Raw genomic sequence first — 57,671 nt, 5'->3', positions numbered from 1 at the left:
GCCCGGGTCGACGACAGCCCGGTCCGGCGGTGGTGGATCGCCGACCCCGCACACCCGGACCGCAGGCCCGCCGAGGTCGCGTACCCGGCGGCCGGCACGCCCAACGCCGTGGTGGGGCTCCATGTGATGGACCTGGACGGCAAGCGCACCGAAGTGGTGTGGGACCGGGCCCGGTTCCCGTACCTGGCGCGGGTGCACTGGTCGTCGTACGGGGCGCCGCTGCTGCTCGTACAGGCCCGGGACCAGCTCAGTCAGCTGTGCCTCGCGGTGGACCCGGAGACCGGGGCGACCCGGACGGTGCACGCGGACGAGGACCCGGTGTGGCTGGAGTTGTTCCCCGGGGTGCCCGCGTGGGCGCCGGACGGGCGGCTGGTGCGGATCGCGGACGAGGGCGGGGCGCGGGTCCTGGCGGTCGGTGACCGGCCGCTGACCGGGGCGCAGTTGCACATCCAGTCGGTGCTGGACATCGGGGACTCGGACGTCCTGGTGGCGGCGTCGGCGGGCGAGGAGTCGGCCGCGCCGGAGACCGGCGAGAGCCATGTGTACCGGGTCAACGAGCTGGGTGTCGAGCGGGTCTCCGAGGGCGTGGGCGTGCACACGGCGGTCCGGTCCGGCCGGGTGACGGTGCTGGTCTCGGCCTCGCCCCAGTGGCCGGGGACGACGGCCCGGGTGCTGCGTGACGGCAAGGAGATCGCCACGGTCGCGAGCCACGCGGAGCGCCCGGTCCTGTCCGCCCGGCCGGTGCTCACCGAAGGGGGCGCACGGCGGATTCCGTGCGCCGTGCTGCTCCCCACCGGGTACTCGGAGTCGGACGGTCCGCTTCCGGTCCTGATGGACCCGTACGGCGGGCCGCACGGCCGCCGGGTCCTCGCCGCCCACAACCCGCACCTCACCTCGCAGTGGTTCGCGGACCAGGGCTTCGCGGTGGTCGTCGCGGACGGGCGGGGCACACCGGGCCGCTCACCGGCCTGGGAGAAGGCGGTCAAGCACAACGTGGCGCTCACCCTGGACGACCAGGTGGAGGCCCTGCACGCGCTCGCGGAGCGCTTCCCGCTGGACCTGGACCGGGTGGGCATCCGGGGCTGGTCGTACGGCGGCTTCCTGGCCGGAATGGCCGTGCTGCGGCGCCCCGACGTGTTCCACGCGGCGGTCGTCGGCGCCCCGGTGACCGACCAGCGGCTCTACGACACGCACTACACCGAGCGCTACCTCGGCGACCCGGCCGAGCAGCCGGAGGTGTACGCGTACAACTCGCTGCTCACCGACGAGGGCCTGTCGCACGCGGCGGAGCAGGTGCGGCCGATGATGATCATCCACGGTCTGGCGGACGACAACGTGGTGGTCGCCCACACCCTGCGCCTCTCCTCGGCGCTGCTCGCCGCCGGCCGGCCGCACGAGGTGCTGCCGCTGAGCGGGGTGACCCACATGACCCCGCAGGAGAAGGTCACCGAGAACCTGCTGCTGCTCCAGGTGGACTTCCTGAAGCGTTCGTTGGGGCTCTGAGAGCGTTCGTCGGGGCTCCGTAAGCGGTCGTTGGGTCTCTGAAAGCGGTCCTCGGGGCTCTGAGCGGCCTACCAGCCGGGCGGCGGCTGCGAGGGCGGCGAGGGCGGCGGGGGCGGGCCGAAGCCGCCGCTGCCGCCCTGCGGGTAGCCGTATCCGGGGGCCGGCGGCCGCTGCCCCGGGTACGGGGGCGCTGCCGGTCCGGGCTGCGGCGCGGGGCCGTATCCGGACGGGCCGCCGCACCAGGGGTCCTGGCCCGGCCCGTGCGGGCCCCGCACGTCGGCCAGGCCCCGCGGGGCGAGCGCGATCAGCACGGCCACCGAGGCGAACGCCTGGAAGAACCAGCTGGCCACCATGAGCTGGTCCTCGACCGGCAGCGAACCGAAGTCGTCCAGCAGGTCGTAGTGGACGACCCGGATCACGCCCAGCACCCCGCCGGTCAGCAGCAGCGCGGCGGCCACCAGGCCGAAGGGCCGTGCGTGCGTGGCCCGGGCCGCGGCGCTCACCCCGGCGTACGCGCAGAGCAGGGCCACCAGCACGGTCGCCCACCCCGGCGGCGGGCTGGTCAGCCCCTGCGCGACCCGGTCACCGCCCACGTACCAGTCGGGGAAGATCTCCGAGTACCGCACCACCTGGCGGATCTCCCAGGCGATCAGCACCGCACCCGCCGCGCACAGCAGCAGGAACGCCAGGACTCCCGCGCCCGGCCCCGGCCGCGTCGGCGTCGGCTCGTAGGCGTCGGCCGGGGGCCTGCGGCCGGCGGCGGCGGTGATGATCAGCGCGGCGCCCGCCGCGAGGGCCACGAACGCGCAGATCAGCGCGCGCGAGCGCAGGTCCTCGGAGAACAGGTGGTCCATCCGGCGGTCGCCGATGCTCCAGAGCCCCGGGAGCCGGACGCCGAGCGTGACCACCCCGGTGACGACGAGCGCGGGGGCGCCGACCGAGGAGCGCAGCGCGGCCATGGCGACGGCCACGTACACCACGAACAGGACGGCGTCCATGGCCGAGGTCGCGGGCATCACCTGCGGGCGTGCTTCGTAGAACCCCGCCCAGTACCGCCACAGTTGGCCGAATTCCGCCGCCCTGGCGTCCCGTACCAGCCAGCTCGCGACGATCACCGCGAGTACGCCGCAGAGAGCGCCGCCGGTGACTCTTGCTCCGCGGGTGAGTATCACCCGAGCGATCCTCCACCGCGTCCGCTCCGGACAAGAGGGCCTGTGTGCGCGGCGGGACACGGCGACCGGCCGGGGGGCGTGACACCCACCGGCCAGTCCACGGCACCCGCACGGCCGTACACCGTCCATGGTGCCGGGCGCGTATATCGGGGAAGTCGCCCGCGTGTTGACGCCCGGTCAGTTCACCCGGCTGCTCCCCGAGGCCGGCGGCGGGCCGTCCTCGTCGCCGGTGGACGCCCCGGGGGCCGGACCGCCCTGGTCCTCGCCCTTCTCCGCCGCCTGGGCCGCCTGGGCCGCCTGCGCGGCCGCCTTCTCCTGGCCGCCCTCGCCCGGGACCGGCTCCAGCGTCCCTTCCGGCGGGACCACCCGCTTCTCCTCCGCGAAGTGGCAGGCCGAGTCGTGCCGGGCCGGGCTGTCCGTGTCCCGGAAGGCGGCCGGGACGGCCAGCAGCGGCACCTCCAGTTCGCACCGCTTCTGCGCCTTCCAGCAGCGGGTGCGGAAGCGGCAGCCGGAGGGCGGGTTGGCGGGCGAGGGCACGTCGCCGTGCAGGATGATCCGCTCCCGGTGCTCGCGCGCCGTGGGGTCCGGCACCGGCACGGCGGAGAGCAGGGCCTGCGTGTACGGGTGCGTGGGGTGGTCGTAGATCTCCGCGTCCGTGCCGATCTCGATGAACCGGCCGAGGTACATGACGCCGACCCGGTCGGAGATGTGCCGCACGATGGACAGGTCGTGCGCGATGAAGACGTAGCTCAGGTTGAACTCCGCCTGGAGCCGGTCCAGCAGGTTGACGACCTGCGCCTGGACGGAGACGTCCAGCGCGGAGACCGGTTCGTCGGCGACGATGATCTCGGGGTTGAGCGCGAGGCCGCGGGCGATGCCGATGCGCTGGCGCTGACCGCCGGAGAACTGGTGCGGGTAGCGGTTGATGTACTCCGGGTTGAGGCCCACGACGTCCAAAAGGTCCTGGACCCTGCGCCGCCGGTCGCCCTTGGGGGCCACCTCGGGGTGGATCTCGTACGGTTCCCCGATGATGTCGCCCACCGTCATCCGCGGGTTGAGCGAGGTGTACGGGTCCTGGAAGACCATCTGGATGTTGCGGCGCACGGCCTTCATCGCACGGCCGGACAGCTTGGTGACGTCCTCGCCCTTGTACCGGATGGAGCCGGCCGTCGGCTGCTCCAGGTGCACCAGCAGCCGGGCGACGGTCGACTTCCCGCAGCCGGACTCCCCCACCACGCCGAGCGTCTCGCCGGCCCCGAGGTCGAAGGAGACCCCGTCGACCGCCTTGACGGCCCCGACCTGCTTCTTGATCAGGATGCCCTGGGTCAGCGGGTAGTGCTTGACGAGGTCGCGCACCTCCAGGATCGGTTCGCCGCCCGCGTACGCGCTCTGCTGCCGGGACTTGGACAGGAGGGTGCGCGCCACCTCGCCCTCTTCGCGCGCTTCCCTGCGCCCCGAGTGGTCAGCGTGCATCGAGCGTCTCCTTCCAGAAGTGGCAGGCGCTCTGTCGGTGCTCGGCCACGTCGTACAGCGGCGGCACGTCACTGCGGCAGACGTCCTGGGCCATCGGGCAGCGCGGGTGGAAGGCGCAGCCGGGCGGGATGTGCAGCAGGTTGGGCGGCAGGCCCTTGATCGCGTACAGCTCCTGGCCCTTCTGGTCCAGGCGCGGGATCGAGGCCAGCAGGCCCTTGGTGTACGGGTGAGCGGGTGCCTTGTAGATCTCGTGCACGGGCGAGGTCTCGACGATGCGGCCCGCGTACATCACGGCGATCTTGTCGGCGACGTCCGCGACGACCCCGAGGTCGTGGGTGATCAGGATCAGGCCCATGTTCAGTTCGCGCTGGAGTTCCGCGAGGAGGTCCATGACCTGGGCCTGGACGGTGACGTCGAGGGCGGTGGTCGGCTCGTCCGCGATGATCAGGGAGGGTTCCAGGGCCAGCGCCATGGCGATCATGATGCGCTGGCGCATACCGCCGGAGAACTGGTGCGGGTAGTTGCCGACCCGTTCCTTGGCGGCCGGGATGCGCACCCGGTCCATCAGCTCGACGGCCTTGACCTTGGCCTCCTTGCGGGACATCCCGCGGTGCACGACGTACATCTCGCCCAGCTGCTCGCCCACGGTCAGGACCGGGTTGAGGGAGGACAGCGCGTCCTGGAAGATCATGGCCATCTCCTGGCCGCGGATCTTCCGGCGCTCCTCCCTCTTCATCTTCAGCAGGTCGTGGCCCTTGAAAAGGATCTCGCCGCCGCTGATCTTCCCCGGTGGCATGTCGAGGATGCCCATGACCGCCTGCGCGGTGACCGACTTGCCGGAGCCCGATTCTCCGAGCACGGCGAGCGTCTCGCCCTCGGCCACCGAGTAGTTGACCCCGTTGACGGCCCTGACGATCCCGTCCCGGGTGTGGAACTCCACGTGCAGATCGCGCACTTCGAGCAACATGGCAGCGGACTCCTCAGCGCAGCTTGGGGTCGAGGGCGTCGCGCACCGCGTCGCCGAGCATGATGAAGGCGAGCACCGTGACCGCCAGCGCGCCGGCGGGCCAGAGGAGCATGTGCGGGGCGTTGCGGATGTACTGGGACGCGGCGGAGATGTCGATGCCCCAGGAGACGGCGGGCGGCTTCAGGCCGACGCCGAGGAACGACAGGGTGGCCTCCAGGGCGATGTACGTGCCCAGGGCGATGGTCGCGACGACGATGACCGGGGCGATGGCGTTCGGTGCGATGTGCCGCAGCATCATGCGCGCGTTGGACGCGCCGAGTGCCCGGGCGGCCTGGACGTAGTCGTTGTGCTTGGCGGTGATGACGGAGCCGCGGGCGATGCGGGCGATCTGCGGCCAGCCGAGGAGCACGATGAAGCCGATCACCGGCCAGACGGTGGAGCTGGTCACCACGGAGAGGAAGACCAGGCCGCCGAGGACGACGGGGATGCCGAAGAAGACGTCGGTGAGGCGGGAGAGGATCGCGTCCCACCAGCCGCCGAAGAAGCCGGCCATGCCGCCGAGGACACTGCCGATCACGGAGACGCCGAGGGTGGAGCAGATGCCGACGGTCACGGAGTTGCGGGCGCCGTGGACGACACGGGTGTAGACGTCGCAGCCCTGGCCGTCGTAGCCGAAGGGGTGGCCGGGCCGGGAGCTCTGCTGGGCCTTGCCGAGGTCGCAGTCGAGCGGGTCGCCGGAGGCGATGAGCTGCGGCCAGATCGAGATGACCACCAGGAAGAGGATGATCAGCGCGGAGATGATGAAGACGGGGTTGCGGCGCAGGTCGCGCCAGGCGTCGGACCACAGGCTCTGCGGTTTGGTGTCGGGCCCCGTCCCGTCGGGGCCGCCGGGGGACTTCTCCAGGCTGTCGCCCTCCGCGAGCGCGAGGTCCGTGGGCCCGCCGGCCCCGGCCGGCGAGATCGCCTCGTCCGGTGTCTGCTCAGGCATAGCGAATCCTCGGGTCGAGTACGGCGTAGAGCAGGTCGACGATCAGGTTGGCCGCCAGGAAGACGAGGACCAGGACGGTGACGAAGCCGACGACGGTCTGCGAGTTCTGGCGCAGGATGCCCTGGTAGAGCTGGTAGCCGACGCCGTGGATGTTGAAGATCCGCTCGGTGACGATCGCCCCGCCCATCAGGGCGCCCACGTCCGTACCGATGAAGGTGACGACGGGGATCAGCGAGTTGCGCAGCAGGTGCCGGATGACGACGCGGCGCCTGGGCAGGCCCTTGGCGGTGGCGGTGCGGACGTAGTCGGCGCGGGTGTTCTCGGCGATCGAGGTCCGGGTGAGCCGGGTGACGTACGCCAGGGAGACGGAGGCGACCACGAGGCCGGGGATGAGCAGCTCGTTCAGCGGGGCCTCGGTGGAGACGGACGGTTTGATGACGCCCCACTCGACGCCGAGCAGCAGTTGGAGCAGCAGGCCGGTGACGAAGGTCGGGATCGAGATGACGATCAGCGTCAGGATCAGCACGGTGGTGTCGATGGGGCGGCCGCGGCGCAGGCCGGTGACGACGCCGAGGCTGATGCCGATGACGATCTCGAAGACGATCGCGACGAGGGTGAGGCGGATGGTGATGGGGAAGGCGGTGCCCATCAGCTCGGTGACCTTCTGCCCGTTGAACGCGGTGCCGAAGTCGCCGGTGAAGACGTTGCCCATGTAGGTGAGGTATTGCTGCCAGACCGGCTTGTCGAGGCCGAATTCCGTACGGAGTTGGGCGGCGGTCGCCGGGTCGCACTGGCGGTCGCCGCAGAGACCCGCGATGGGGTCACCCATCACGTTCACCATGAGGAAGATCAACAGCGTGGTGCCGAAGAAGACCGGGATCATCTGCAGCAGCCGCCGGATCACATAACGTCCCATGAGGGGCTCCGGGGGTCGCGGGGACGGAGGATGTGGAGTCGCGGGGACGGGGAAGCCGGGCGGCCGGTGCGGGGAACGCACCGGTCACCCGGCTTCGACCGCTACTTGACCTTGATCTGCTCGTACACCGGGACGCTGAACTGGTTCAGGGAGACGTTGGTGACGTGATCCGAGTAGCCGGCGCTGCCGTTCTGGTACCAGAGCGGGATGACCGGCATCTGCTTGACCATGACCTTCTCGGCGTCCTGGAAGGTGGAGACGGCCTTGGCCTTGTCGGACTCGGCGTTGGCCTTGTTGACGAGGTCGTCGAACTGCTTGTTGTTCCACTTGCCGTCGTTGGACGAGGCGTTGGTGTAGTACACGGGCTGCAGGAAGTTCTGGATGAGCGGGTAGTCCATCTGCCAGCCCGCGCGCCAGGCGCCGTGCAGCTTCTGCTGGGAGACCTGGCTGCGGAAGTCGGCGAAGGTGCCGACGGGGGCGCCCACGCACGCCTTGTTGTCGCCCATGACCTTGTTGATGCTGTTGCAGACGGCGTCGACCCATTCCTTGTGGGAGCCGGTGTCCGCGTTGTACGAGATCTTGAGCTGGCCGCCGGGAATGCCGCCGCCGTCCTCGATCATCTTCTTGGCCTCGGCGGCGTCGTACGTGCACTCCTTGCCGCACAGGCCCTTCTTGAAGCCGCCCTCCTCGCCGAGGACCGGGGAGGTCCAGTCGGAGGCGGGGGTGCGGGTCTTCTGGAAGATCTGGCTGGTGATCTGGTCGCGGTTGATCGCCATCGACAGGCCCTGGCGGACCTTGATCCCGCCGGGGGTGTCCCACTTCTTGTCGTAGAAGGGGAAGGCCAGGGTCTGGATGATGCCGGCCGGGGTGTTGATGTAGCGGTCGCCGAGGTCCGACTTGACGTTCTTGAGCTGGGAGGCGGGCACGTCGTCCACGAGGTCGAGGTTGCCGGCCGTCAGGTCGGTGTAGGCGGTGTTGTTGTCGGTGTAGACCTTGAGGTCGATGCCGCCGTTCTGCGCCTTGTCGTCCCCGGGGTAGTCGTCCCACTTGCGCAGGCTCATCGAGGAGCCCTTGGTGTACTTGTCGATGGTGTACGGGCCGTTGCCGATCGGCTTGGAGACCCAGGCCGCGTGGTCGGTGAAGAAGGCCTTGGGGAGCGGGGCGAAGGCCGGGTAGCCGAGGGTGTCGGGCCACAGGGAGAACTTCTGCGTCAGCTTGACGGTGAAGGTCTTGCCGTCCACGAGCTTGAGGCCGGAGAGCTTGGTGGCGCTTGCCTTGCCGGATTCGGGGTGGACCTTGTCGTAGCCGTCGATGTAGCCGAAGAAGTAGGCGTTCTTCTGGTTGTTCTTCAGCAGGGCGCCGTAGTTCCAGGCGTCCACGAAGGACTTGGCGGTGATCTTCTCGCCGTTGCTGAAGGTCCAGCCGTCCTTCACGGTGACGGTGAAGTTCTGGTTGTCCTTGGTCTCGATCTTCTCGGCGAGCATGTTCGTGGCCTCGCCGGTCTTCGGGTCGTACTTCTTGAGACCCCGGAAGATCATGTCGAGCACCTTGCCGCCCTGCACCTCGTTGGTGTTGGCCGGCTCCAGCGGGTTCTGCGGGTCACCCCAGGAAGAGCTCACGATCCCGTCGGCGCCACCTCCACCGCCGCCGCTGTCGCCCCCGCCGCAGGCCGTCGCCGCCAGGGCGACGGCCGCCGCGCATGCGGCCCACTTGACGTGTGTGGCTCCGCGCATGGAGTGCCTCCTCTTAGTGCTCCGGCTTACGTGAGGTCAAATATCACCTCATAACGGGGCGTACGCATATCTACTCCCCCCATTCGGGCACGACAGGAGGCGCGCCGCCCCCGTCGGACGTCCACGGAACGAGATTTCCGACGCGTACACGACAGGCCCATGAAGGCCCCTCACCGCCCCTGACAAGCGGCGAAGCGATAACGGCGGAGCAACGAACACGCATCGGCCCCATAGCGCCATATCCGGATGTACGAATTCCGAGACAACACCGCCCGGATATCGGACTCAATGCCCGAATTGAAGTGTTTTGCAGGCCAATATGCTCTGGCATAGGTAAATGAAAGGTAAATACAAGGCCACAGACAGGTCATGCACGGGTCAAGCTTCCAAAGAGCACTTCAAGGCGGACTGACTTTCATTGACCCTGCGTGAATTGCGTTGAAAAGGTCCGGGTAGCCCGTGGGTGTGCCCTGCGGAGTCCTTCGACCCTCCGGGCCAGGAGCACCATGACGATTCCAACCTCGAACGCAGCAGCCCCTCTTGAGGCGGCCGATGTGACGGCACCGGCGATGCCGGACGTCCCCCCGAACAAGGGAGGCGACGGCCGGTCACCGGGAAAGCTGGCCTGGCGCCGCTTCAAGCGTGACCGTACCGGCGTGATTTCCGGTTATGTAGTCATTTTCTTCTTCGTGGTGGCCATCGCCGCCCCACTGATCGCGAAGCTGTACGGAAAGGACCCGTACACGACGTACGGGCAGAACGACACCAGCCTGCTGGACGACTTCGGTTCCCCGGTCCTTCCCAATGGCGGGATCAGCAGCGATTTCTGGTTCGGCATCGAGCCCGGACTCGGCCGGGACGTCTTCACCTTCCTGCTCTACGGCATGCGCAACTCCCTGCTCATCGCCGCGGCCACCACACTGCTGATCACCGTCATCGGCATCGCCGTCGGCATCACGGCGGGCTACCTCGGCGGCAAGACGGACTACCTCGTCGGCCGGGTCATCGACATCCTGCTGGCCTTCCCCTCCACGCTCTTCTTCATCGCCTTCTGGCCGGTGATGATCTCGATCCTGGTCGACCCGGAGGAGAACACACCGGTCTGGCTGACCGTCGTCACCCTCATCTCGGTCATGACCGCCTTCGGCTGGGCCTCCATCGCCCGCCTGCTGCGCGGCGAGGTGCTGGCCCTGCGCGAGCGCGAGTTCGTCGAGGCCGCCAAGGTCACCGGCGCGTCCCCGGCGCGGATCATCTTCAAGGAACTGCTGCCCAACCTCTGGACGCCGATCCTCATCCAGGCCACTCTCGCGCTGCCCGCGTACGTCACGGCGGAGGCGGGTCTCGCCTTCCTGGGCGTCGGGCTGACCTCACCGACCCCGGACTGGGGCGTGATGATTCAGCGCGGTTCGGACGTCTACCAGAGCGACATCACGTTCATGCTCTTCCCCGGCGCCACGATGGTGATCTTCGTGATCGCCTTCAACCTCCTCGGCGACTCGGTGCGTGACGCACTGGACCCGAAGACCAAGCGCTGAACCCGCTGAAAACGCCGTACTTCGGACGGGCGACGGGGCCCACCCGGATGAACCATCGTTTCTCCACTCGACCAGAGCAGGAAGCCATGTCTCTCTCCCGCAGAAACTTCGTCATCGCCACGTCGGTCGCGGCCGGCGGCTCGATGGTGCTCTCCGCCTGCAGCAGCGGCAGCTCGAACACCGACAAGGGCACGAGCAAGGGCCACGGCGGCGCCGACAAGTACACCGGCTCGGTCGTCGTCGGCACCAAGGAGGACTCGACGGGCCCCGCGCCCGAGATCGCGGGCGCCAAGAAGGGCGGGACGATCCGCGGTATCGGGCCGGACGACTTCTCCCACCTCGACCCGCAGCGCATCTACTACTCGTGGAACTCGGAGATCGGCAATCTCCTCATCCGCTGCCTGACCGGCTACAAGATCGCCACGGACGGCTCGATGAAGCTCGTCGGCGACCTCGCCACCGACGCGGGCACCATGGGCGACGAGGGCAAGTCCTGGTCCTTCACCCTGAAGGACGGCCTCAAGTGGGAGGACGGCAAGGAGCTCACCGTCGAGGACGTGCGCCACGGCATCGAGCGGGGCTTCGCCAGCTTCACCACCGAGGGCGCCGGCTACGCCCAGCAGGCGCTGACCGGCTCCACCGACTTCCGCGGGAAGTACAAGGGCCCGTACGGCGGCAAGCACCTCGAATCGATCGTGACGGACGCCTCCGCGAAGACCATCACCTTCAAACTCGCCGAGGCCCGCCCCGACTTCAACTTCACCCTGGCGATGACCTCCTACGGCGCCGTCCCGGTCAAGGGCGACAGCAAGGAGAAGTACGACAAGGACCCGGTCTCGGCCGGCCCGTACCGCATCAAGGCCCACTCCATCGACAAGTCGATGACGCTGGTGCGCAACGAGCACTGGGACCCGAACACGGACTCGATCCGCAACGCCTACCCGGACAGCTTCGCCTTCGAGTTCGGTCCGGAGTCGCTCCAGGCCGCCGACCGCCTGATCGCCGACTCCGGCGACGACCAGTACGCCTTCATGGCGTACAGCGGCGTCCCGGCCGAGCGCATCCAGAAGGTCCTCACCGACCCGGAGCTGAAGAAGCGCACCTTCAACGGACTGCTCACCGGCGTCTACTACTACGCCATCAACACCAAGCGGATCACCGACCTGAAGGTGCGCCAGGCGCTCATCCACGCCTGGCCGCTGGAGCAGATCCGCAAGATCTACGGCGGCCCGTCGGCCGGTGACTACGCCACGTCCATCCTGAGCCCCGACATCATGGGCTACGCCAAGGACGACGTCTACGGCAAGCTGAAGAAGCCGCAGGGCGACCCGGAGAAGGCCAAGCAGCTCCTGAAGGAGGCGGGCAAGGAGGGCCAGAAGATCGTCTACGCCTTCCCGCAGAGCAACATCTACGACAAGACCAAGGTCGTCATCGAGAACGCCCTCAAGGCGGCCGGCTTCAACCCGGTCCTCAAGCCGCTGGACTCCTCCAGCTACTACGACCAGATCCAGCAGATCGACAACAAGTTCGACGTGATGTGGTTCGGCTGGGCCCCGGACTGGCCGACCGGCTACACCCTGATGCAGCCGCTGTTCGACGGCGGCACCATCGCCAACGGCGCGAACAACATCTCGCAGCTGAACGTCGACTGGGTCAACGAGGCCATCAAGAAGAACGTCACCATCCCCGACCCGGTCGAGGCCGGCAAGCAGTGGGCCGCGCTCGACAAGCGGATGATGACGGAGGAGGCGCCGATCATCCCCGAGACGTTCCAGCGCCGCTTCTACCTGTACGGCTCGAAGGTCGGCGGGGCGATGTTCGACCCGCAGTACTCCTCGGCCGTGATCTACAAGCTGTTCGTGAAGGCCTGAGCCGACACTCCAGAGGCGGGGCGCCCGTGTGGCGCCCCGCCCGCCCCCCTCCCCCTCGTCGGCGTCTGCCAGGGAAATCCATCGCCATGTTCCGCTTCCTCATCCGCCGGGCAATCGGCGCACTGGTCATCCTGCTGATCATCAGTGCCATCACCTTCGTCCTCTTCTACGTCGCGCCCCGCGACCCCGCTCGTGTGGCCTGCGGCAAGGTGTGCACGCCGGAGACGCTGGCGCTGGTCAAGCGCAACCTCGGCATCGCCGACCCACTGCCGGTGCAGTACTGGCACTGGCTCCAGGGCGTGTTCGTCGGCCGCGACTACACCTCGTTCGGCCACTGCCCCGCCCCGTGCCTGGGCTACTCGTTCCACAACCGCGAGCCGGTCCTCGGCACCATCCTGGACCGCTTCCCGACGACGCTCTCCCTCTCCGTCGGCAGCTCGGTCGTCTTCGTCGTCTTCGGCGTGGGCACCGGCATGCTGGCGGCGGTGAAGCAGGGCAAGATGCTGGACAAGGTCGCCTCCTCGGCCTCGCTCATCGGCTCCTCGATGCAGATCTACATCGTCGGCGTGGTCGCCATGTACTACCTGACCGACCAGTGGCACATCCTCAACCGCCCCAAGGACGTCCCGTTCACCGAGGACCCGGCCGGCTGGTTCTCCGGACTGCTGCTGCCCTGGCTGGTGCTGGCGCTGATCTTCACCGCCAACTACACGCGTATGGCCCGCTCCCAGCTCGTCGAGTCGATGAGCGAGGACTACGTGCGCACCGCCCGCGCCAAGGGCCTGTCCCGGCGCACGGTGTTCTTCCGGTTCGCCTGGCGCGGTGCGATGGGCCCGATCGTGACCATCTTCGGTCTCGACATCGGCCTGCTGCTCGGCGGCGCGATCATCACGGAGAAGGTCTTCGGCCTGCACGGCATCGGCGCCCTCTCGATCAAGGCCGTCAACGACAACGACCTGCCGATGATCCTCGGTGTCGTCCTGGTCGCGGCGGCGGCGATCGTCGTGTTCAACATCGTCGTCGACGCCGTCTACGCCCTCATCGACCCACGCGTCCGCCTCGCCTAGGGAGAGATCCAGTGAGCACCCCCTTCCTCTCCGTACGCGATCTGCGCGTGCACTTCTCCACCGAAGACGGCATGGTCAAGGCCGTCGACGGGCTGTCCTTCGACGTCGACCGCGGCAAGACCCTCGGCATCGTCGGCGAATCCGGCTCCGGCAAGTCCGTGACCAACCTGGCCATCCTCGGTCTGCACCACCCGGACCACACCGAGATCGAGGGCGAGATCCTGCTCGACGGGCAGGACCTGCTGGCCGCGTCCGAACGGGAGCTGGAGCGGCTGCGCGGCAACAAGATGGCCATGGTGTTCCAGGACGCGCTGGCCTCGCTGTCGCCGTACCACACCATCGGCGCCCAGATCGGTGAGACGTTCCGCAAGCACACCGGCGCCTCCAAGCGGGAGGCACGGGCGCGGGCCGTGGAGATGCTCACCAAGGTGGGCATCCCGCAGCCGAACCTGCGCGTCGACGACTACCCGCACCAGTTCTCCGGCGGTATGCGCCAGCGCGCGATGATCGCCATGTCGCTGGTGTGCGACCCCGCGCTGCTGGTCGCCGACGAGCCGACGACCGCGCTGGACGTCACCGTGCAGGCCCAGATCATGGACCTGCTCAAGGACCTCCAGCAGGAGTTCGGCACCGCGATCATCTTCATCACCCACGACCTCGGCGTCATCGCGGACATCGCGGACGACGTGCTGGTGATGTACGGCGGGCGCTGCGTGGAGCGCGGTACGAAGAAAGAGGTGCTGCGGGCGCCCCAGCACCCGTACACCTGGGGGCTGCTGGGTTCCATGCCCACCCTCGAAGGGCCGGTGGACGTACCCCTCTCGCCGATCCCCGGCACCCCGCCGAGCCTCCTCAACCCGCCGACCGGCTGCCGCTTCCACCCGCGGTGCTCGTTCACCGAGCAGGTCGGCGGCGACCGCTGCTCGGCCCAGCAGCCTCCGCTGGACCTGGTGTCCGGGCGCGGGGCCGCCTGCCACCTGACGCCGGAGCAGCGCGCGGAGTTCTTCGACGACTTCGCCGGCACCCGGCCCAACTGACGTACAAGAGACGGGACTTTTCCACCATGAGCAGCACCGACCCCCTCCTGGACGTCTCCGGACTCACCAAGCACTTCCCGATCAAGGGCGGCTTCCCGATCCGGCGGACGGTCGGGGCCGTCCAGGCTGTGGACGGACTGGACTTCACGGTCTCCGAAGGCGAGAGCCTGGGCCTGGTCGGTGAGTCCGGCTGCGGCAAGTCCACGACGGGCCGGCTGGTCACCCGGCTGCTGGAGCCGACCGCCGGCCGGATCACCTACCGCGGGCAGGACATCACCCACGCCTCCCGCAAGCAGCTGGCTCCGGTCCGCTCCGAGATCCAGATGATCTTCCAGGACCCGTACGCCTCGCTGAACCCGCGCCAGACGGTCGGCAAGATCGTCTCGGCGCCGATGGAGGTCAACGGCATCGAGCCGCCCGGCGGCCGTGAGGCCCGGGTGCGGGAGCTGCTGGAGACGGTCGGGCTCAACCCGGAGCACTACAACCGCTTCCCGCACGAGTTCTCCGGCGGTCAGCGTCAGCGCATCGGGGTGGCCCGCGCGCTGGCCCTGGAGCCGAAGCTGATCGTGGCGGACGAGCCGGTCTCCGCGCTGGACGTGTCGATCCAGGCGCAGGTGGTGAACCTGCTGCAGAAGCTCCAGAAGGAGCTGGGCATCGCGTTCCTGTTCATCGCGCACGACCTGGCGATCGTGCGGCACTTCTCGCAGCGCGTGGCCGTGATGTACCTGGGCCGGATCGTGGAGATCGCCGACCGCGAGGACCTGTACGGCAATCCGCGCCACCCGTACACGCGGGCGCTGCTCTCGGCCGTACCCGAGGTCACCGCGGACGATGTGCCGGCCCGTGAGCGCATCCGGCTCACCGGTGACGTCCCCTCCCCCGTCAACCCGCCGTCGGGCTGCCGCTTCCGTACCCGCTGCTGGAAGGCGACGGACAAGTGCGCGAGCGAGACACCGCCGCTGGTGCAGGTCGCGGGCAGCCGGGACGGCCACCTGACGGCCTGCCACTACCCGGAGGAGCCCGCCGGCACCGCATCGGCCGTACCGAAGGCCCGCACGGCCCCGGCGGGGCCGCCACTGCCCGGCCCGCAGAAGGAATAGGACGCGTCGGCCTGTCGACCCGAGCTCCGCGAGTCCTGTTCCCCGGGTACGGGGAGAGGCGCCCGGAACCACATGGTTCCGGGCGCCTTCGCGGTTGCGGGGCGGGTACTCCGGAACGCCGTGGTGCCGGCCGGGGGCGGAATGAGCCCTTCCTCATCATTAAGCTCAATAGTCCCTCAAGTCCCACGCGCCGCAAGGGAGTCACCTCGTAACGTGTGACGCGCACCGCACAAGAAACCCCATCGCAGGAGGAACTGCGTGAAGCGTGCCATCAGTACCGTTGTCACTACCGCACTGCTCGGCGCGGGGACCGTCGCTGTCACAGCGGCCCCGGTCTCGGCCGCACCGAAGGTCACATGCGACCAGACCCCGATCTACTCGATCGGCGACAAGAAGACGGTCTGGCGCCCGACCAATGTGCACAGCGACTGGATGAAGCCGGGCATAGGCACCACCTACACGACAACGAAGACCGGCACGTGGACGGCCACCGGCACCGCTACCGTCGGCGCCGAAGCGGGCGTCATCTTCGCCAAGGCGTCCACCTCGTTCAGCGTCTCGGTCGGCTACTCGTGGTCGAAGTCGGGCAGCTGGTCGTACACGGCCACGGTCCCCAAGAAGAAGGGCAAGACCCGAGGCCGACTGATGATGTACCACTCGGCCAAGGGGTTCAGCGTCACGAAGTACCGCCTGCACTCCACCTCCACCGGCTGCAAGAAGACCAAGCTCTGGAAGAAGAGCAACAACGTCGCCCCGGTCAAGAAGAACGAAAACCTCTGGGGCATTCAGTACAAGTAGGCCTCCGCCGCCGGACGTCCTCCGGCCGGCGTTCGGTCGCGGAAACACCGGACCCCCCGCGCGCCCTTTGCGGGCGCGCGGGGGGTCCGGTGTACCGGGAGAACCGCAGGTGTACGCGTCAGGCCGCGTGCACCACGTTCTTCTCCTCCGCGAAGTGGCAGGCCGACTCGTGGGCGGCCGGGGTCTGCGAGGACTTGAAGCGCTCGGGGATCGCCAGCAGCGGCACCTCGGCGGCGCACTTGTCCTGGGCCTTCCAGCAACGGGTGCGGAAGCGGCAGCCCGACGGCGGGTTGGCCGGGGACGGGACGTCGCCGGAGAGGATGATCCGCTCGCGGCCCTCGCGGGCCTCCGGGTCCGGGACCGGGACCGCCGACAGCAGCGCCTGGGTGTAGGGGTGCGTCGGGTGGTCGTAGATCTGCTCGTCCGTACCGATCTCGGCCATCTTGCCGAGGTACATGACGCCGACCCGGTCCGAGATGTGGCGGACGATGGACAGGTCGTGCGCGATGAAGAGGTAGGAGAGGTTGTACTCGTCCTGGAGCTTCTCCATCAGGTTGATGACCTGCGCCTGCACCGACACGTCGAGCGCGGAGACCGGCTCGTCGCAGATGATGATCTCGGGGTTGAGCGCGAGGCCGCGGGCGATGCCGATGCGCTGGCGCTGGCCGCCGGAGAACTGGTGCGGGTAGCGGTTGATGTACTCCGGGTTGAGGCCCACGACGTCCAGGAGGTCCTGCACCTTGCGCCGCCGGTCGCCCTTGGGGGCCACCTCTGGGTGGATCTCGTACGTCTCGCCGATGATGTCGCCCACCGTCATACGGGGGTTGAGCGAGGTGTACGGGTCCTGGAAGACCATCTGGATGTTGCGGCGCACGGCCTTCAGCGCGCGGCCGGACAGCTTGGTGATGTCCTGGCCCTTGTAGAAGACCTCGCCGGCGGTGGCCTGCTCCAGCGTCATCAGGAGCTTGGCGACGGTGGACTTGCCACAGCCGGACTCGCCCACGATGCCCAGCGTCTCGCCCGCGTACAGGTCGAACGAGATGCCGTCCACGGCCTTGACCGCGCCGACCTGCTTCTTGAACAGGATGCCCTGGGTCAGCGGGAAGTGCTTGACCAGGTTGCGCACCTGGAGGATCGGCTCCCCCTGGGACACGGGCGCGTCGATGGCGGCTACGGCCTCCGCCTCGGTGGCCGCGTCGACGGTCTCCACGTCGGAGACGTTGGGGGTGGCGTCCACGGGCTCCTTGTTGATGTCAGCCATGGATCGTCTCCTTCCAGAAGTGACAGGCGCTGCGCCGGCCGGCCAGCTCGGTGCCGTCCTGCTCGGTCACCGCGTGGAGCGGCGGGATGTCCGTACGGCAGATGTCCTGCGCCATGGTGCAGCGCGGGTTGAAGGCGCAGCCCGTCGGCACGTGCAGCAGGTTGGGCGGCAGGCCCTTGATCGCGAAGAGCTCCTGGCCCTTCTGGTCCAGGCGCGGGATCGAGGCCAGCAGACCCTTGGTGTACGGGTGGGCGGGCGCCTTGTAGATGTCGTGCACCGGGGCGGTCTCGACGATCCGGCCCGCGTACATCACCGCGATCTTGTCGGCGACGTCCGCGACGACCCCGAGGTCGTGGGTGATCAGGATCAGGCCCATGTTGTACTCGCGCTGGAGCTCCGCGAGCAGGTCCATGACCTGGGCCTGGACGGTCACGTCGAGCGCGGTGGTCGGCTCGTCCGCGATGATCAGGTCCGGCTCCAGGGCCAGCGCCATGGCGATCATGATGCGCTGGCGCATACCGCCGGAGAACTGGTGCGGGTAGTCCGAGACGCGAGCCGCGGCGGCAGGGATCTTGACCTGGTCCATCAGGTCGATGGCCTTGGCCTTGGCTTCCTTCTTGGACAGGCCCTGGTGGACCCGGAACATCTCGCCGAGCTGGTAGCCGACGGTGAGGACCGGGTTCAGCGAGGACAGCGCGTCCTGGAAGATCATCGCGATCTTCTGGCCGCGGATCTTCCGGCGCTCCTCGTAGGACATCTTGAGCATGTCCTGGCCGCGGAACAGGATCTCGCCCTGCGGGATCTTCCCCGGCGGCATGTCGAGGATGCCCATGATGGCCTGCGCCGTCACGGACTTGCCGGAGCCGGACTCACCGAGGACGGCGAGGGTCTCACCGGCGTCCACGCTGTAGTTGACACCGTTGACCGCCTTGGCCACACCGTCGCGGGTGTGGAACTCCACGTGCAGGTCACGGACATCGAGCAGGGGCCCGACGTAGTCGTCACCCGAGCGTGCGGACGGGACTTCTGCGGTCTTGTTGATGGTGGCCACGTTCGCCCTCCTTATCGCGACTTCGGATCGAGGGCGTTGCGGACGGCTTCGCCGAGCATGATGAACGCCAGAACGGTGATGCTGAGCATGATCGACGGGTACAGCAGGATGTGCTGCGCGACGCGGATCTGGGCGGAACCACCGGAGATGTCCATGCCCCACGAGATCGTCGGGTCGGCGAGACCCAGACCGAGGTAGGACAGGGTCGCCTCGGCGGAGATGTAGACACCGAGCGAGATGGTGGCAACCACGATCACCGGGGCCATGGCGTTGGGCAGGATGTGCCGGAAGAGAATCCGGTTGGTGCCCGCGCCCAGCGCTCTGGCGGCCTGCACGTAGTCCGACTGCTTGATCACGATCACCGCACCGCGCATGACACGCGCGATCTGGGTCCAGCCGAGGAACGCCAGGGCGAAGACGACCACCCAGACCTTCCGCTCGGTGAACGCCTGGAGGACGACCATGGCGCCCAGCAGGAAGGGGATGCCGAGGAAGACGTTGGTGAAGAAGCCGGAGAGCAGGGCGTCGACCCAGCCGCCGAAGTAGCCGGCGAGCATGCCGATCAGTCCGCCGAAGAGCGTCACCAGGAGCGTGACGCAGACGCCGACAGTGATCGAGGCTCGGGTGCCGTAGATGACACGCGCGTAGACGCTGTGGCCCTGGCCGTCGTAGCCGAGCCAGCCCTCGGAGCCGATCTTGCTCAGCTCCGGCTTGCCCAGGTAGTGGTGCACCAGGTCGGCCGAGGTCGGCGAGGCGTTGGTGAACAGGCCGGGGAAGACCGCCATCACGAGAAGGATGACGATCAGGACCGACGAGACGATGAAGTACCAGTTGGAACGCAGGTCCCGCCAGGCGTCGCCCCACAGGCTGCGGGCCTTCTCCGCCTTCACCGTCGCCGACGGGTCCGCGAGGGGCGCCTTGGCGTCCTCGGGCGCGGGGGCGGTCTTGGTCACGTCAGGCATAACGGATCCTCGGGTCCAGGACCGCGTACAGCAGGTCGACGATGAGGCTCATGAGCAGGTAAACGAGCACCAGGATGGTGACGAGGCCGACGAGGGTCGTGCCTTCGCGCTTCTGGATCGACTCGTAGATCGTGCCACCGATGCCCTTGACGTTGAACAGGCCCTCGGTGACGACCGCGCCGCCCATCAGGGCACCGAGGTCGGTGCCAAGGAAGGTGATGACGGGGATCAGCGAGTTGCGCATCAGGTGCACACCGACGATGCGTCGCTTGGGAAGTCCCTTGGCGATGGCGGTGCGCATGTAGTCGGCGCGCAGGTTCTCGGCCATCGTCGTACGCGTAAGTCTCGCTACATAGGCGAGTGAGAGTGATCCCAGCACGATGGCGGGCGCCAGCAACTCGCTCCACTTGGCGTCAATGGACACGTTCGGATCGATCCAGCCGAGCTGGAAGGCGAACACCGCCTTGATGATGAAGCCGAGGACGAACACCGGGATCGAGATGATCAGCAGGGTGAAGACCAGGATCACGTTGTCGGTGAGCCGGCCGGCCCGCAGACCCGCGATGGTGCCGAGGCCGATGCCGACGACGATCTCGAGGACGAACGCCATGCCGGCCAGCCGGAGGGTGACGGGGAACGCGTCGCCGAGGACGTCCGTGACGGGACGTCCGCTGGCTATCTGATCACCGAAATCGAAATGCAGGACGATGCCTGTCATGTAATTCCAGTACTGCTGCAGGATCGGCAGATCGAGGCCCTTTTCATGGCGAAGTCTCGCCAGTGTGGCCGGATCGACACCCTTGTCCCCGAAGAGCCCGCGCACGGGGTCGCCGGGCAGCGTGTAGACCATCAGGAAGATCAGCAGCGTTGTCCCGAGGAAGACCGGGATCATCTGGAGCAGTCGTCGTGCGACATAGCGCCCCATCATGCCTCCATGTAATAGGCAGGCGGCAGCCGACGGGCCCTCCCCCGCACCGAGTCCCCCTGTGGGTCGTCGGTTGCATGGAAGGGCCCCCCGGCCACTGCCGTGCGGGCAGGCGCGGACCGGGCTTTCAGTGCCGGTCCCGCGCGTGCGCGCGGACTACGTCGGTGTGGTTACTTCTTGACTTCGATCTGCGTCAGGATCGGGTCGCCGTCCTGCGCGTAGTCCACGTTCTGGACCTTCTCCGAGTAACCGGCGTTGACCTTGTAGTACCAGAGCGGGATGGAGGGCATGTAGTTCACCAGCTCCTTCTCGATCTTCTGGTACGCGGCAACGGACTCGTCGAGGGAAGCCGCGGAGTCGGCCTTCTTGATCTCCGCGTCCAGGCCCTTGTTGGAGAAGTCGCCCTGGTTACCGGCGGCGCCGGTCCGGAACAGGTCCGAGATGAAGTTCGCGTTCACCGGGTAGTCGAGCACCCAGCCGGAGCGGTACAGGGACTTGACCTCCTTGGCGTCACGCGCGTTCGTGTCCGCCTGGAAGTCGGCCTTCGAGTCGGTGGTGCACTTGACACCGGTCGACTGCGTGATGCTGTTGCAGACCGCCTCGACCCATTCCTTGTGGCCGCCGTCGGCGTTGAACTGGATCGAGATCTTGTTGCCCGGGACACCGCCACCCTCCTTGATGAGGGCCTTGGCCTTGGCCGGGTCGTACTTGGTGACGTCGCCCGTGGCGTTCGGCTCGTAGCCGAGGACGCCCTTGGCGACCCAGCCGGTGGCCGGCTCGCGGGTGCCCTGCAGCACGGTCTTGGTGATCGTGTCGCGGTCGATGCCCATCGACAGGCCCTGGAGGACCTTCGGGTCGATGTTCTTCCACTGGTCGGTGTAGAAGGCGACGGCGATCGTCTGGATCGCGGAGTACGCCTTGTCCACCGCACGGTCACCGAGGTCGGACCGGTAGACCGGCAGGTCCTTCGGGCCGATCTGGCGCAGCACGTCGACGTTGCCGGACTTCAGGTCCTCGTAGGCGGTCTCGAGGGTGGTGTAGTTCTTGAAGATCACACCACCGTTCTTCGCCTTGTCGGCACCCTTGTAGTCGTCGTTGCGGACGACCTTGATCTGCTTCTTGTGGTCCCAGCTGACGAACTTGTACGCGCCGTTGCCGACCGGCTTCTCGCCGGCGGCCTTCGGGTCGGCGTAGAAGGACTCGGGCAGCGGGGAGAAGACCGTGTAGCCGAGCTTGTACGAGAAGTACGGGAGCGGGGCGTTGAGCTCGATGGTGAACGTGTAGTCGTCCACCTTCTTCAGACCGGACATGCTGTCCGACTTCGGCTTGGCCTTCGCGTCGTCGGGGTGGACGTCCGCGAAGCCCTTGATGTCGCCGAACCAGGACGCGTTGGTCTGGTTGTTCTTGATGTTGGCGGCCCAGTTCCAGGCCTTGATGTAGGACTCGGCCGTGACGGGGGTGCCGTCGTGGAACTTCCAGTCCTTCTTGAGCTTGACCGTCCAGAGCTTGCTGTCCTTGGTCTCGACAGACTCCGCGTTGATCATCTCAAGCTTGCCGGACTGGTCGTAGTCGACCAGCTGCGAGAAGATCGCGTCCGTGACGATGCTGCCGTTCGACTCCATCGTGTTGGCCGGCTGCAGCGGGTTCTGCGGCTCACCGACCTCGACGGAGAAGATGCCGTCGGCGTTGACAGCGCCCTTGGCGCCGCCCTTGCCCTTGTCGGCGTCGTCGTCGCCGCCGCCACAGGCAGTCGCAGCCAGGGCGATGATGGCCGCTCCCGCGACCCACTTGGCGCTCTTGGCACCACGCATGGGTTTCCTCCTCATGAGTCCACTTTTGACTACAAGAAGGGCACTGGGTCGATACACCGACACCCCTGACGGTGATCGTTTCAGTGCCCTTAGTGTGCTCGTGAGTCGGCGCACTCCCCACAGTGCGTGACCCATTGACCCGAGCTCAACGGAGCCAACTATTAAGTACGTCTGGGCCGTAAACCACACTTAAAGGGTCTCGGTTTGACAACATCCGTCACTCATGCGGACCAAAATCCGGACAAAGTGATCCCAGACAGACACCCCCGAAACGGACTGTTAACACATGTTTCGGAGAGCGACACCCGATAATCGGACGCTTTTGTCTCAGATGCTGGACAGAAACCCGTAAAACCGGTTGACCGGGCCCAGCATGATCCAAACAAACGCCCCTAGGGCCCCCACAGTCTCTGTGAGGGCCCTGGCCTTCTGCAATGCCTGGCGCTGACGGATCGTCGGCCGGAAACGGCCTACCGGTGGCGGGTCAGTTGTGCTTGGCGCGGGACGCGGCGCGGCCGCGCTCCTTCTGGTCCAGGACGACCTTGCGGATACGTACGGTCTCCGGGGTCACCTCGATGCACTCGTCGTCGCGGCAGAACTCCAGGGACTGCTCCAGCGACAGCTTGCGGGCCGGCACCACGTTCTCCGTGGTGTCGGCGGAGGCCGCACGCATGTTGGTGAGCTTCTTCTCCTTGGTGATGTTCACGTCCATGTCGTCGGCGCGCGAGTTCTCGCCGATGATCATGCCCTCGTAGACCTCGGTGCCGGCCTCGGTGAAGATGACACCGCGCTCCTGGAGGTTGACCATCGCGAACGGCGTCACCGTGCCCGAACGGTCCGCGACCAGCGAGCCGTTGTGACGGGTGCGCAGCTCGCCGAACCAGGGCTCGTGGCCCTCGAAGATGGAGTGCGCGATGCCCGTGCCGCGGGTCTGGGTCAGGAACTCCGTACGGAAGCCGATGAGGCCGCGGGACGGGACGATCCACTCCATGCGGACCCAGCCCGAACCGTGGTTCGTCATCGTCTCCATGCGGCCCTTGCGGGACGCCATCAGCTGCGTGATGGCGCCGAGGTGCTCCTCGGGCGAGTCGATCGTCATGCGCTCGATCGGCTCGTGCGTCTTGCCGTCGATCTGCTTGGTGACGACCTCCGGCTTGCCGACGGTCAGCTCGAAGCCCTCGCGGCGCATCTGCTCGACCAGGATGGCGAGCGCCAGCTCACCGCGGCCCTGGACCTCCCACGCGTCGGGACGCTCGGTCTCCAGGACGCGCAGCGAGACGTTACCGATCAGCTCGCGGTCGAGACGGTCCTTGATCTGGCGCGCGGTGACCTTGTGGCCCTTGCCGCCCTTGCCGACGAGCGGCGAGGTGTTGGCGCCGATGGTCATCGAGATGGCCGGCTCGTCGACCGTGATCAGCGGGAGCGCGATCGGGTTCTCGGTGTCGGCCAGGGTCTCGCCGATCATGATGTCCGGGATACCGGCGATGGCGCAGATGTCGCCCGGCCCCGCCTTCTCGGCCGGCTTGCGGGTGAGCGCCTCGGTCATCAGCAGCTCGGTGATCCGGACGTTGGACTGCGTACCGTCGCGCTTGATCCAGGTGACCGTCTGGCCCTTGCGCAGCTCGCCCTGCTCGACGCGGCAGAGCGCGATACGGCCGAGGAAGTTGTCGGCGTCGAGGTTGGTGACGTGCGCCTGGAGCGGGGCGTCCTCGTCGTACTCGGGGGCCGGGACCGTGGAGAGGATGGTGCTGAAGAACGGCTCCAGGTTGGTGCTGTCCTGCGGGACCGTGCCGTCCTCCGGCTTGGTCAGCGAGGCGACACCGTCGCGGGCGCAGGCGTAGACGATCGGGAACTCGATCTGGTCCTCGTCGGCGTCCAGGTCCAGGAAGAGGTCGTACGTCTCGTCGATGACCTCGGCGATCCGGGAGTCCGGCCGGTCCGTCTTGTTGATGCAGAGGATGACCGGCAGCTTCGCCGTGAGCGCCTTGCGCAGCACGAACCGGGTCTGCGGCAGCGGGCCCTCGGAGGCGTCGACCAGCAGCACGACCGCGTCCACCATCGACAGGCCGCGCTCGACCTCACCGCCGAAGTCGGCGTGGCCGGGGGTGTCGATGATGTTGATCGTGATGACGTCGCCGCCATCCTTGGGGTGGTACTTCACGGCCGTGTTCTTGGCCAGGATCGTGATGCCCTTCTCACGCTCCAGGTCGTTCGAGTCCATCATGCGTTCGTCGAGCGACTCGGCAGCGTGTGCGGCGAAGGAGCCGGCCTGCTTGAGCATGGCGTCGACCAGAGTGGTCTTGCCGTGGTCGACGTGGGCGACGATGGCTACGTTACGGATGTCGTGGCGCGTGGGCATGGGTGGCTTGCGCTTCTCTCGGTTCGGGGATCAGGCGTCTTAGTCGGTCTTGAGTCCTCGTACGCCCGCCGGGCGGACACGCCACGGCTCCTCCCATGGTACGGGGCAGCCACCACTGCGGCTTGCCGGGCAATGGAACTACCGCCCGCAGGAAAGCCGCCGGGCCTCGTGTGCCGCGGCCGAGGCCTTCTTGGACAGGGGCTCGTCGCAGCTGAGGGTTCCACCGCCCGAGCTGGACCATGTCAGCACGTGTCCGGTGGTCGACTCCCGGTTCATACCGCTTCCGCAGGTGTACCGGAAATCCGTCTCGACCAGGGTGACGCCACTGAAGTTCACCAGCGGCGCATCAATGCCGCCGGCCTCGCCGCCGCCCTCGTCGAGAGGCGCGTACGCCCCCGGCTCGCCCAGCCCCGACCAGTCCTGCGGGTCGTCCCCCTTGTCCGCGAGGCCGAGGTGCACGCCCAGCGCGAAGAGCACGGCGTGCGGGTCCAGCTTCGGGTCGTCGGACTCCAGGGACGCCTGGTCCGTGCGCAGCCGCCGCATCGGCTTGGTCATCCTGACCATCTTGTCGCCCTTGGCAGAGATCCGCTGCACGTCGGTGACGCCGTTCAGTACGGAATGCTTCTGCATGTTGAACCAGGTGTACCTGCCGTCCGTGCAGGCCGGCTCCTCGTGGACCGAGGCCTGCGCCGCGCCTGCCGTCGCGGTCGCCGGCGAACCGGCCGGCGCCGGCTTCGCGCCCGCCTCGGGCCCGTCCGGCGCCGAGGAGCAGCCGCTCGTGGCCGCGAGGAGTCCCGCGACAGCCACGGCGACCGCAGTGGTGAGTACCCGCGTCGACTTCATGTTCCCGCCCCCGTGAACAGCTCTTCCGGGGCATTTCCCCGGTGGTCGCGAACATGGTCCCCCGGGCGGGCCACACGGACGCGGGACTTGAGCAACTTCAGAGGTCGGTACCGACCTGCTACCTCTCGGGGTGGGCCGGGGCGCCCGCCGCCTGCGGGGCCTTGTAGCCGATGTCCTGGTAGTGCGGCACCCCGAAGCCGAAGGCGCCGACGTTCACGAGCTTCTTGTCGACCGCGACGAGCTGGGGGCGCTGGAAGAGGGGAATCGATCCTGCGGCGGCCCAGATCCGGGCGTCCGCCTGCTTCATCAGGTCCCGGGCCGTCTTCTCGTCCAGCTCCGAGACCGCCTGGTCGAAGAGCTGGTCGATGTGGTCCGTGCCGACGCGGGTGTAGTTCTGCTCGACCAGCAGCGAGCCGTCGGTCGCGGGCACCGGCTTGGCGAAGATCGGGCGGTCGTCCGTGGCCGGGTAGGCGGTGGCGGGCCAGGAGTAGAGGGCCATGTCGTAGTCGCCGGATGCGACGTGGTCGCGGAAGTAGCTCTCGTCGGAGACCTTGGTGATCACCGTGCGGATGCCGATCGTGTCGAGCATCTCCGCGATCTTCTCCCCGACGCCGCGCAGGGCGGCGGAGCCGGGCCCGGACGGCAGGACGAAGCGCAGGCTCAGCGGCTTGCCGTCCTTGCCGAGCGGCCCGCGGGCCACGTCCGCGGCCTGGGCCGGGGCCGCGGTGCCGGCCGGGGCGTAGGCGCCGGCGGCGCCGCCGGGCTGCCGGTCCTGGGCCCGGACCACGTCCCGGGCGTCCTCGGAGGTGCCGGTGTCGCCGAGGTGCGCGGCCTGGCGCAGCAGGGCGGCGCTCTGGGCCGCGGCGGCGGGGGCGGCGGCGATGACGTGGACGGCGTCCGCGGCCTCGCCGGGCTTGTTGTCGTCGCCGACGATGTACAGGCCCTCGTCGGCGGAGGGCTCGCCCGCGGCGGCGCGGTCAGCCTTCCCGTCGTCCCCGGCCCCGGCCTTCTTCTCTTCGCCCTTCTTGTCCTCGGCCTTCTTCCCGTCCGCCTTCTTGTCCTCGGCCTTCTTGTCTTCCGCGTCCTTCTTCTGCTTCTCGCCCTCGCTGCCGGCCTTGGTGCCGTCGTTCCTCTTGAGGGCGCCCTCGCGCGTCCAGCCCGCGTCCGCGAGCAGCGCCTGGGCCTGCTCGGTGTCCTGGCCGCCGAGCGCCTGGCTGCCGTCCTTGTACGCGGGTTGCCCGGCGAGGGCGAGGTGGCTGCCGAGCGGCTGTGCGGGCAGGCCGAGCGGCTTGAGTACGGTGTCGGCGAGTTCCTGGCGGTCCAGGGCGCGGGCCACGGCCCGGCGCACCCGGTCGTCGGCGAGCGGCCCGGTCTCGCCGTTCAGCGCGAGCTGGGTGTAGGCGGGCTCCAGCGACTTGCGGACGGCGTAGGCGCGCAGCCCGCTCTGCTCGGTGGCGTACGCCTCGGCGGCCTCGGCCTTGTCGTCCCTGGCCTCCTGCTCCTTCTCGGCCGCTTCCTCGTCGGAGCCGTGCGCGATCGCCCAGGAGCGCAGCGCCGCGGCCGGGGTCAGCTCGGCGCCGGGGCCGGCGGCGGGCTGTGCGCCGCCGGCGCCCTCGCGGGCCGCCTGGACGATGCGGTGGGCGGCGGACGCGTCGATGTCGGCGACGTCGACCTTGCCCTCGGTCAGCGCGTCGGTGCGGTCCTCGGGCTTGACCGCCTTGAAGACGAGCGAGTCGAGCTTGGCGGGGCTGCCCCACCAGCGCGGGTTGCGGGTCAGCGTGACGGACCCGGTCTTCTTGTCCACCTCGCGCAGCCGGAACGGCCCGGCGGTCTCCTTGATCGTGGCCCGCGCCCCGTCGTTGAAGGCGTCCGGGGAACCGGTCACCTGCTTCGGGTACAGCGGGGAGAACAGTGAGCGCCAGTCCGCGTACGGCTTGGCGAAGGTGACCTTGACCTCCAGGTCGTCGGAGCCGCGCTCGATCTTCTCGATGCGCTCGTATCCGGCGTTGCGGGCGGTCCAGAACGCGGAGTCCTTGCCGCTCAGGGCGCGCCACTGGGCGACGAAGTCCGGTGCCCCGATCTCGCGGCCGTCGCTCCAGACCGCCTGCTGGTTGATCCGGTAGACGACGACCTGCCGGGGTTCGTGCTCGACGACCTTCGCGGATTCCAGGTAGTCCGGGTTCAGCTGCGGCATGCCCTTGGCGTCGAGCGGGAAGAGGGTCGGCAGCAGGGCTCCGGTGATCCGGGTGGTGGCGCTGTCGGCGTCCGCCTGGAAGGCGTTGAGGGTGGCGGGCATCGCGTCGATCGCCCAGGTGACCTTGCCGCCCTCGGCGACCCGGGAGCGGGCGGCGGGAGCCACGTCCTGCGGGACGACGACGGAGGCGGCCGTCTCCTCCCCGCCCGAGCTGCACCCGGCCAGCACGGGGATCGTGAGCACGCCCGTGGTGAGGAGCGCGAGCGAGCGGCGCTTTCGGGCCGTCCCGCGCGGGACGCCGACGTGGGACATGGCTGATACCTCCGGGGACGGCCCGGCCCACCCCGCACCTGAAGGGGCCGGATTGTGCGTATTTGGTTGCATTTGCAGCTGATCACACTGATTCCGTCCCTCCACTGAAGGCGCCCCCGCGCGAGAAGGTGGCGCCGACACGGCGCAGCCGTCCGAAAACTCACCCGTGCGGCGGAGCGCCGTGGCCGGCCGGCCACGGCGCTCCGCCGCACGGGTGAGGACCCGGTACTCAGCCCAGCAGCTTGACGATCTCCTCCGTGGTGGCGGTCTCGCCGAGGCGCGGGAAAATCCGCTCGACGCTGTTGTCGTGGGCCTCGGCGCTCATGTCGGTCATGGCGTCCGTGGCGAGGGTGACGTGGTAGCCGTGCTCGTGCGCCGAGCGGGCGGTGGACTCGACGCCGATGCTGGTGGCGATCCCGGCCACCACGACCTGGGTGACGCCCCGGCGGCGCAGCTGGAGGTCGAGGTCGGTGCCGTAGAAGGCGCCCCACTGCTGCTTGGTGACGACGATGTCGCCCTCGCGCGGGCCCAGCTCCGCGACGATCTCCGCCCAGTCGGCGGCCGGCTTGCCGGAGCGGGCGGGGCCCTCGGTGCGGCCGGGGGCGCCGCCGGTGACGCGGACCAGGACGACCGGGAGGTCCTTGGCCCGGAAGGCGTCGGCGAGGGTCGCGGCGTGTGCGATGACGTCGGCGGTGGGGTGGGCGCCGGGCAGGCCGGTGATGCCCTTCTGGAGGTCGACGACGATCAGCGCGGTCTTCGGGTCGAGAACGGTGGCGGTCATGGTGGTGCTCCTCGGGGGTGGTGGGGTGCGCCGGACGGGCCGGCGCGGGATCAGGTACGGCCGCGCAGGGCGCGGTCGGTGAGGGTGAGGACGATGAGCAGGACGCCCAGTACGGCGGCGACGGCGGCCATCAGGTGCAGGCCCCGGTCTCCGGCCGACTGCCCGTAGGCGAGGGCGATGAGGCTGGAGGCGGTGATGGCCCCTATGTACTGGGCGGTGCGCTGGAGGCCGGCCGCGGAGCCGACGGATTCGGGCGGTGCGTAGGTCTGGACGGCCGCCTGGTTGCTCGTACCGATCAGCCCCTGCGGGATGCCGAAGCAGGCCCCGGCCAGCAGCAGCACGGCGACCGGTGAGTCGCCGGACAGCAGGAACAGCAGCCCGGCTCCGGCGGTGAGCAGGACGCAGGCCAGCACGAGCGGGCCGCGTATGCCCTTCGTACGGGCGCCCAGCAGCGAGCAGACCAGCGCGGCGAGGGACATCGGCAGCATCAGCAGCCCGGTGTGCCCGGACGAGTAGCCACGGGCCTCCTCCAGCCACTGGGTGTATCCGTACATCACGCAGTAGATCAGCAGGTAGCTGATTCCGTGCCGCAGGTACGTACGCGAGAGCGCGGCGTTTCCCGCCAGCATCCGCAGGTCGATGAAGGGGGCGGGGGCGCGCAGCTGCCACCACACGAGTACCCCGCTCAGCGCGGCGAACGGCGCGAGCAGCCACCACAGCGGGTGGGCGAGGTCGAGCAGGAAGAAGGCCAGCACGGTCAGCGCGGTGGCGAAAAGGCCGATGCCCAGGGGGTCGAGGCCCAGCCGGGGTGCGCGGGCTCCGGCGGTGGGCTCGCGCGGCGGGTCGGCGGGAATCCAGAGCAGGGCCGCGCCGAGGGCGATCAAAGCGACGGGCACGTTGACGGCGAAGATCCCGCGCCAGCCGGCCGTCATGACCAGCAGCCCGCCGAGCGTGGGCCCGACCGCCGCGCTGCCGAGCGCCGCGAAGGAGAGCCGGGCCAGCACGGGGCGCGGGGTGACCCGCCCGACCCGGGCCGCTTCGTCGCGCAGCACCGCCATCGCGGCCGGGTAGGCGGCCGACGTACCGATGCCGAGCAGCAGCCGCGACACGATCAGCTGGCCGAAGCCCTGCGCGAACGTGCCGACCAGTCCGGAGGCGATGACGACGACCAGGCCGGCCAGGAACACCCGGCGCGGCCCGAGGACGTCGGCGAGCCGGCCCAGGACGGGCTGGGCGACGGCACTGGCGAGGTAGAGGACGGAAATCAGCCAGGCGGTGTCGGCCGCGCCGATGGAGAAGTGGTGCCCGATCGCCACCAGGGCGGTGGAGATCATGGTCGTGTTCAGCGGGTTGAGGAGCGAGCCGAGCAGCAGCGGGGCGGTGAGCCGGGCACTGAACCCGGCGTCGGGCGCCGTCCGCTGCGGGCGGCGCGCCGCGCGTATCGCCCCGGGCAGCACGTCGCGACCGGTCACGAACCGACCAGGCGCTCGATCAGGGCAACGGCCTCCGCGACCGCGCGCCGCTCGTGGCCGTCGAGCTCGGCGGCGACGGCCTCGGCCAGCCAGTTCCGCTTGGCGGCCCTGACCCTGGCGAGCACGGTGCGCCCGGCGTCCGTGATCGACATGACCGATTTACGCCCGTCGGCCGGGTGCGGCGCCCGCTCCACGAGCCCCTGCCCCTCCAGCGCGCCCAGGGTCAGCCGCATGGACTGGGGGCGTACGAACTCGGCGCGGGCCAGGTCCGCCGTGGTCGCGGCGCCGCCGTCGTCCAGCCGGGCCAGCACCGAGCGCTGGGTCGGCGTCAGCAGGGACTCCGAGGACGAGGAACGCAGCCGCCGCAGCAGCCGGCCGACCACCGAGGCCAGCTGGTTCGCCACCTCTTCGGCGGAGGGATCGGCGGGCTGCCCCTCGAATGCTTGCGTCATACATTCACCGTACGAGAATGACAGGCCACCTTGCAAGGTGGCCTGTCATTCCACGCGCCGCGCCACCGCGTTACCGCTCCAGCCACTTCCCGAAGAACTCCCGTCGCGCCTTCCCCAGCTCGGCGATGTCCTGTTCCATCCCCTCGTACAGGAAGTGTCCGGCCGGCACCACCAGCAGCTCCCGCTCCCCGGCGAGCGCGTTGTGCACCGCGAACTGCCCCGGCGGCGGCACGGCCGGGTCGAACAGGGCCGCCGCCACCAGCGCCGGCCGCTCCAGGAACGCGGCGGCCGTCGCCGCGTCGAAGTACCGCAGCACCTCCGTCACCTCGGGGTGCTCGCCGTGGTGCCCGCGCACCGACTCCCCGCTCCCCACGCACGGCAGCGTGAGCCGCAGCGGGTGGTTCCCGAACGTGGGCACCGTCAGCTGCACCGCCGCGAACCGCTCGTCCCACGGCAGGGCCAGCGCCCCGAGCCCGCCGCCGAAGCTCTCTCCCAGATATCCCAGCCTGCCCGTACCGGCCAGCTCCGGGACCAGCTCCTGGAGCGCGGAGGCCGCACACCACAGGTCCGCCACGCAGTCGCCGATGACATACGTGTCGCGCGACGCGATGCCGTGCAGCACGTGGCCGTCGGCCTGGTCGGGGATGCCCGCCACCCTGCCCCGCTCCCCCATGCCCCGTACGCAGGGCAGGATCGCCGCCGACGCGGGCAGGGGCAGCGGCACATCCGGCCCCGGCTCGGCCCGGCCGCCGTAGCCGTGGCCGATGACGAAGCCGTGGCGCGCCGGCTCCCCCGGGTCCGTGTCCGCAGGCAGGGCCAGCCAGCCGCCCAGGCGCACCCCGCCCACCGACGTGTAGCTCACCCGGTGGATGCGCACCCCGTCGCGCTCCTCCTCCAGCGGGCCCAGCTCCGGATCGGTGGCGACCGCGCGGGCCGCCGCGTACCGCTCCAGCCAGAAATCGGCGAAGTCGTCCGGAGCGGGCGGCGCGGGGATCGTTCTCAGGCGGTCGAGGGTGTGCCCGTAGGCGGGATCGAAGGGGTAGTCGTGCGCAAAGGAAGTCATGAGCGCGACAGTATGGAGTCGGCGCGGCGGAGCCGAGCCGTTTTTCGTGCCGGGGCGGGCCTCCGGAAGCCGGTCGCCGGCGCGGGCCCCCGGTCGGGTCGCGGGCCCACGGAGGTGGACATAGCCTCACAAACGTGACGCCGCCTGTGAGCCGTACCCGGATTCTCATACCGGGCCGGGCGCTGCTCGCCGTGCTGTTGACGGTGTGCTGGCTGGCCCTGGCCCCCGCGCCGCCCGCACGCGCCGACGGACCGATCACACTGTCCCGCGACGGGCAGATCACCGACAGGGTGGGCGCGCTCGGCGACCGCAGGTCCCAGGTGGTCACGGCGCTCGACCGGCTCTACGACAAGCGCCGCGTCCAGCTCTTCGTGGCGTACGTCCGCGACTTCTCCGGGCGCTCCCCGCAGGATTGGGCCGACGATACGGCCGACCGCAACGGGCTCGGCCGCGACGACGTCCTGCTGGCCGTCGCCACCCATGACCGCCAGTACGCCTACTCCGTCGACCAGGACTCCCGCCTCACCGACGCGCAGCTCCAGGACGTGGCGAACACCGCCGTCGAACCGGCGCTCAGGCAGCACGACTGGGCGGGCGCCGCGATCGGGGCCGCCGACGGATACACGGCCGTCCTGGCCGGCGAGGCCGTGCCCACCCCGGCGATCACCCCGGGCGCCGACGACCCCGGAGCGCGCTCCGGCGGGACCGGCACCGGCGACCTCCTGCTGCCGATCGTCCTCGTCGGCGCCGTCGCGGTTCTCGCCGCGTACGCCTTCCTCCGGCGCAGGCGGCGCGCCACCACCCGTACGACGCCCGGCGCCACGGGCTGGGGGCCGGCCGGGCCGGGCCGGGCCGGGGCGGGGCCGCCGCCCACCCCGCTGCCCGAACTCGACGCCCGAGCCAAGGAGACGCTCGTCGCCACCGACGACGCGGTGCACACGAGCGAGGAGGAACTCGGGTTCGCCACCGCCCAGTTCGGGGAAGAGGCCGCCGCGCCGTTCACCGAGGCGGTGGCCTACGCCAAGGGCGAGCTGACGGCCGCGTTCCGGCTGCGCCAGCAGCTCGACGACGCCTTCCCGGAGGACGACGCGACCCGTCGGCGGATGCTGGACGAGATCATCAGCCGCTGCGCGGACGCCGACGGCCGCCTCGACGCGGTCTCCGAGGACTTCGACCGGCTGCGCGAGCTGGAGCGGGACGCCCCGCAGGCCCTGGCCACCGCCGAGACCGCGTTCCGCGAGCTGACCGGCCGGGCCTCGGCGGCCCAGGCGGCGCTCGCCGCGATGCGCGAGCGGTACGCGGAAGGGGCCTCGGCCCCCGTCGCCGGCGACGTCGAACAGGCCAAGGACCGGCTGGTCTTCGCCACCTCCTCGCTCAACCGGGCCCGGCAGGCGGTGGACGGCGGCGACCACGCGGCCGCGGCCGTCTACGTACGGGCCACCGAGGGCGCGATCGGCCAGGCCGGCACCCTCGTGGACGGCGTCGAGCGGCGCACGCGGGAACTGGACGAGGCGGCGGACAGGCTGCCCGCCGCGCTGACCGAGATGGAGACGGACCTCGCGGACGCGGGCGGCCTGCTCGAAGGCACGGCGCCGGGGGTGTCCACCGCGGACCTGAGGGGCCGGATCGCCCGCGCGCGGTCGGTGGCCGGCGATGTGCGCGGGGAACAGGACGCCGGCCGGTACGACCCGATCGACGCGCTGCGCCGGGTCGAGGAGGCGGACGCGGCGCTGGACGAGGCGCTGGCCGGTGCGCGCGAACGGGAGCAGGGCGATGTGCGGGCCCGCTCGCTGCTCGACCAGGCGATGCTCACCGCGCGCTCGGCGGTCGGCGCCGCCGCCGACTTCGTCGCCACGAACCGGGGCGCGGTCGGCAGCCAGGCCAGGACCCGGCTCGCGGAGGCGCAGCGCCGGCTTGAGCGGGCCCGCGAACTGGCGGGCACCGACGACCCGCAGGCCGCGCTGGCCGAGGCGCACCGGGCGGACGCGCTGGCCGGCGAGGCGCGCAGCCTCGCCGAGCAGGACGTACGCGGGTACGGGGGCCGCGGCGGTCCCGGCGGCATGGCGGGCGGGGGCGGCGGGGGCATGGGCGGCGCGGTCCTCGGCGGAATCCTCCTCGGCGGGCTCCTGGGCGGAGGCGGCGGCCGGGGCGGCGGCTTCGGCGGGGGCGGTTTCGGAGGCGGCGGCTTCGGGGGCGGGTTCGGCGGGGGCGGCGGGCCGGGGAGCTTCGGCGGCGGGGGCACCCGCGGCCGGCGCGGCGGAGGCGGCCGCTTCTGAACGACCCCGGCCCCACGCGTACGACCCCGGCCCCACGCGTACGCCCCCGGCCCCACGCGTACGCCCGCCCCCTCACCCTTCACCGCACTCCCACCCCCTCACTCCCACGCCCGCACTGAGCAGCAGGACCGGACACACAGGAGAGGTGCCATGAGCAAGCAGACCGTTCTCGGCCGCGTCACCCAGCTGGCGAAGGCCAACATCAACGCCCTGCTCGACCAGGCCGAGGACCCGCAGAAGATGCTGGACCAGCTGATCCGCGACTACACGTCCAACATCGCGGAGGCCGAGCAGGCGGTGGCCGCCACCATCGGCAACCTGCGCCTGATGGAGCAGGACCACGTCGAGGACGTCGAGGCGGCGAAGGAGTGGGGCGGCAAGGCGCTCGCCGCCAGCCGCAAGGCCGACGAGCTGCGGGCGGGCGGATCGGGCCCCGAGGCCGACAAGTTCGACAACCTGGCGAAGGTCGCGCTCGGCCGCCAGCTCCAGGCGGAGAAGGAGGCGAGGACCGCCGAGCCGACCATCGCCGCGCAGACCGAGGTGGTCGACAAGCTCAAGGCGGGCCTGGACCAGATGAAGGCGAAGCTGGCGGAGCTGAAGGCCAAGCGGGACGAGCTGGTGGCGCGCGCCAAGTCCGCCCAGGCGCAGAACCGGATGATGGACTCCGCCAAGAACATCGACGTCCTCGACCCGACGAGCGAGCTCAGCCGGTTCGAGGACAAGGTGCGGCGCGAGGAGGCTAAGGCGCTCGGCAAGCAGGAGCTGGCCGCCTCCTCGCTGGACGCCCAGTTCGAGCAGCTGGACGCGCTCGGTGACAGCGCCGAGGTGGAGGCGCGCCTCGCCGCGCTGAAGACCACGAAGTGAAGCGCGCCCGGGGCGCCGGGGGCGGTCTCAGAACATGCTGAGCAGTTCCTCCACCGAGCGCTCGGCGGCCGGCCGGCCGTCCGGCAGCGGGAGCTCGAACCAGACGGTCTTGCCGCGCGGGGTCCGCCTGGCCCCCCAGGCCGCGCTGAGGAGGCCGACCAGCTGGAGGCCGCGCCCGCCCTCGTCCGTGTCGCGGGCACGCCGGCGCCTGGGCTGGACGAGACCGGCGTCCCACACCTCGCAGACCAGGGTGCGGTCGCGCAGCAGCCGGAGCCGGATCTCCCCCTCGCCGTACCGCAGGGCGTTGGTGACCAGCTCGCTGACCAGGAGTTCGGTGGTGTCCACCAGCTCCTCCAGGCCCCAGGCGGTCAGCTGGTCGCGGGCCAGTTCGCGGGCGCGGCCGACCGAGCGGAGCTCGCGGGGCAGCCGCCAGTCGCCGACGGCCTCGGTGGGCAGGCCCTGGATGCGGGCCATCAGCAGCGCGATGTCGTCCTCGCCGTGCCGGGTGTCGAGCGAGGTCAGTACGCGGTCGCAGACGTCTTCGAGCGGGCGGGCCGGTTCGACCAGGGCGTCGCGGAGCGCGGCAAGGCCCTCGTCCAGCGGGTGGTCGCGCGACTCGACGAGACCGTCGGTGTAAAGAGCCAGCAGTGCGCCCTCCTTGAGCTCGACCTCGACCTCCTCGAAGGGTTCACCGCCGACGCCGAGCGGCATCCCGGGCGGTACGTCGAGGAGCAGCGCGGCCTCGCCCGGCTCGACCACCACGGGCGGCAGGTGGCCGGCGTTGGCGAAGGTGCAGCGCCGGGTGACCGGGTCGTAGACGGCGTAGACGCAGGTCGCGAGGTACACCTCGGAGAGGTCGGCCTCGCGGGACTTGTGCGCGGCCCGCGCGGGCCACTGGGCTCCCCCGCCGCCGGACGAGGAGGCCGCGCCGGGGGTGCCGAGCCCCCGGGCGACCTCGTCCAGTGCGGACAGCACCTCGGCGGGCTCCAGGTCGAGCAGGGCCAGGGTGCGGACGGCGGTGCGCAGTTCGCCCATGGCCACGGCGGCGCGCAGCCCGCGGCCCATCACGTCACCGACGACGAGGGCGGTGCGGTGCCCGGGCAGCTCGATCACGTCGAACCAGTCGCCGCCCACCTCGGTGGCGGTGTTGCCCGGCAGATAGCGGCAGGCGATGTCGAGCCCGGCGGCCTCGGGGTCGCCCGGGGGGAGCAGGCTGCGCTGGAGGATCAGGGCGCGTTCGTGCTCGCGGCGGTAGAGGCGGGCGTTGTCGATGCAGACGGCGGCGCGGGCGGCCAGCTCGGTGGCCAGGGCCCGGTCCCGGTCGTCGAACGGCTCGCTGCCCTTCGTACGGGAGAACCGAACCAGGCCGACCACGGTGTCGTGGGCGACCATCGGCACGGCGAGCGTGGACTGCACGAAGCCCCGGTCGTCGCCCGGCACGTCCGCCACCCGGCCGGTGCGCAGGGCGACGGCGCAGGGCGAGCCGGAGGGGTAGCGGTGCACGGCGCCGAGCGCGGGGGGCCCGGCGGCGGCGCCCGGCGGGCCGGAGTCGGACGCGGCGGGGGCGGGCAGGGCGTCCGACACGGCACTGGCGAAGGCGACGCGGCGCAGTTCGGCGGAACCGCCGATCGCTTCCCCCGCCAGCGGGCTCCAGCTGCCGGGCGCCGCCTCGTCGCCGGTGAGGAGTGCCTGGTAGAGGTCGACCGACGCGAGGTCGCAGAAGACGGGGACGGCGACGTCGAGGAGTTCGCGGGCGGTGGTCTCCAGGTCCAGGGAGTTGCCGATGCGGGCGCTCGCCTCGTTGAGCAGGGCGAGGTTGCGGCGGGCGCTGGCGGCTTCTCGGGCGGCCGTGTGACGCCGGGTCACGTCGGTGGCGAGGCCGGCGATGCCGGTGGGGCGGCCCGATCCGCTGTGCACCCGGTAGAGGTTCATCGACCAGTGGCGGCGCTCGGTGTCGCCCGGGGCCATGCCGACGAGCTGGAGGTCGGTGACGGAGTTGCCCGTCTCCAGGACCCGTTCGAGGGTGGCCGTCAGCCGATCCGCCTCCGCGCCGGCGAGGTAGTCGCCGACGGTGCGCCCGCGGTGGTCGTCGGGCCGGCCGCCGAAGACGGTGGCGAACCGCTCGTTGGCCCGTACGACGGTGAGGTCGGTGCCGAAGAGGACGAAACCGAAAGGAGATTGGCCGAAAATCGCCTGCGAGGCGGCGAGATCCGTCTCGATCCGGCGCAGCGCGCGGACGTCCACGACGATGCAGACGGCCGCCCGCTCGCCCGTGGCCGTCTCACTGGGCATCACATAGATCTCGGCGAGCCCGTGCACACCGTCCTCGCCGGGCATCCGGAAGGGGACGAGGCCCGTCCACTCCTTGCCGTCGAGCACCTCGCCGATCCGGCGGCGGCCCTCCCGGCGCATCTCGCCGGGCAGGAACGCCTCGACCGGGTCCTTGCCCACCGCCTGGTGCGCGGCAACGCCGAAGAGACCGGCGGCCCGGCGGCTCCACTGCTCGATCAGGCCGTCGGGCCCGATCGAGAAGGAGGCGACTCTGATGTAGTCGTAGATCGAGCCGGGCGGACTGCTCTGCCACACGACGTCGCCCGCTGTCCCAGGTATTTCGCTCACGCGACCGTCCCCTCCAGCTCACACACCGGACCGGTCATGCCCGCAGTATTCAGCACTACGGCCCCGTCCGGCACGGCGTTCACGATCACAGCACGGTCTCAGTCCCTTTCAGCCAGGTTCTGCCCGACCTCCGGTGATCGCTGTGCGTCCCACCTCACTCCTAACCAGGCAGGGCCAGCTCGAACCACACCGTCTTGCCGCTCTTTCCCCGCCTGGTCCCCCAGCGCCGGGCCGCGCAGGCCACGAGCTGGAGTCCTCTGCCGCTCTCGTCCTCGGGCCCCGGCGCACGTGCGGTGGGCGGTTCCGGAAGCGGATCGGAGACTTCCACCAGGAGTCCGGGGTGGGCGCCGGAGCGGTCCCCGTCGGGGCACGGGCGCATGAGGCGCACCCCGATGGGACCGTCCGTGTAACGCATGGAGTTGGTCACCAGCTCGCTGACCAGCAGAACCGCCTCGTCGCCGACGGCGGCGTCGAGCCCCCAGCAGCGCAGCGTGTCCTGAACGGCGTGCCGGGCGGTGCGCACGGCGCCGGGGACAGCCGGAAAGCTCCACTCGGCGCGGTCGCCTTCGGTATCGGTCACACCGATCACTCCCAGGGCCGGCAACGGTGACGCCCTGCATGCGGGGGCTAAACAGCACATACCCGATAATCAGGCTGAAATACCGCCGCCCTCGACACGCGGGGCGTACGGGTGTACGGCGGTGCGCACGTACGGGTGCCCGGGAGGCGGGGGCGCACAGACGCGGCGCCACGCACCGCACCTCGGTCGCTCCGCCCAGGGGCATGCGCCGCACGCCGCGCCCCCGTGCTCCGCGCGGGGCACAGCGCGGGGCGGCGCCGGGCTCAGCTCGGGCCACCCCCGTGCTGAGCGCCGGGCCCAGCTCGGGGCTGCCCCCGGGCTCAGCGCGGGGCGGCTCCGTGCTTGGCGCGGGGCGGCTCCGTGCTTGGCGCGGGGCGGCTCCGTGCTTGGCGCGGGGCGGCTCCGGGCTTGGCGCGGGGCGGCGCCGGGCAGTCGGCGTACGGCCTCCGCGACGGCGGGCCGGTCCTGCTCCAGCCAGTCGACCGTGTCGCTCTCGCCGGGCCCGAGCCAGCGCAGCTCATCGTGGTCCTCCAGGGGCGCGGGCACGCCGGACACCAGCCGGGCGGTCCACACGCGCAGGACGTAGCCGCGCGCCAGGGGCCATTCGCCGGGGATGCGCTCCAGAGGCTCCGTCTCCACGCCCAGCTCCTCGCGGAGTTCGCGCACGAGGGCCTGTTCGCCGCTCTCCCCCGGTTCGACCTTGCCGCCGGGCAGCTCCCAGCGGCCGGCCAGCTCCGGCGGCGCGCTGCGGCGCGCGGCCAGCAGCCGCCCCCGGTCGTAGACGGCCCCGGCCACCACCACGCGATCAGTCATGACGGGGAGCGTAACGCCCCACCCCGGGGCCCCTGAAAAAGCCCACGGGGGGTCAAACCCTCACCGGGCAACGCACCGGCGCACTAGGGTCGCGCGGCCTGCCCTATCCGTTCCACCCAGTAGAGCTGTTCGTGGCCGCGGTCCTGCAACTTGTCGGCCGTCCGCTGGGCCTCGTCCTGCGTGGCATACCTGCCCACGCGGTAGCGGTTGCCGTTGTCGTCCTGCCGTATCACCAGCCATGGGAGCACGGCACCGCTGTCACTCATCGTGTTTCTCCCGAGCATCGCGCCCCTCCCCTGAACGACGTGCACGCTTCTAAGGAACCCCAGGAAACCGCAGTACGCATATGCCCGAGCGTACGCCTGACCTTCACTCACCGCATACGACTTTGCACAAAGAGGCACCGATCCAGCCAGGAACGGATCAACGCCCTGGGGGCGCATCCGGCCGGATGCGCCCCCAGGGCGTCGCAGAAGTCCCGCCGCCCCCTACGGCACCGCAAGCAAGAGCGGGACATGACAATCGGGCGCAGGCGTCCGCCCGGACGCGGTCACCTCACGGGCAGCCGGTAGCCGACCCGGTAACGGTCGGCGGGCACCACCACGTCGGCGGTCTCGACGGGCCGGCCCGAGGCGTAGAAGGTCCGCTCGATCGCCATCACCACATGGCCCGGCACACCGCCCAGCGCCAGGAGCTCCTCCGCCAGCCCCGGGCGCGCTCCGACCTGCTCGGCCACGTTGTCCACGACGACGTCGATGGCGGCCATCCGCTCGACCACCCCGCAGCCGCCCAACGGGCCCTCCTCCGGCAGCATCACGGGCGTGCGCCCCGTGATCGCGAGGGGTTCCCAGGAGGTGGAGAGCATCATCGGCTCGCCCGCCTCCCGGAACACGTAGCGCGTACGCATCACCCGGCCGCCCGGTTCGATCCCGAGCCGCTCGGCGATCTCGGGGCTCGCGTCCTCCTGTTCACTCCTCGACTCCCAGGTCCCGCGCGCGCCCTCGGCCGACTGCTCCTGCCGGAACGGGCCCGCGCCCGCCTCGGGCCGGAAGCCGGAGCGCTCGATCATGCGCGGGACCGGGCGCTCGCGCACATACGTACCGGAGCCGGACCGGCCCTCGACCAGTCCCTCGGCCATCAGGACCTTGCGCGCCTCCAGCGCGACGGTGTCCGAGACCCCGTACTCCTCGCGGATGCGCGCCTGCGACGGCAGGCGCGTATGCGGCGGCAGCGAACCGTTGACGATCTTCTCCCTCAGATCGCTCGCCACACGCAGATAGGCGGGCCGCTCACCGAAAGCCACAGGCCACTCCCCAAGAGGTTGACAGACTGCGACAGCGTCGCAACCGTGGGTTCCGGACCGCAAGCGCAGGCCACAGTTTCACTCGAAGTGATGATGTTGGGCGGGCCTGCGCATATCCCGCCGCAAGCCCCTGAGGGGCGGCCGCGCGAGCGCGGCCGCCCCTCAGTCGTGCGCGCGCACGGTCACCAGTCGACGGTCTCCGACCAGATCGACTGGATGTAACCCGGGCCCCACGGGTTGGTGGCGACGGACGCCTGGCCCACGGGGGCCCAGTCGCCGAGGACGATCCGCTGCGGAAGCCGGGGGTCCAGCGCGTTGAGCACCGCGTGGATGCGGTGGTGCCCGGTCCCGCCGGTGCACAGGCTGGAGATCGTGCTGCCCGCACCGCCCCCGTAGGAGACCGTGCAGTTGGTCGGCGCCGCCTGGGCGGAGGGGGCCGAGGTCAGCATCGCGCCGACGGCGGCCATGGCAACGGCTGCGGTACCGATCACACTGCGCTTCCCGAACATGAGACTCCTTGGGTCCAGTGATGGGTCCAGTGATGTGGAACTCGCCGCGATCCGCCGAACACCCCACTCATGGCGCGTTCGCGACGTGTCAGATTCATGACACTTCCGGAGATCGCGTGAAGAATCCTCCACACATGTGCGCGCGCTGACAAGAGCGTTGCCCATATTTGGTCCAGTCCAATCGGAGGCCGACTTCACGCCGGGAACCGCGCGTAGGGAAACCCCTCAGCATTCGCGCAGTGCCTGGCAGCCGCGCCGGCCGGCTCCCCACACTCGTGCGTCGGCATCGCTCCCCACCGGAGCGCCGCCGCCGGTTCGTCGCACCTGCCCACCGCGCCGCCGCCCCCACCACCCCGCGGGGCGGCGGCCGGACCCCCTGTACGAGGTGAAAGGAAACCCCCGTTCCTATGTACATACGAAGAGCCGCGAGGCTTCTGACGGCCACTGTGGCCTGTGCGTGTGCTTCCGCCATCGCCCTCCCCGGCGCGACGGCCGCCCCGGCGCCTCCCGCCCCCTCCCCGGCCGCAGGCCCCCACGCCTTCGCCCCGGCCCCGTACACGACGAATCCCTCGGCCGCCGTGCGCACCGGCGTCGAGGCCGACGCGAAGAAGGCGCTGGCGGCCCACGGGCAGGCCGCGCACCGCAGCGGCTCGGACGCCTTCTCCGTCAGGAACCTGGTGGTCGACCGGGACGGCTCCGCGTCCGTACGGTTCGACCGCACGTACAAGGGCCTGCCGGCGTACGGCGGTGATGTCGTCGTACGCCTGAAGCAGGACGGCACCTACGAGTCGCTGACCACGGCGGCGCGGACCACGCCCTCTGTGTCCACCACACCCGAACTCGCCGCGCCCCGCGCCTCGCAGCTCTCGAAGAAGGCGTTCCGGGGCTCGGTCGACTCGGTCTCCGCGCCCCGTCTGGCCGTCCAGCTGAACGATGACGACGCCACCCTGGTCTGGGAGACCGTGGTCAGCGGGGTGCGCGACGACCGGACCCCGAGCCGGCTGCACGTCCTGGTGGACGCCCGCTCCGGGAAGGTCGTACGCACCAGCGACGAGGTGACCACCTTCGCGGCCTCCGGCAACGGCGCCCCGGCCCGGACGGCCACCGCGGCCAAGACCCCGGCCGCAACCCCGGCCGCCGCCGCCACCGCGGGCACCGGCCGCACCATCTACAGCGGGCAGGTACCGCTCGACGTCACGCAGTCCGGCAGTGGGTACACCCTCCAGGACCCGTCGCACGGCAACGGCTACACGACCAACCTCAACCACGCCACCAGCGGCACCGGTTCGGTCTTCACCAGCTCGACCGGCACCTTCGGCAACGGCTCCACCGGCGACCCCGCGTCGGCCGGCGCCGACGCCCACTACGGGGCGGCTATGACGTTCGACTACTTCAAGACCGTCCACGGCCGCAACGGCATCTTCGGTGACGGCCGGGGCGTGCCCTCGCGGACCCACTACGGCAACGCGTACGTGAACGCCTTCTGGGACGGCAGCCAGATGACGTACGGGGACGGCCAGGGCAACCAGCGCCCGCTGGTCGAACTCGATGTCGCCGGCCACGAGATGGCGCACGGCGTGAGCGGTGCGCTCACCGGCTGGGACGAGACCGGTGAGACCGGCGGCATGAACGAGGGCACCAGCGACATCTTCGGCACGCTGGTGGAGTTCTACGCGAACAGCCCGGTGGACAAGCCCGACTACACCATGGGCGAGCTGATCAACATCAGCGGCAACAACCAGCCGCTGCGCTGGATGAACCAGCCCTCGCTGGACGGCTCGTCGCCCGACTGCTGGAAGAGCAACAACGGCAGTCTGGACCCGCACTACTCGATGGGCCCGCTGAACCACTGGTTCTTCCTCGCGGCCGTCGGCAGCGGCAACCACGGCTACGGCAACAGCCCGACCTGCGACAACTCCACGGTCACCGGCATCGGCAACGACAAGGTCGGCAAGATCTGGTTCAAGGCGCTGGCCTCGTACGCGAACAGCCGGGAGAACTACCACCAGGCCCGCATCGACTCGCTGAAGGCGGCGGCCGACCTCTACGGCGCCCACTGCACCGAGTACAACACCATCGCGGCGGCCTGGGCGGCGGTCAGCGTCACCGGCGCGGACCCGGTGCCCGGCACCTGCGGCAGCCAGCCCGGTTCGCCCTCGGTGACCAACCCCGGCAACCAGACGAGCGCCGTCGGCACCGCCGTCTCCCTGCAGATCCAGGCGAGCGACCCGGGCGGCCAGGCCCTCACGTACAGCGCGAGCGGCCTGCCCGCGGGTCTGTCGATCAGCTCCTCCACCGGCCGCATCACCGGCACCCCGACCACCGCGGGCACCTCGGCCGTGACCGTCACCGCGAAGAACACCGGCAACGCCACGGGCACGGCCGCCTTCACCTGGACCGTCACCGGCGGCGGCAACCCGCCGCAGGGCTGCGGCAACCTGCCGGCGTGGAACGCGACCACCAGCTACGCACCGGGTGACCAGGTCTCGTTCAACGGCCACACCTACACGTCGCAGTGGTACTCGACCGGCGCGGAACCGGGCGCCCCGGGGTCCTGGGCGGTCTGGACGGACGGCGGCCCCTGCTGACGCCCTGAGCAGCTGACGCCCTGAACAGCTGACGTCGGATCACCGGTCACGGCGCGCGCTCCACCGCGCTGTGACCGGTCAACGCCTCTGCGGCAGAGCGCCGTTGACCCCGCCCCCGCCCCGGTCCTACATTCGGGTTCGTCCTGGGCGGGCCCTGCTGCACGGGCAGCGGGGGAAGAAGGCTGCGCGCAGAGGGGCCCCGATGACCCGCTCCAGAACCGACCGTTTCCGTACCCCCGACGCCCGTACCGCCGGCCGGAACGCCCTGCGCGACACGGCCCGTGCGCACCTGGAGGGCGGCGGCGGGGTCCTCCTCACCGGCCCCGAGGGCATCGGCAGGAGCACGACGGTGACACAGCTCGCGGACGAGTTCGCGGCGCGCGGGCACCGGGTCCTGCGCTGTGCGCCTGCCTCGTCCGACCGGGACAGCCCCTTCCTCGGCCTCATCGACCTGCTGGCCACCGTCGGCGACGCCCCCCTGGCCGGCCTGGACGCCCAGGAACGGTCCGTGCTCGAAGGGGCGCTCCTGCGCCGTACGCCGCCTGCCGGTACCGACCCCACCGCGGGCCGGGACGCGCTGGTCCTGCGCATCGCCGTACGCAAGGTCCTGGCCGCGCTCGCCGCGACCGGCCCGCTGCTGCTGGTCGTCGACGACGTGCAGTGGCTGGACGAGCCGACGGCCCGGGTCCTGCTGTTCCTCGCCCGCCGCACCGGCCCGCGATACGCCGTACTCGCCGCCGTGCGCACGCCGCCCACCGGTGGCCCGCGGCCGGACCGGGCGGCGGCCCGGGCACTGTGCCCGCAACCGGACCCGACGACGGCCCGCGAACTGTGCCCGCAGCCGGTCCGCACGCTGCCGGTGCCGCCCATGACCGTCCGCGAGATCGCGGATGTGCTGGACGCGCACGGCACGCACGGCGAGCCGCCCTGGCCTCAGCAGCTCGTCGCGCGCCTGCACGAGGCCGGCGCGGGCAACCCCCGTACGGTCCTGGAACTCGCCGCCGGCATCCACGAGGCGGTCGCGTCCGGCTCGCCACTGCCCGACTCATCGGAACCGCTGCCCGTCCCCGAATCCCTCAGCCGGCCGGTCCTGGACCGGGTGGAGGCGCTGCCGGAGCGGGCCCGGCAACTGCTGCTCACCGCGAGCGCCGCCGTCCGCCCGACGGTGGAACTGCTGCGGCGGGCGGGCTGCCGGTACGCGGAGGCCGACGTCGACACCTGCGTCCGGCGCGGCCTGCTGCGGGCGCCGGACCACGGGACGCTCGGCTTCCCGGACCCGCTCACGCCGATGGTGCTGGCGGCGCGGACCCCGTACGCGGTGCGGATGGACGTGCACCGCGCCCTGGCCGAGGCCGCCGACGACCCGGTCGAGCGCGCCCACCACCTCGCCCGGCTGGCCTCCGGCCCGGACCCGGCGGTGGCGGACCGGCTGGTCGAGGCGGCGGCCGCTGCCCGGCGCCGGGGCGCGCCGGGGACTGCGGCGCGGTTCGGGCGGCTGGCGGCGCAGTACACCCCGGCGGACGGAACCCCCACCGGCGTCGGCCGCCGGCTCACGGCCGCGGAGGACGGGCTGGAGGCGGGCGACTTCGACCTCGCCCGGCAACTGGCGTACGAGGTGCTGCGGGAAGCCGACCGGCCCGCCGACCGGGTGCGCGCCTGGAACGTGGTGGTCGACTCCTCGGGCCAGGCGATGTCGGAGGTCGCGGACGTCTTCCCGGAGGCGGTACGGGACGCGGGGCGCGACCCCGCACTGCTGGCCCCGCTGCACTACCGCATGAGCTGGCACGCGTGGATGGTGGGCGGTTCGGCGCAGCGGGCGCGTGACCACGCCGCGCGGGCGGCCGGGCTCGCGGCGCGGGCGGGCGACCGGCGCACTGAGGTGCTGGCGCTGACCCAGCAGGCGTCCCTGGAACTCTTCCTGGGCCTGCCCGAGGCGGAGTCGACGCTCGCCGCCGCCCTCACCGCGCCCCATGACGCGTACGCGATGAGCCACCACAACGGGCCGATCTATCTGAAGCACCGCTTCCACCTGGTGCACGACCAGTTGGACGAGGCCAGGGCGGAGCTGCGGACGCTCGTGTACACGCTGCGCCGGCGCGGTTCGGCGGACTGCCTGAGCCAGTGCCTGGTCGGCCTCGCCCAGTTGGAGATCCAGCGCGGCCGCTGCGGGCAGGCGCTGTCGATGGCCCGCCAGAGCCTGCGGATCGCCGAACAGGCGGGGCTGAGCCAGGGGCCCGCCTGGTACGCGGTCGCCCTCGCCGAGACCGCGGGCGGCAGCCTGAGCCAGGCCCTGGCCGCGGCGGAGGCGGCCCGGCGGCACAGCGAGGACGACGACGACCGGCTGTTCCTGCCCAGGGCGCTGCACGCCGAGGGCCGGATCAGGCTGTTCAGCGGCCAGTACGAGCGTGCGGCCCAACTGCTTTGCCGTACCGCGGAGATGGAGAGCGCCCAGGGGCAGGGCGATCCGGCCTCCCGCCGCTGGCACGCCGACCTCGCGGAGGCCCTGGCCCGCAGCGGGGCGACGGACGAGGCCGAGTCGGTCATCGACCGGGCCCGCGCCCAGGCCGTCCGGCTCGGCAGGGCCGGCGTCCTCGCCACCCTGGACCGGGCGGCGGCGGCGGTCAGCGAGGAGCGCGGCAGGCTGGGCGCGGCGGCCACGGGCTTGGAGGACGCCGCGACGCGCCTGCGGGCGGCGGGCTACCCCATGGAGGAGGCGCGCACCCGGGCGGCCCTGGGCCGGGTGCGCCGCCGCCTCGGCGACGAGGGCGCCTCCCACACGGCCTTCACCCAGGCACTGCGCGTCTTCACGGCGGCGGGCGCGCGGGCGTGGGTCGCGGGCGTACGGGCCGAACGGGACCGGGGCGGGGACGCACCGCTCCTGCACCTGGACGGCAACGCGTGGCCGGAGCGGCTGAGTTCGACGGAGCGCAGCGTGGTGACGCGGGTGGCCCAGGGCGCGACCAACCGGGAGATCGCGGCGGGTCTGACGCTCAGCGTGAAGACGGTGGAGGCGGCGCTCACCCGCGCCTACCGCAAGCTGGGAGCGAAGTCGCGCGTGGAGATCACCCGAATCGTCATGGCCCGTCCGGCTACCTGACGTGCCCTCACCCCCATTACCGGCTCGCTCCCTTGACGAGGACACGCCCCTGAGTATGGTCTAGACCTGAAGGTGAGCCTCGGTCGCCAGTGGTGGCCGAGGCGCGCGAAGGGACTGCGGGCGGCGCCCCCTCGCCACCGGCCGTACCCGCGTCCTCACCGTGTCCAGCACTCCCCCTCACGAGGCCGCACCGGTGCGGGCGCGACCAACCGCTGCCGTCACCCCGCGGCAGTCCCCAGTGAAGGAGTTGGCATGAACGCGAAGCGAAGACTGGCCCTCGTGATCGGTGCCGGAGTCGCCCCCCTGCTCGCGGTGGCCCTGCCGGCCGCCACGGCCAGTGCGCACGGATACGTCTCCAACCCGCCGAGCCGCCAGGCCCAGTGCGCCGCCGGAGTCGTCGACTGCGGCCAGATCAAGTACGAGCCGCAGAGCGTCGAGGGCCCCAAGGGCCTCATGAGCTGCAGCGGCGGCAACGCGCAGTTCGCCGATCTGGACAACGACAACAAGGGCTGGAAGGCCACGCCGGTCGGCAGCTCCGCCGACTTCTCCTGGACACTGACGGCCCGCCACGCCACGAGCACCTGGCAGTACTACATCGGCGGCTCGAAGATCGCCGAGTTCAACGACAACGGCGCCCAGCCCGGCGCCACCAAGACCCACCACGTGGACTTCAAGGGGATCTCCGGCCGCCAGAAGGTGCTCGCCGTCTGGAACATCTCCGACACGGCCAACGCCTTCTACGCCTGCATCGACGTCCAGATCGGCGGAGGCGGCGGCAACCCCGGCGGCGGCGGCAACCCCGGCGGCGGCGACAACGGAAACCCGGGCGACTGCACCACCGCCACCTGGGACGCCGGCCGCGTCTACAACGGCGGCGACACCGTCTCGTACAACGGCCACAACTGGCGCGCCAAGTGGTGGGTCCAGGGCGACAAGCCCGGCACGACCGGCGAGTGGGGCGTCTGGGAAGACCTCGGCACCTGCTGACACCTCCCCCCTGCCGCGCACTCACGCGGCCCGGCCTCTCCGCGGTGGTGAACTGCTCCCGCGGAGGGGCTTTTGCCGTGCGCCGGGTACGAGCCTGCGGCACACGGCGGGGCATCCTCCCCGCGAACGGAAGAGGCAACGGGCAACCCTGCCGAATCTTGATCCCCGAGGCGCACCTCGTGCCAGACTCTCCCTTGGACGCGGAGCGGAACGAGCCCCTCACGAAGGGTGTTCACCACCGGTCTTCGCGTCGCCCGGTGAACGTCGAACGAAAGTCCCCCGCGAGGGCACACGGCTCTCGCGGTCACTGTTGAGGGGGAGTTTGATGACGAGCACACCTTCACACTTCGGCCCGGAACTTCGCCGATTACGGCAGGAGGCAGGGCTGTCCCTGGCCGACTTCGCCATGGCGCTCAACTACGACAAGGGCCACCTCAGCAAGGTCGAGCGCGGCGGGCGTACAGCCTCACCCGACCTGGCCCGGCGTTGCGACGCATTCCTCGGCGCGAAGGGCGAGCTGGAGCGCCTGGCCGTACGCTCCGAGCCCGCCCCGGACACCACCGACGCACCCGCCCCCAGCCGCTGGCACGTCGGGCGCCGGGCGGTCCTCGCGGCGGGCACGGGATCGCTGGTCGATCTCGGACTGAAACTCGGCAGTCAGCCGCTCTCCGCCGCCGCCCCCCTCCTTCTCTCCTTCCGAGCACAGTTCGACCAGTTGCGCCAACTCGGCCAGTGCACGGCTCCGAAGCTCCTGCTTCCCCTCCTGGAGACGCAGACGCGTACGGTCGCCGGGCTGGCCGCCGACAGCCCGTCCGCCACGCGTACGCCCGTGCTTCTGCTCGCCTCGCGGTTCGCGGAGTTCACCGGCTGGATGGCGCAGGAGGCCGGCGACAGCGGCGCGGCGCTCGGCTGGACCGGTGAGGCCGCCGAACTGGCGCGCGCCGGGGGCGATCCATACCTCGGTTCGTACGCCCTCGTGCGGCGCGCCCTGGTCACGTTCTACGACGGTGACGCGGCGAGCACCGTCGCCCTGGCCCGCCGGGCCCAGCGCGACGACATCCCGCCGCGCATCCGGGGACTCGCAGCTCAGCAGGAAGCACAGGGCCACGCACTCGTCGGCGACGAACGCGACTGCCTGCGCAGCCTCGACAGGGCGCGGGAACTGCTCAACAGCGACGACGCCCGCAGCGGCGCGGGGCCCGTGATCGGCACCAGCCACGTAAGCGATCCGGCGGCGATGGCAACCGGCTGGTGCCTGCACGACCTCGGCCGCCCCAAGGCCGCCGCCGAGGTCCTCGACCGGGAGTGCCGCCGCCTCCCCGCACACGCGCTGCGCACCCGCGCCCGCTACGGCTTCCGCAGGTCCCTGGCCCACGCGGCCTCCGGGGAGGTCGAGCACGCGTGCACGATCGCCGGAGAACTCCTCGGCGTGATGCCGGCCGTTCCCTCGGCCACGGTGAACAGCGACGTCCGGCGCCTCGCGCGAGAGCTCCACCGGTTCCGGAGCAGCCGAGCCGTACGCGATCTGCAGCCGGCGCTGGCCCGGGTGCTCGCCCCGCAGGACTGACCGGCTCCGCGGCTCCCCCGTACCCGCGACCGACGGCCCCGGGCCGAAGCCGCCCGGCCCCCCGCACACACACCGGCTCTCCGGATCTCGTGACCCCCTGCTCAACCCTCTAATCCCCGTTCGACGCGTCACGCTGCGCCCCGGCTTCTCATGCCTGCCCGCGACCAGTGACGCGCGGGGCGGCACCCCTTCCCCCGTACGCCACACGTGGACGCGTCATGCCGTCACGCGCCCGGGGGATCTCCACCTCACCTCACTTCCCGAAGGGAACCTTCATGCCCGAGGTCTTCGTCAACTACCGCACAGGCGATGAGGAAACAGCGGCGACCCTCATCGACCGAGAACTCGCCCGGCGGTTCGGCCGCGAACGGGTCTTCCTCGACAGCAACTCGATCGAGCCCGGACACCGCTACCCGGCGGAGCTGGTCAGGGCGGTCGAGGAGTGCCAGGCGCTCCTCGCCGTGATCGGCCCGCGCTGGACGGAGGTGCGCGGGGCCGACGGCCGCCCCGCCCTGGAAGCCCAGCAGGACTGGACCCGGCGCGAGATCGAGACGGCGCTCGACCGGGGGGTTCTGGTGATCCCCGTACTCGTCGGAAAGGCCACACAGATCGATCCCGCCGTCCTCCCGGAGGATCTGCGGGAGCTGGCGGACTGCCAGTACAGGCGGTTCGACCATCGCAACGCCGAGTCGGACCTGACGGCGATCGGTGACGCCCTCGCCAGGCTGCTGCCGCAGCTGGGCGCGGAGGACCGCGACGCCCGTGCGGCACGAGAGCGGGCGGAGGCAAAGTCCCGGAAGAAACCGGCCAAGGACCGCGGGCAGACCAGGATGCGGGCGCGTGACATGGAACAGCGTGTGCGCGGCGGTATCGGAAACCTCAACGGTGACCTCGGCACCTTCGTCAACGAGCCGCAGGGGCCCGTGAACACCGGTCGCGGACACCAGTACAACGCGCCCCACTTCGAGGGGGACAATACCGGCGTCCAGTACACGGCGGGCGACAACAGCGGCACGGTCCACCAGCGCTTCGAGCGCGAGCGCCGGCGCTCGGACGACGACCGATGACCGAGCAGGACCGCGTCACCGTCAACGATCCGCGCGGCCCGGTCAACAACGGCGAGGGGCACCAGTACGTCTTCTACGGAGTCGGCGCGGACTGGATGAGCCGTAAAAGGGTCGACTCCCTCCGGATCGTCCGCGAGGACAGGGTGCGCCTGGCCGCCCGCTTCGCCCCGCCGGTGGGTTATCGCGCCGCCGCCGAGCGCCTGGAGAAGCCCGGGTCAGTGGTGCTGCTGGACGCGCCGCCCGGCAGCGGCCGCCGCGCCGCGGCGATCATGCTGCTGCACGAGCTCGGGGACGACGGGCGCGCCGACGAGGAAGAGGCCCGGTTCGAGGAACTTCCCGCCACGCATACGGACGGGGCCGCGCTCGTCCCCGGGGCGGGCGACCGGTTCCTCCTCGACCTCTCGGCAATCGCCGACGAGGAGACGTACGCCAAGGCCCAGCACCACCTGGCCGTGCGCCGGTCCCACATCCAGCAGGTGGGTGCCCACATGGTGGTCGTCCTGCCGTCCAACATGGAACACGCCCACGCGCCGGCCCTCGAACCGGACACGGTGAGGCTGCGGCGCCCCAGGGGCGTCACCGTCGTCACCCGGCACCTCCGCATGGACCGGATGGCCTTTCGCCCCGCGGACCTGCGGAGCACCGGGCTCCGGCACCTGTGCGACCGCTCCCCCATGTGGGAACTGGCACGGCTCGCCGGGCTGGTGAGGGCCGCTCGCGACAGCGGCCGGTTCGGCGCCGACTTCGCGGGATGGCTCGACCATGCGATGCACGCGGTGACCGACCGGGCCGATGAGGTGGGCCGGCAGGTGACCGCGGTCCGCACCGCGCCCGAGCGGACCCTGCTGCTCGCGGCCGCGGTGTTCGAGGGGGCCCGCGCCGACACCGTGTACGAGGCGTGGCACGGACTCATGAAGACGGTGCGGCACGAGGAGGAGGCGACGACCGAGCTCGCACGGACGGACTTCGGGGAGCGGCTGGCTGCCCTCGGGATCGAGCGGGACGCCGACGGGCGGCTCCGCTTCGAGCGGTTGGCGTACGCCGACGCGGTACGGACGTACTTCTGGGCGAACTTCCCCGGGGTGCGCGACGACCTCAGGGACTGGATCGGCAGGGCCGCCGGGCTCCGGGGTCTGACCATCGACGACCGGGTCGACGTCGTCATCCGCTTCGGCGAGCGGTCCCTGGCCGTCGGACGGCCCGACCACCTCTTCGACCTCGCGGTTCGCTGGGCGGACGGCGCGACCGGGGCGGCCTGCGACCCGCGAGCCGTGGCGGCTATCGAACTCGGTCTCAGCCACGAAAGGCTCGGCGGGTGGTTCCGCCGGCGGATGTACGAGTGCGTGAGGTCCGGCTCCTTGTCGGACGGCCTCGTGCGCGTCCTGACCGCCGCCTGCCGCCAGAACCTCGGCGCGACGCACCCGGATCAGGCGTTGGTGCGGCTTCACTACCTCGCCGTGCGGCAGGGTGAGGCGGCGCGCGAGGCGGGGGAGGCCCTTCTCGACCTCGGCGGCCGGGACCACCGGCTCTACCAGGCGCTGATCGGCCGCCTGCGGGACCAGACTCATCGTGAGCGGCGCGGGGCAGAGGTCCATCTCCGCCTGCTCACAGAGCTGTTGACGAGCGGCCGGGCTTCGGACCCGCCGCCGTGGCCGGACCTGTTCCGGGGCTGGGAGACGGTCTTCTCCTGGCCGCCGACGGACCTCTGGACACCGCTGGTGTGCAGTTGGCTGACCAGCGTGGCGCAGGACAGCACGCGGGACATGGCACTAGGCGTGATGGTCGGTGCGACGCACGGCCGCGCGGTCGCACTCCACCGCCTCTACGCCATCGCCTGCGACTGGGCAGGAGCCGGGCGCGATCCCTCCCGGGCAGCTGTCGCCAGCCGCTTCTGGCAGTGCATCGACCATGCCCAGTTCGTCCGTACGGAACGTACCGAACCCACGGAACGTACGGGCGCAGGACCACGGACCACGGAAGAGGAACGATGAAAGACCGCTTTCCCAGCATGCTGTTCGTCGCTCTCTGCGGCCTGGCACCGGCCGCCCTAGGGAACCTCCTGAACTGGTCGCCCTGGCTCTGGGGTTTCATGTCCATGGTCACGGTCTCCGGCTCCCTCCTGCTCGTGATGGCGGCCCTCAGCAGTGGCCGCGCGCCGGCCGGCCCGTACGAGCCCACGGAACCCGATCCGCCCGCGGCACCGGCGGAGCAGCCGTACCGGGAGACCCGGGTGATCGACGCAGCGCTGCCCAGTGCGACGGCCGGCTACGACTTCCTCTTCTCCGCCACCGTGTGGTGGAGGCCGGTCCCCGACGGCGCTGACTGGTCCGACAGCGCCTCCCCGGCCCTCGCGGTGTCCTCGGTCGTCAGCCGGGCCCTGGCAGTGGTCCGCCGCGAGGAGCCAGGCCGGGCGACCTTCGCGCGCTACCTCCTGGAGGGGGAACTCGGCATTCCGCTCACCGACCGCAGCGGACGGGTGGAGGCCATGGTGGCCGATGTGACGCTGACCCTCGCCCCCGGCGACCGCGAGCGTCTGCGGAAGCTGAGTGACCTCCGCAAGGACGAGGAGATCTGGGAGCACGAGCGTCAGCACGAACGCAACAAGCGGCGCTATCTCGGGGAGGACGTCATGACGAGCGCGGGCAGCGCGGTGGTGTGGTGGCTGGCCCGTCACGAGGACGAGATCGAGAAGGCGGTCGACATGATCGGCCCGCTCGCCCAGCTCGCGGCGGCGGCAAACGACGAGGAGGTGCCCGAGCTGTTCCGCCACCTGCTCGTCCCGCCCGTGGCCGCCCGGAGCGAAGCGACCGTGGGGGGCTCGCTCTGGGACGGAGCCGCCCAGGCGGGAGGGGATTTCGACCGTGAACAAGAGGTCGGGGTCGCGGATCGCCTGCTCCTGCTGCTGGCGGCAGCGGGCCTGAAGCCGGACATGGACGGCTACACGGTGTTGGTTCACCGTGTGGTGCTCACCCTGGAAGCGGCCGGGCTGGACGAGGCCGCCGAGGAGATCAGGCGGACCATTCTCCTGACGCCCGACGAGGACGAGACCGAGGAGTTCACGGACGCGGCCCCGGACGCTGACGCGGCCGCGTTCACACCGGGGCCGGAGGAGAGCGGCGCGAGCGACCGGAACCAGGGCTGGTGGGGGGCGAGCGAGGACGACATGCCGCCCCCGTACTACTGGGACCCCTCTCACCGCCGCCACCGGCCCCCCGCGCCTCGCACGGGGGACGAGGAGGACGAGGACGTCAGCTGACGCGCCGGCCGGCCGGTTCTCCGGAGGTCCTTCTCGCCGCGCACCGCGGCGAGAAGGACCGCCTGCCCGGGTCGGCCCTACGCCGGTTCCGGGGTGCCGTCGTCGATCGCTCCCTGCCACCGCTCGGCGGAGCGGTTCACGTAGCCGCGGTTGTAGAGCAGGGAGGCGTCGGGGCCGACGAGTTCCAGGGCGCGGGTGAGGTCTTCGATCGCGTCGTCGGCCCGCCCCTGCTCCTGGGCGATGATCGCGCGGTTGGCCAGCGCCTCGTAGAGGGCCGGGTCTGCTCCAGGGCCGTGGTGAAGTCGGCCAGGGCGGCGTCGGTGTCGCCGTCCTCCAGCGCGAGCAGGCCGCGGGTGCACAGCAGGTCGGCGCTGTCGGGGTGGTGGGCCAGTCCCTCGGCTTCAGAAGGCCCTTCAGGCACTCGTCACCACTGCCACCCCGCCCGCCCTGGGCGGAGGGCTCACGCCGTCCGACGAGACTCGTCATCCCGAGCCTGTCCCAGAAGGTGCGTCGACCAGTTCAAGTGCGCCGAGAACGACACGATCTCCTGGAGGAGTTCGCTGGCCGGAAGCGCGGCATCACCTCGGTGAGGGGGTTTCCGCGCGAGGCACGAAGCGCTACCCCGACTAGCCCGCCCACGTGCCGGTCGACTACTCGCCCGACTCGCCGCTCCCGATGTTCTCGGACGAGGTGAGTCCCTGATGAGCGTGCAGCGCAGGCGTGGGCAGACAGCCCGCGTTTGGGTGACGAGGGTGGTTCTCGTTTCGGCCGTCGTCGACCTCGTGGCCCGGACCTCGCCGAGTCGCTACGGTTGAGCCATGACCGCACTGCCCGACTGGATGCGTCCGCCCCGCGCGGAAGGCTGGTTCGCGGAGGACCTGGACCGCCTCCCGGAAGCACCGCGCCACACCGAGCTGATCGACGGAGCCCTCGTATTCATGATGTCCCCGCAGCGGTGGTGGCACGGCCATCTCGTCACGATGCTCACCGTGGCCCTCATGGAGCAGGCGCCGGCCAACGTAAGGGTCGGACGGGAGATGACCATCAAACTCGATCAACGCAATCGGCCCGAGCCGGATCTGCTGGTGACGACGGCCGACTTCGACGGTGACCGCACCTGGTTCGCACCGGATGAAGTACGACTCGCCGTCGAGGTGGTCTCCCTCGAGTCCGCACACCGGGACCGCACGGTAAAGCTCCACAAATACGCAGAGGCCGGCATCCCGCACTACTGGCGCATCGAGGACGAGGACGGAGCACCCGTCGTCCACGTCTACGAACTTGACGAGCCAACCGCCATCTATGTACCCGTTGGCATCTTCAGGGACTCGCTCAACCGTCCGGTGCCCTTCGAGATCAACCTCGACCTGGAGAAGCTCGCTCCGCCCCGCCGCAGCTGAGCCTCGATCCACCGCGTGAGCTCTGATCGCGCGGTGGATCGAGGCTCAGAATCGATCGCGACACCGCGTAAAGAGCGCGACCGTACTCATCGACTGGTTCAGCCTGGATCCACCGGCTCGGTTCGTGAGTGATTGATTCTCGTGATCGGTCGGTGTTTCCGATTTCGGGCGCGGGGTGGCTGCTGGTCTGCCCAGCTTTTCCACTTGTCCACAGCTCTCGGGCCCTCGCGGGCGGGTCGGATAGGTCCTGGTCAGGCCGGTGGGGGTGGGACGTGGACGCCATGGGAAAGGGTGTCGAAGGCGTCTTGCCAGGGCCAGCGTTCGGGCAGGTGCAGGGTGAGTCGTCGGGACGAACGGGCCAGGCGGGCGGGCACGTTGATCAGGTGTTCGCGGATGGTCGCGCAGGTCGCGCGGGCATGGAAGGTGTCGGCGAGGGTGCCGCAGGCGCGCATCAGGTTGAAGGCGAGGGCGGCCGGCGCGAGCCAGGCGGCGTTGGCCTGGAAGTTTCCCGACGGCGCGTGGGCGAACGGACCGTTCTTCAACTCCGCGATCACCTGTTCCACGATCGCGTGCGTGCGGTGATCCTTCTCGGCGTCGGCCAGCGACAGCGTGCTGTCGGTGAATGCGGCGTGGAAGCGCCAGGCGGTGAAGAGCTCGCCTTGGCCCTCGGGGACCGTGGCGGGGTTGAGGCGTTTCACCCGGCGCACGATCAAACGTGCGGTGACCTGCTGTTTCTTCGGTTTCGAGGTGAAGGCGGTGTAGGGAATCTCAGCGATCTCCGCGTCCGAGATCCAGCGGGCCTCCTCGTCGTCCCAGATCGCCCGGGGGTACTTGATCGGCCTCCAGGCGGTCTCGTCGATGGTGGCGATCGCCGTTTTGATGGAGGCGTTCATACGCACGGTGATCGAGAAGCGGGCGCCGGCTGCCTTGCAGGCTGCGATGAGTTCGGCGCCGTAGTAGGCGGAGTCGGCCCGCACGATCAGCATCCCCGTGGCGCCCGAGGCGCGGGCGGTCGTGATCGCCTCGGTGGCGAAGGCGCGGCGCCGCGGGCGGAGTTCACGTTGCCCTTGCGCAGACGGGTGGCGGCGATCACCGGGGCGGCCAGCGGCGTGGAGAGCGTCGCGATCAGCGCGTTCAGGCCCTTGACCTTGTTGTATCCATAGCCGACGCCCTGCTTGGCATAGCCGTGGACGGGCTTGATGGTGTCGTCCAGATCGAGGTGTGCGACGGTGCCGGCGCCGGGCAGCAGCGGGGCGTGAGCCGCCAGGCGGGGCAGCAGTCGGCGGGCGACAGCATGGAGTTGTTTCACGTGCCCGTGCGTGAAGGACCGCAGGAAGCTGCCCAGCGTGGACGGCGCCCGCACCCCGCGAAACAGAACGTTCATGGCGCCGTGCCGCAGCCGGCCCAAATCGTCGATACTGTCCGCGCCCGCCGCCGTCCCCGCGACCAGCGCCATCACCTTCGATGCCGGGAAGGCGCCGGTGCCGTTGGCCGACGCCGGCAGACGCACCAGCTCGACAACCAGACCGGGCATCCCGCACCGCTCGGCCAGACGTACCAGCGGAGCCAGCCCGCCGTACGCGATCAGATTCGGATCATCGAACCGTGCGGAAACCCCCGCCGCGGCATGGGAAGATTGCATCTCGGAAGTGCCCTCGTGAACGTGCTTGACGTGGTCCTAGAGAAACCTCATCATCGCAGGTCACAGGGCACTTCTTCATTTCCGGAGAAGTTGTCCACAGGCATCAGGCCGGTGGAATCCAGGTTTCAGTCTGACTCAGAAAGGTAACCTTAGCCATTCAGTAACTCCTCATTCCTTCGCACCAAAGGTGAGACTGGAACTCGACTACACATCGAAGCGGAAAGTCACCACAATCCATTCCACCTGTGGAAATGCAGATTCATTCTCAGTACGGGATTCACAACAAGATACAAGTCGACTCGAAACGGAAAACCTACCCAACCGCTGCCGACACTGCTGCATGGATACCGAATCTTGCATCACCGCCCACACACGCCGTTGAGCAGATCCGCGACGACCTGGTCAACGATGCACCGGTTCCACCCTCGCCCATCGAGGCACTCGCTGACACGGCATGCGGCGTTCCCCGTCAGTCGGCGGTGCCGGGCTCCACGACCCACTCGGCTTGCAATCCGCTCACCGAGGCGATCATGTCGAAGTCGCCGTCGTAGTGCAGGACAGTGGCCCCGTGCCGTTCTGCGGTTGCCGCGATGAGGACGTCAGCCAGCGACAGCGCCCGGTGAAAGCCAGCGTTCAGCGCCAGTGCCTGGATCGCGAGCGCCTGCTCGAACGCCTCGTCGTTGCAGGGCAAGTAGTCGAAACCACGGAGCAGGGTACGCAGGCGCAGCGCCTCGGCCTTTCCTCGCGCCGAGTACAGAACCTCATACTCGGTCGGGGCGCACACCGCTAGGAGTCCATCGCGGTCCAGTACATCCAGCCGCGCCCGCACTGCCGGTTTGCCCCGGCGGGCCAGCGCGGACTTGTCGAGGAGGTAACGCCCTTTCACGCCGCCGAAGCCCCGTCTCCGCGCTTAAGCGAGCCGTCCGGATTCCGCGGCCCCGTCTGCGATCGGATCTCCGCGAACACGTCATCAAACTCACCATCGTCAATGGCATCGAACAGCTCCCGGCGCAGCCGCAGCCTCACCCCCTCCTCCATGGCCGCCCGCACTGCGGCGGCCTTTGTCTTCGCTCCGTACATCCGCATCGCCTGCTCGACGATCTCCTCATCCAGATCGATCACAGTCCTGGCCATCAGTTGTCCCTCCACAGCTCGACGCCCCAACAACGATATCAATTAGACCTCGGAAATGGCATCAAAATGCTGGAGCGCGTCGAGGGTGCCTCGATCAAAGTCGGGAGCACGACCTGGACTGGTCGATCAGCTTCGGATCGGCGAGCAACCGCTGGACGAGACCCTGGACGAACTCCCTGATCTGGGCGCGGCAGACCCCTCTCTGTCAGCCTTGGGTGAGACATCCCGCTCTGTCGGGTTAGCCTGAGAGGGCACGACAGGAGAATCACCCCTTATGACCAGCACCGAACCGGCCGGGTCCGACCCGGCGCCGAGGCCGAAGC

The 57,671-nt window shown here is 70.4% G+C and carries 45 protein-coding genes and 1 pseudogene (1 of these 46 running past the window's edge); 18 read left to right on the top strand and 28 right to left on the bottom strand.

The features are described from left to right. Positions 1-1,503: the 3' portion of a prolyl oligopeptidase family serine peptidase gene (locus E6P78_RS26390; RefSeq protein WP_136206147.1), read on the top strand. Its footprint begins 624 nt before the window's first position; the window shows 1,503 of its 2,127 coding nt (coding positions 625-2,127); the start codon falls outside the window, past its left edge; it ends in the stop codon at positions 1,501-1,503. Positions 1,504-1,571: 68 nt separating this feature from the next. On the opposite strand, the gene E6P78_RS26385 is transcribed toward E6P78_RS26390, so the two are convergent. The 6 genes from E6P78_RS26385 to E6P78_RS26360 form a co-directional block, all read right to left on the bottom strand. Continuing rightward, on the bottom strand, positions 1,572-2,675 hold the full coding sequence (locus E6P78_RS26385; RefSeq protein ID WP_136206146.1) for a hypothetical protein: 1,104 nt from the start codon (positions 2,673-2,675) through the stop codon (positions 1,572-1,574). A 177-nt stretch (positions 2,676-2,852) separates the two neighbouring features. Next, positions 2,853-4,148 carry a dipeptide ABC transporter ATP-binding protein gene (locus tag E6P78_RS26380; protein ID WP_136206145.1) on the bottom strand — a complete coding sequence of 432 codons (1,296 nt, stop codon included), beginning with the start codon at positions 4,146-4,148 and terminating at the stop codon, positions 2,853-2,855. Further along, a complete protein-coding gene (locus tag E6P78_RS26375) occupies positions 4,138-5,115 on the bottom strand; it encodes an ABC transporter ATP-binding protein (RefSeq protein ID WP_136206144.1) in 978 nt (325 codons plus the stop codon). The genes E6P78_RS26380 and E6P78_RS26375 overlap by 11 nt, the downstream gene beginning before the upstream one ends. 13 nt (positions 5,116-5,128) lie before the next feature. Then, complete coding sequence (locus tag E6P78_RS26370) at positions 5,129-6,103, bottom strand: ABC transporter permease (RefSeq protein ID WP_136206143.1); 975 nt, start codon at positions 6,101-6,103, stop codon at positions 5,129-5,131. Next, positions 6,096-7,019, bottom strand: a complete 924-nt coding sequence (locus E6P78_RS26365) for an ABC transporter permease (protein ID WP_136206142.1) — start codon at positions 7,017-7,019, stop codon at positions 6,096-6,098. The genes E6P78_RS26370 and E6P78_RS26365 overlap by 8 nt, the downstream gene beginning before the upstream one ends. Before the next feature lie 101 nt (positions 7,020-7,120). Next, positions 7,121-8,752 (bottom strand): ABC transporter substrate-binding protein, encoded by a 1,632-nt coding sequence (locus E6P78_RS26360; protein WP_136206141.1) that lies wholly within the window; start codon positions 8,750-8,752, stop codon positions 7,121-7,123. Between the two features lie 569 nt (positions 8,753-9,321). Between E6P78_RS26360 and E6P78_RS26355 the strand changes: the two genes are divergently transcribed. From E6P78_RS26355 to E6P78_RS26330, 6 genes are all read left to right on the top strand, one after another. After that, positions 9,322-10,287 carry an ABC transporter permease gene (locus E6P78_RS26355; protein ID WP_136206169.1) on the top strand — a complete coding sequence of 322 codons (966 nt, stop codon included), beginning with the start codon at positions 9,322-9,324 and terminating at the stop codon, positions 10,285-10,287. Between the two features lie 86 nt (positions 10,288-10,373). Further along, positions 10,374-12,158, top strand: a complete 1,785-nt coding sequence (locus tag E6P78_RS26350; protein WP_136206140.1) for an ABC transporter substrate-binding protein — start codon at positions 10,374-10,376, stop codon at positions 12,156-12,158. Positions 12,159-12,244: 86 nt separating this feature from the next. Continuing rightward, positions 12,245-13,225, top strand: coding sequence for an ABC transporter permease subunit (locus tag E6P78_RS26345; protein WP_136206139.1), 981 nt, complete (start codon positions 12,245-12,247; stop codon positions 13,223-13,225). A 71-nt stretch (positions 13,226-13,296) separates the two neighbouring features. Continuing rightward, positions 13,297-14,262 carry an ABC transporter ATP-binding protein gene (locus E6P78_RS26340; protein ID WP_240799385.1) on the top strand — a complete coding sequence of 322 codons (966 nt, stop codon included), beginning with the start codon at positions 13,297-13,299 and terminating at the stop codon, positions 14,260-14,262. 26 nt (positions 14,263-14,288) lie between these two features. Beyond that, entirely contained in the window at positions 14,289-15,362 is a 1,074-nt protein-coding gene (locus E6P78_RS26335) for a dipeptide ABC transporter ATP-binding protein (RefSeq protein ID WP_136206137.1), read from the top strand. Between the two features lie 258 nt (positions 15,363-15,620). Beyond that, entirely contained in the window at positions 15,621-16,160 is a 540-nt protein-coding gene (locus tag E6P78_RS26330) for a hypothetical protein (RefSeq protein ID WP_136206136.1), read from the top strand. Positions 16,161-16,278: 118 nt separating this feature from the next. Here E6P78_RS26330 and E6P78_RS26325 read toward each other — a convergent pair whose 3' ends face one another. From E6P78_RS26325 to E6P78_RS26295, 7 genes are all read right to left on the bottom strand, one after another. Beyond that, positions 16,279-17,421, bottom strand: a complete 1,143-nt coding sequence (locus E6P78_RS26325) for a dipeptide ABC transporter ATP-binding protein (RefSeq protein WP_136206135.1) — start codon at positions 17,419-17,421, stop codon at positions 16,279-16,281. Continuing rightward, positions 17,414-18,472, bottom strand: a complete 1,059-nt coding sequence (locus E6P78_RS26320; RefSeq protein ID WP_136206134.1) for an ABC transporter ATP-binding protein — start codon at positions 18,470-18,472, stop codon at positions 17,414-17,416. Before E6P78_RS26320 ends, E6P78_RS26325 begins: the two co-directional genes overlap by 8 nt. Before the next feature lie 11 nt (positions 18,473-18,483). Further along, the gene (locus tag E6P78_RS26315) at positions 18,484-19,434 is read right to left on the bottom strand and encodes an ABC transporter permease (RefSeq protein ID WP_136206133.1); all 951 of its coding nucleotides are present in this window, start codon (positions 19,432-19,434) and stop codon (positions 18,484-18,486) included. Continuing rightward, positions 19,427-20,359 (bottom strand): ABC transporter permease, encoded by a 933-nt coding sequence (locus tag E6P78_RS26310; RefSeq protein WP_136206168.1) that lies wholly within the window; start codon positions 20,357-20,359, stop codon positions 19,427-19,429. The genes E6P78_RS26315 and E6P78_RS26310 overlap by 8 nt, the downstream gene beginning before the upstream one ends. Before the next feature lie 170 nt (positions 20,360-20,529). Continuing rightward, on the bottom strand, positions 20,530-22,170 hold the full coding sequence (locus tag E6P78_RS26305) for an ABC transporter substrate-binding protein (protein WP_136206132.1): 1,641 nt from the start codon (positions 22,168-22,170) through the stop codon (positions 20,530-20,532). Between the two features lie 484 nt (positions 22,171-22,654). Then, on the bottom strand, positions 22,655-24,529 hold the full coding sequence (gene typA / locus E6P78_RS26300) for a translational GTPase TypA (protein WP_136206131.1): 1,875 nt from the start codon (positions 24,527-24,529) through the stop codon (positions 22,655-22,657). 138 nt (positions 24,530-24,667) lie between these two features. Continuing rightward, the gene (locus E6P78_RS26295) at positions 24,668-25,159 is read right to left on the bottom strand and encodes a hypothetical protein (protein WP_240799384.1); all 492 of its coding nucleotides are present in this window, start codon (positions 25,157-25,159) and stop codon (positions 24,668-24,670) included. Here E6P78_RS26295 and E6P78_RS26290 point away from each other — a divergent pair. Continuing rightward, the gene (locus E6P78_RS26290) at positions 25,158-25,388 is read left to right on the top strand and encodes a hypothetical protein (protein ID WP_136206130.1); all 231 of its coding nucleotides are present in this window, start codon (positions 25,158-25,160) and stop codon (positions 25,386-25,388) included. The two genes, E6P78_RS26295 and E6P78_RS26290, sit on opposite strands and share 2 nt — an antisense overlap. A gap of 102 nt (positions 25,389-25,490) precedes the next feature. Here E6P78_RS26290 and E6P78_RS26285 read toward each other — a convergent pair whose 3' ends face one another. The 5 genes from E6P78_RS26285 to E6P78_RS26265 all read right to left on the bottom strand — a co-directional run bounded on the left by E6P78_RS26285 (position 25,491) and on the right by E6P78_RS26265 (position 31,646). Further along, positions 25,491-27,878 carry an ABC transporter family substrate-binding protein gene (locus E6P78_RS26285; protein ID WP_136206129.1) on the bottom strand — a complete coding sequence of 796 codons (2,388 nt, stop codon included), beginning with the start codon at positions 27,876-27,878 and terminating at the stop codon, positions 25,491-25,493. 229 nt (positions 27,879-28,107) lie between these two features. Next, positions 28,108-28,659, bottom strand: a complete 552-nt coding sequence (locus E6P78_RS26280; RefSeq protein WP_136206128.1) for an isochorismatase family protein — start codon at positions 28,657-28,659, stop codon at positions 28,108-28,110. 50 nt (positions 28,660-28,709) lie between these two features. Continuing rightward, positions 28,710-30,116, bottom strand: coding sequence for an MFS transporter (locus E6P78_RS26275; RefSeq protein WP_136206166.1), 1,407 nt, complete (start codon positions 30,114-30,116; stop codon positions 28,710-28,712). Between the two features lie 11 nt (positions 30,117-30,127). Then, positions 30,128-30,583, bottom strand: coding sequence for a MarR family transcriptional regulator (locus tag E6P78_RS26270; RefSeq protein ID WP_136206127.1), 456 nt, complete (start codon positions 30,581-30,583; stop codon positions 30,128-30,130). 70 nt (positions 30,584-30,653) lie between these two features. Continuing rightward, the gene (locus E6P78_RS26265; RefSeq protein WP_136206126.1) at positions 30,654-31,646 is read right to left on the bottom strand and encodes an acetylxylan esterase; all 993 of its coding nucleotides are present in this window, start codon (positions 31,644-31,646) and stop codon (positions 30,654-30,656) included. Positions 31,647-31,792: 146 nt separating this feature from the next. Between E6P78_RS26265 and E6P78_RS26260 the strand changes: the two genes are divergently transcribed. Together E6P78_RS26260 and E6P78_RS26255 are read left to right on the top strand one after the other, a co-directional pair. Beyond that, positions 31,793-33,922 (top strand): TPM domain-containing protein, encoded by a 2,130-nt coding sequence (locus E6P78_RS26260; RefSeq protein WP_136206165.1) that lies wholly within the window; start codon positions 31,793-31,795, stop codon positions 33,920-33,922. A 150-nt stretch (positions 33,923-34,072) separates the two neighbouring features. Continuing rightward, positions 34,073-34,786: a PspA/IM30 family protein gene (locus E6P78_RS26255; RefSeq protein ID WP_136206125.1), complete on the top strand. Its 714-nt coding sequence runs from the start codon at positions 34,073-34,075 to the stop codon at positions 34,784-34,786. A gap of 27 nt (positions 34,787-34,813) precedes the next feature. Here the strand turns inward: E6P78_RS26255 and E6P78_RS26250 are convergent, their stop codons facing one another. The 6 genes and pseudogenes from E6P78_RS26250 to E6P78_RS26225 form a co-directional block, all read right to left on the bottom strand. Beyond that, positions 34,814-37,372, bottom strand: a complete 2,559-nt coding sequence (locus E6P78_RS26250; RefSeq protein ID WP_136206164.1) for a SpoIIE family protein phosphatase — start codon at positions 37,370-37,372, stop codon at positions 34,814-34,816. A 193-nt stretch (positions 37,373-37,565) separates the two neighbouring features. Further along, complete coding sequence (locus E6P78_RS26245; protein ID WP_136206163.1) at positions 37,566-37,994, bottom strand: ATP-binding protein; 429 nt, start codon at positions 37,992-37,994, stop codon at positions 37,566-37,568. A 420-nt stretch (positions 37,995-38,414) separates the two neighbouring features. Further along, a pseudogene (locus E6P78_RS26240) lies at positions 38,415-38,798 on the bottom strand ((deoxy)nucleoside triphosphate pyrophosphohydrolase); the annotation flags it as partial. Positions 38,799-38,881: 83 nt separating this feature from the next. Then, positions 38,882-39,064, bottom strand: a complete 183-nt coding sequence (locus E6P78_RS26235; protein ID WP_136206124.1) for an SPOR domain-containing protein — start codon at positions 39,062-39,064, stop codon at positions 38,882-38,884. A gap of 284 nt (positions 39,065-39,348) precedes the next feature. Beyond that, a complete protein-coding gene (locus tag E6P78_RS26230) occupies positions 39,349-40,101 on the bottom strand; it encodes a GntR family transcriptional regulator (RefSeq protein WP_136206123.1) in 753 nt (250 codons plus the stop codon). A gap of 182 nt (positions 40,102-40,283) precedes the next feature. Continuing rightward, positions 40,284-40,610 (bottom strand): hypothetical protein, encoded by a 327-nt coding sequence (locus E6P78_RS26225; RefSeq protein WP_136206122.1) that lies wholly within the window; start codon positions 40,608-40,610, stop codon positions 40,284-40,286. Positions 40,611-41,017: 407 nt separating this feature from the next. Here E6P78_RS26225 and E6P78_RS26220 point away from each other — a divergent pair, with 407 nt between their 5' ends. From E6P78_RS26220 to E6P78_RS26190, 7 genes are all read left to right on the top strand, one after another. Continuing rightward, positions 41,018-43,198, top strand: a complete 2,181-nt coding sequence (locus tag E6P78_RS26220; RefSeq protein WP_136206121.1) for a M4 family metallopeptidase — start codon at positions 41,018-41,020, stop codon at positions 43,196-43,198. 202 nt (positions 43,199-43,400) lie between these two features. Then, complete coding sequence (locus E6P78_RS26215) at positions 43,401-46,295, top strand: LuxR family transcriptional regulator (protein WP_136206120.1); 2,895 nt, start codon at positions 43,401-43,403, stop codon at positions 46,293-46,295. A gap of 252 nt (positions 46,296-46,547) precedes the next feature. Continuing rightward, positions 46,548-47,282 carry a lytic polysaccharide monooxygenase gene (locus tag E6P78_RS26210; RefSeq protein WP_136206119.1) on the top strand — a complete coding sequence of 245 codons (735 nt, stop codon included), beginning with the start codon at positions 46,548-46,550 and terminating at the stop codon, positions 47,280-47,282. Between the two features lie 325 nt (positions 47,283-47,607). Beyond that, entirely contained in the window at positions 47,608-48,849 is a 1,242-nt protein-coding gene (locus E6P78_RS26205) for a helix-turn-helix transcriptional regulator (protein WP_136206118.1), read from the top strand. 275 nt (positions 48,850-49,124) lie between these two features. Then, positions 49,125-49,916, top strand: coding sequence for a toll/interleukin-1 receptor domain-containing protein (locus E6P78_RS26200; protein ID WP_136206117.1), 792 nt, complete (start codon positions 49,125-49,127; stop codon positions 49,914-49,916). Beyond that, the gene (locus E6P78_RS26195) at positions 49,913-51,907 is read left to right on the top strand and encodes a hypothetical protein (RefSeq protein ID WP_136206116.1); all 1,995 of its coding nucleotides are present in this window, start codon (positions 49,913-49,915) and stop codon (positions 51,905-51,907) included. The genes E6P78_RS26200 and E6P78_RS26195 overlap by 4 nt, the downstream gene beginning before the upstream one ends. After that, on the top strand, positions 51,904-53,172 hold the full coding sequence (locus tag E6P78_RS26190) for a hypothetical protein (protein ID WP_136206115.1): 1,269 nt from the start codon (positions 51,904-51,906) through the stop codon (positions 53,170-53,172). Before E6P78_RS26195 ends, E6P78_RS26190 begins: the two co-directional genes overlap by 4 nt. Positions 53,173-53,249: 77 nt before the next feature. Here the strand turns inward: E6P78_RS26190 and E6P78_RS26185 are convergent, their stop codons facing one another. Beyond that, on the bottom strand, positions 53,250-53,531 hold the full coding sequence (locus E6P78_RS26185) for a tetratricopeptide repeat protein (RefSeq protein WP_136206114.1): 282 nt from the start codon (positions 53,529-53,531) through the stop codon (positions 53,250-53,252). Between the two features lie 459 nt (positions 53,532-53,990). Between E6P78_RS26185 and E6P78_RS26180 the strand changes: the two genes are divergently transcribed. After that, positions 53,991-54,572, top strand: coding sequence for a Uma2 family endonuclease (locus E6P78_RS26180; RefSeq protein ID WP_136206113.1), 582 nt, complete (start codon positions 53,991-53,993; stop codon positions 54,570-54,572). A gap of 251 nt (positions 54,573-54,823) precedes the next feature. Here E6P78_RS26180 and E6P78_RS26175 read toward each other — a convergent pair whose 3' ends face one another. The 3 genes from E6P78_RS26175 to E6P78_RS26165 all read right to left on the bottom strand — a co-directional run bounded on the left by E6P78_RS26175 (position 54,824) and on the right by E6P78_RS26165 (position 57,348). Then, positions 54,824-56,113 carry an IS1380 family transposase gene (locus E6P78_RS26175; RefSeq protein ID WP_346765613.1) on the bottom strand — a complete coding sequence of 430 codons (1,290 nt, stop codon included), beginning with the start codon at positions 56,111-56,113 and terminating at the stop codon, positions 54,824-54,826. A gap of 570 nt (positions 56,114-56,683) precedes the next feature. Then, on the bottom strand, positions 56,684-57,100 hold the full coding sequence (locus E6P78_RS26170) for a PIN domain nuclease (protein WP_136206112.1): 417 nt from the start codon (positions 57,098-57,100) through the stop codon (positions 56,684-56,686). Then, positions 57,097-57,348, bottom strand: coding sequence for a type II toxin-antitoxin system VapB family antitoxin (locus tag E6P78_RS26165; protein WP_136206111.1), 252 nt, complete (start codon positions 57,346-57,348; stop codon positions 57,097-57,099). Before E6P78_RS26165 ends, E6P78_RS26170 begins: the two co-directional genes overlap by 4 nt. Positions 57,349-57,671 lie beyond the last annotated feature (323 nt).

The sequence above is a fragment of the Streptomyces sp. A0958 genome, assembly GCF_004795035.1.
Classification (GTDB): domain Bacteria; phylum Actinomycetota; class Actinomycetes; order Streptomycetales; family Streptomycetaceae; genus Streptomyces.
Note: the sequence above shows the minus strand (reverse complement) of the source record. Positions and strands in the feature narration are given on the sequence as shown.

Excerpts from the sequence above, each read along its gene's own strand:
- E6P78_RS26380 (WP_136206145.1), bottom strand. The coding sequence starts at position 4,148 with ATGCACGCTGACCACTCGGGGCGCAGGGAAGCGCGCGAAGAGGGCGAG.
- E6P78_RS26375 (WP_136206144.1), bottom strand. The coding sequence starts at position 5,115 with ATGTTGCTCGAAGTGCGCGATCTGCACGTGGAGTTCCACACCCGGGAC.
- E6P78_RS26370 (WP_136206143.1), bottom strand. The coding sequence starts at position 6,103 with ATGCCTGAGCAGACACCGGACGAGGCGATCTCGCCGGCCGGGGCCGGC.
- E6P78_RS26365 (WP_136206142.1), bottom strand. The coding sequence starts at position 7,019 with ATGGGACGTTATGTGATCCGGCGGCTGCTGCAGATGATCCCGGTCTTC.
- E6P78_RS26360 (WP_136206141.1), bottom strand. The coding sequence starts at position 8,752 with ATGCGCGGAGCCACACACGTCAAGTGGGCCGCATGCGCGGCGGCCGTC.
- E6P78_RS26355 (WP_136206169.1), top strand. The coding sequence starts at position 9,322 with ATGCCGGACGTCCCCCCGAACAAGGGAGGCGACGGCCGGTCACCGGGA.
- E6P78_RS26350 (WP_136206140.1), top strand. The coding sequence starts at position 10,374 with ATGTCTCTCTCCCGCAGAAACTTCGTCATCGCCACGTCGGTCGCGGCC.
- E6P78_RS26345 (WP_136206139.1), top strand. The coding sequence starts at position 12,245 with ATGTTCCGCTTCCTCATCCGCCGGGCAATCGGCGCACTGGTCATCCTG.
- E6P78_RS26340 (WP_240799385.1), top strand. The coding sequence starts at position 13,297 with ATGGTCAAGGCCGTCGACGGGCTGTCCTTCGACGTCGACCGCGGCAAG.
- E6P78_RS26335 (WP_136206137.1), top strand. The coding sequence starts at position 14,289 with ATGAGCAGCACCGACCCCCTCCTGGACGTCTCCGGACTCACCAAGCAC.
- E6P78_RS26325 (WP_136206135.1), bottom strand. The coding sequence starts at position 17,421 with ATGGCTGACATCAACAAGGAGCCCGTGGACGCCACCCCCAACGTCTCC.
- E6P78_RS26315 (WP_136206133.1), bottom strand. The coding sequence starts at position 19,434 with ATGCCTGACGTGACCAAGACCGCCCCCGCGCCCGAGGACGCCAAGGCG.
- E6P78_RS26310 (WP_136206168.1), bottom strand. The coding sequence starts at position 20,359 with ATGGGGCGCTATGTCGCACGACGACTGCTCCAGATGATCCCGGTCTTC.
- E6P78_RS26305 (WP_136206132.1), bottom strand. The coding sequence starts at position 22,170 with ATGCGTGGTGCCAAGAGCGCCAAGTGGGTCGCGGGAGCGGCCATCATC.
- typA (WP_136206131.1), bottom strand. The coding sequence starts at position 24,529 with ATGCCCACGCGCCACGACATCCGTAACGTAGCCATCGTCGCCCACGTC.
- E6P78_RS26290 (WP_136206130.1), top strand. The coding sequence starts at position 25,158 with ATGTTGAACCAGGTGTACCTGCCGTCCGTGCAGGCCGGCTCCTCGTGG.
- E6P78_RS26295 (WP_240799384.1), bottom strand. The coding sequence starts at position 25,159 with ATGCAGAAGCATTCCGTACTGAACGGCGTCACCGACGTGCAGCGGATC.
- E6P78_RS26285 (WP_136206129.1), bottom strand. The coding sequence starts at position 27,878 with ATGTCCCACGTCGGCGTCCCGCGCGGGACGGCCCGAAAGCGCCGCTCG.
- E6P78_RS26280 (WP_136206128.1), bottom strand. The coding sequence starts at position 28,659 with ATGACCGCCACCGTTCTCGACCCGAAGACCGCGCTGATCGTCGTCGAC.
- E6P78_RS26270 (WP_136206127.1), bottom strand. The coding sequence starts at position 30,583 with ATGACGCAAGCATTCGAGGGGCAGCCCGCCGATCCCTCCGCCGAAGAG.
- E6P78_RS26265 (WP_136206126.1), bottom strand. The coding sequence starts at position 31,646 with ATGACTTCCTTTGCGCACGACTACCCCTTCGATCCCGCCTACGGGCAC.
- E6P78_RS26255 (WP_136206125.1), top strand. The coding sequence starts at position 34,073 with ATGAGCAAGCAGACCGTTCTCGGCCGCGTCACCCAGCTGGCGAAGGCC.
- E6P78_RS26235 (WP_136206124.1), bottom strand. The coding sequence starts at position 39,064 with ATGAGTGACAGCGGTGCCGTGCTCCCATGGCTGGTGATACGGCAGGAC.
- E6P78_RS26225 (WP_136206122.1), bottom strand. The coding sequence starts at position 40,610 with ATGTTCGGGAAGCGCAGTGTGATCGGTACCGCAGCCGTTGCCATGGCC.
- E6P78_RS26220 (WP_136206121.1), top strand. The coding sequence starts at position 41,018 with ATGTACATACGAAGAGCCGCGAGGCTTCTGACGGCCACTGTGGCCTGT.
- E6P78_RS26215 (WP_136206120.1), top strand. The coding sequence starts at position 43,401 with ATGACCCGCTCCAGAACCGACCGTTTCCGTACCCCCGACGCCCGTACC.
- E6P78_RS26210 (WP_136206119.1), top strand. The coding sequence starts at position 46,548 with ATGAACGCGAAGCGAAGACTGGCCCTCGTGATCGGTGCCGGAGTCGCC.
- E6P78_RS26205 (WP_136206118.1), top strand. The coding sequence starts at position 47,608 with ATGACGAGCACACCTTCACACTTCGGCCCGGAACTTCGCCGATTACGG.
- E6P78_RS26200 (WP_136206117.1), top strand. The coding sequence starts at position 49,125 with ATGCCCGAGGTCTTCGTCAACTACCGCACAGGCGATGAGGAAACAGCG.
- E6P78_RS26195 (WP_136206116.1), top strand. The coding sequence starts at position 49,913 with ATGACCGAGCAGGACCGCGTCACCGTCAACGATCCGCGCGGCCCGGTC.
- E6P78_RS26190 (WP_136206115.1), top strand. The coding sequence starts at position 51,904 with ATGAAAGACCGCTTTCCCAGCATGCTGTTCGTCGCTCTCTGCGGCCTG.
- E6P78_RS26180 (WP_136206113.1), top strand. The coding sequence starts at position 53,991 with ATGACCGCACTGCCCGACTGGATGCGTCCGCCCCGCGCGGAAGGCTGG.
- E6P78_RS26165 (WP_136206111.1), bottom strand. The coding sequence starts at position 57,348 with ATGGCCAGGACTGTGATCGATCTGGATGAGGAGATCGTCGAGCAGGCG.